Raw genomic sequence first — 57,671 nt, forward strand, 5'->3', positions numbered from 1 at the left:
CCGCTGACATCCCCCCAGCCGTACACCGCGGCGGCCGTTCCCGGCGTGTAGGCGGCGTCCCCGGGCCCCGCCATGGCCACGGGCGCACCGTGCGTCATGGGCTCGGCCAGGGTCAGCACGGCGAAGTCGCCCGCGTTGCTGCCGGGGTCGTACTGGGGGTTCACCCAGGTCTCCTGTACGGAGATCTCCTCGCCCTGGGAGGAGCGCAGATCGGTGCGTCCCGCGATGACCTTGAGATCGGCGACCTGGCCGGGCGGGGCGCCGAGCACCTCCTCGCGCATGCAGTGGGCGGCGGTGAGCACGGTGCGGGTGCCGACGGCGACACCGCCGCAGAACTGCCCCGAGCGCGTACCCCCGAATCGGTCACGACTGGCCACGGCCACCGTCCATGGGCTGTCCGCCACATCGACGGGAAACCCGCCCACGACCACACTGTCGGCGGACACGGGGGCGGCGGACACCAGCGGTATCGCGGTCATGGCGGCCATCAGCACCAGCGGCCGGGCCAGCACCCGGGCAACAGGACGACCCATGAGCTTCCTCACTCTCGGGATGGGATGGAACACCCAGAGTGAGTCAGCAGGCGGCGGGGCGCACGTGCGCGTGGGCAGCGCGAAGGCCCGGCTCCCCTCTCGGGGAACCGGGCCTTCCGCGTCGTACGACCAGGTGTCCTGGTCTAGTCGAGGTAGTCGCGCAGGACCTGCGAGCGCGACGGGTGGCGGAGCTTGGACATGGTCTTGGACTCGATCTGGCGGATGCGCTCGCGGGTGACGCCGTAGACCTTGCCGATCTCGTCGAGGGTCTTCGGCTGGCCGTCGGTGAGGCCGAAGCGCATGGAGACCACGCCCGCCTCGCGCTCGGAGAGGGTGTCGAGGACCGAGTGCAGCTGCTCCTGGAGGAGCGTGAAGCTGACCGCGTCGGCCGGGACGACCGCCTCGGAGTCCTCGATCAGGTCACCGAACTCACTGTCGCCGTCCTCACCGAGCGGCGTGTGCAGCGAGATGGGCTCACGGCCGTACTTCTGGACCTCGATGACCTTCTCCGGGGTCATGTCGAGTTCCTTGGCCAGCTCCTCCGGGGTGGGCTCGCGGCCCAGGTCCTGGAGCATCTGGCGCTGCACACGGGCGAGCTTGTTGATGACCTCGACCATGTGCACCGGGATACGGATGGTGCGGGCCTGGTCGGCCATCGCGCGGGTGATCGCCTGACGAATCCACCAGGTGGCGTACGTCGAGAACTTGTAGCCCTTGGTGTAGTCGAACTTCTCCACCGCGCGGATGAGACCGAGGTTGCCCTCCTGGATCAGGTCCAGGAAGAGCATGCCGCGGCCGGTGTAACGCTTGGCCAGGGAGACCACCAGACGGAGGTTGGCCTCCAGGAGGTGGTTCTTGGCGCGGCGCCCGTCCTCGGCGATGATCTCCAGCTCGCGCTTGAGCTTGGGGGCCAGCTTGTCGGCGTTGGCCAGCTTGTCCTCGGCGAACAGGCCCGCCTCGATGCGCTTGGCCAGTTCCACCTCCTGCTCGGCGTTGAGCAGGGGGACCTTGCCGATCTGCTTGAGATAGTCCTTGACCGGGTCGGCGGTGGCACCGGCGGCGGCGACCTGCTGGGCGGGAGCGTCGTCCTCGTCCTCGTCGGAGAGTACGAATCCGGCGCTCTCGGTGCCCTCGGGCTCCTCCGCGCCGCCGCCCTTGGCCTCCTCAAGCGCCTCGTCCTCGACCAGCTCCGCGTCGTCCTTCTTGGCGGCGGTCTTCTTGGCCGCTGTCTTCTTCGCGGGTGCCGTCTTCTTCGCGGCGGCCTTCTTGGCGGTCGGCGCCTTCTTCGCAGCGGCCTTCTTGGCCGTCGGCGCCGCTTCCTCGGCGGTCTCGACGGCGGAGTCGCCGGGCGCTGCCGGAGCGGCGGCCGTGGTGGCGGTCGCCTTCCGGGTGGTCACCGTCTTGGCCGCGACCGTCTTGGTGGCGGTGCGCTTGGCCGGACTCTTCGCTGCGACGCTCTTGCGGGTGCGCTTGGGCTCTGCGGCACTGACCATCAGCGTCACACCCTCTTCCTCGAGGATCTGGTTGAGGCTGCGCAGTACGTTCTTCCACTGAGTGGCCGGAATCTGGTCAGCTTCGAAGGCCCGACGCACGTCATCGCCGGCGATCTGCCCCTCAGCCTTTCCCCGCTCAATGAGCGCCATGACAGAGACGGACTCGGCGATCTCCGGCGGGAGCGTACGGGATGTGCTGGCCGACACGAACAACCTCTCGGAACGTTGGAAAACGGCTTCCGGCCCCGTCCACGAGGACTGGAGCCGACCGCCGGCTTGGGGATGGGCCGACGGCGCGGGCGCGGGCCGGGAGATGCACAGCGCCATGAACGGCGTCCGTATTCCTCCGCGGCTGTCACCTCTTAGGTCATCGCGCTGTTACGGCGAGCGTTACGCCCAATCTGCGTGGCCCGAGTCACACCCCGTAAGCGCTCAAAAACGGTCAGATATGGACAGAGATGGTCTTGGAATCGCGGATGGATCGGGACGGGTCGCCGTACGCCACCAGCCCCGGAGCCGCTCCGCCGGACGTCCACGGGTCCACTCACGCTCTCCAGTCTGCCTCTCGGCCCAGGTTTCAGGTCGAGGCGCAAGCACGCCCCTCAGGCCAAGCCGTCGGCCGCGGTGGCACGGCGTGCGGGACACGGGAGGGCGGGGACGAATGCGCGCGCCCAGACTCAGGTCGATCCCTTGGCCGACACAGAAGGCCGATCCGGGCCCATGCTCGTCCCCCGGCCGCCTGGCGACCGCTCCGGCATGGTTGCGGGTACCCACCACCGCGGCGACTACTCGGGCGGGTGCCGAGTCAGGTTCCCGTTCCCTCTGCCGGGCCGGGTACGGCGCCCGATCCGGTGGCCGCAGGGCCCCGCCTCACGGCGTCCAGCCACACGGACTGAGTCACACGGACTGGTCGTCGGACCCCGCGGTGCCCTAGGGGCCTCGCGGGGTCCGACTGGGTCCTGCCTCCTGGCCGATCCCGCCGCGCCGCACGGTGCCGCGAGGAAGGGACGGGCACCAGCGAGCAACGGCGTCCCGCGCGGACCCGGGTCAGTGCTCGCGCGGGGCGGGCACCACGCGCTCCACCTCGGGGTGGACGGTGAGCAGTTGACGCATGGCTGTCTCCGCGCCCATGCCGTCGCCCGCGGCGAGCGCCTCGACGATCCTGGCGTGGTGCGCCAGAGACGCCTCATTGGGGCGGTCGCAGCCGGTGACCGGGCCGCCGGACACCTGGAGGGCCGCGGAGACGATCCCGGACAGGTGCTCCAGCATGCGGTTGCCCGCGACCTGGATGAGCAGGGAGTGGAACTCGGCATCCGCGCGGGAGAACGTCAGCGCGTCCCCCTGCGAAAACGCATGGCCCATGATCTCGACCATGTCGCCGAGGCGCTGCTGCACGTCCTCTCGGCCGTGTCCGGCCGCGAGCCGCGCGGCGAGCGGTTCGATCGTCCAGCGCAGCTCGCTCAGCTCGCGGCGCTGGTCGTCACGCTGGGGTCCGAAGGCCCGCCATTCGATGATGTCGGGGTCCAGGAGGTTCCAGTCACTGACCGGCCGCACGCGCGTGCCGACGTTCGGTCGCGCGCTGACCAGGCCCTTCGCCTCAAGGACGCGCAGGGATTCCCGGACGACGGTGCGGGAGACCTCAAAGCGCTGGCCGATCTCCTCGGGCACCAGCGGACGGTCCGCGCCGAGGTCACCGGAGACGATCATCTGGCCCAGCTGCTGTACGAGTTGGCCGTGGAGCCCACGTCCGCGGCTGCCCGCGGCACGCCGGCCCACGCGGCCCAGCTCGGGGTCCGCGCCCTCCCAGACGGGGGCCACGACGCGGTCGGCCGCGACGGGGGCCTCCGCGTAGGGGTAGCGGTCGAGTTCGCCCGGACCGGAGAGAGCGGAGTCCGTGGAGCGGGCGGGGGTCATCATGGTGTGCGCAAGGGTACTCACGCATCCTTTGTCGGCGCTGTCTCCAACTCCCTTGAGGGCTTTGGTGAAAAGCACACGAAAGGGTGATCGCTCACCCCGTCGCAATTGACGCCTTATCGGAAAGAAATGGGCTTTCCCCGGGGAGTTATGGGCATCCCGGTACGTTACGGGCTCGCACAGTCGTCATCGGACCCGGCTCCGCACGGTCGTGAGCAGATACGCGCAGAGCAGCGTGGTCAGCGACAACGCCAGCGCGCTGCCGACAGGTTGGGCGACCACCTTGGCCGCGGCGGCCAGATACCGCTCCCCGCCGAAGGGCCACTGCGCCAGCAGCACCTCACGCACCCGCATCGGAAACCCGGCCGCGGTGCGCACGGACGGCCCGTCCCAGAGCTTCTGCACGACGGGTACGACGACGACCGGCACCGCGACCACGGCCGCGAGCCCGGCGGTCGTGGACCGGAAGATCCCGGCGGCCAGCACCCCCGCCCAGGCGCATCCCACACACAGCGCGAACCAACTCGCGCCAAGCGCCGGCCAGCCATCGGGAACCTGAGCGACCTCCCGTCCGTATACGAGATACAACACCTCGGCGTCGCAGCCCACCGTGAGAGCCGCCAGCACCAACGCGGTGGCGGCGGAGACCAGCAGTTTGGCCACGAGCAGCCCCAGCCGACGGGGCACGGTGCCGCGGTCCGCCGCCAGGGCGGGATGGCGGAACTCGTCACCGAAGGCCAGCGCCCCGAGCAGCCCCGCGCCGAGCGCCGCGGGCGGCAAGGGCAGTTCCCGGGGCCAGGCGGCCAGCAGCCGGGCCTGCGGGGTGTGCCCGACCCTGGCCAGCACCACGGCGGTCAGCGCGGAGACGACGAGCACGGCGGCGGCCGTGAGGAACCCCGTGCTGATTCCTGCGGCCCGCCGCAACTCGTAGCGCAGGGGACGGAGCGGGCTGGGCGCGGGGCGGACCGAGATGGGGGGCGGGAGGTCGGGGAGCGCGTCGAGGGTGCGGGGGTGGGGGTGGGGGGTGGAGGCGGTGGTGGGGGTGGGGTGGGGGAAGGGGGAAGGGGGAGACAAAGAGGCGAGCAAAGGGAGTCCCTCGGGAGCGGACGCCGCCGCCTCGCCTAGGGCGGATACGGGCACGCCCTGACTCTCGACGTGCCTTTCGCCCGCCTCCGGGCCCGTGGCCGAGCCGATGACGGTGACCGCGTCTGTCTCGGCTTCCGATTCCGATCCCGATTCCGTCTCCACCTTCGTCGAGCCTTGCGCGGGCACCTGCCCCAGCGCGTTGGCGCCGCCCCCTTCAGTCACATGTGCCCCCTCCGCCCCACCCGACTCTGCTAGCCATCTGGCACCTCTGCCCCCTGCCACCTCACCAGCCCCAGCACCTGCCCCCGGCCCCATGTCCCCTACCTCGTCGGCGAGTTGATGGACAAGGACCCCATGCCGGAACGCGGTCTCTCCGACGTCGGCGCAGGTGCTGCCGTACACCGACAGTCGGTTGCCGTCCTCCCTCACGACCTCGACGGAGCGGTGAGCGGTCCGGGCCTCTTTGGCGAGCAGGGCGGCGAGGCGGGCGGCGTGCGGGCTGCGGACGGCGACGCGGGGGCGCAGCCGGGTGCGGGCGAACTCGGCCGCGTCCTGGTCCGCGACGATCCGGCCCTGTTCGAGGGTGACGACCTGGTCCGCCATGGTGGCGGCGTCCTTGGGCTCGGCCATGGTGAGCAGGACCGTGCCGCCTTGGCTCGCGTGCGACTGGAGGGTGCTGTGCAGCCAGTGGGTCTCGCGGCCGGAGAGCGCGTCGAAGGGCTCGTCCAGTACGAGGGTGTGCGGGTCGGGGAGGAGGGCGCAGGCCAGTCCGAGGCGGCGGTCCATGCCTCGGGCGAGGGTGCCGAGCCGTTCGTCACGCAGGCTGACGAGGCCGACCGCTTCGAGGACCTCGTCGGCCCGTCTGACGGGGACTCCGGCGGCGGCGCACAGCATGCGGAGATGGCCGCGCACGGTACGGGAGGGATGGCCGGGTACATCGCCGAGGAGTACGCCGACTTCGCGGGAGGGTTGGTCGATGCGGTGGAGGGGGCGGCCTCTGAAGTAGGTGGCGCCTCGGCCGTGTTGGAGTTCGAGCATCAGCCGGAGCACTGTCGTCTTGCCCGCGCCCTCCTCTGCGAGCAGCGCGGTCACCTGGCCTGCCCGTGCCTCGAAGGAGACGTCGTCGACGAGGGGCGGAAGGCCCTTGCGGGGGTTGCTGGTCAGTCCGAACGCCTGGATCACTCACAGCAAGATAGCGCGCTATGTCCGGTTTTTCGGGCAGTGCGAGGAACGCCGGACCGGCCGACCGGCCGCTTCGGACACTTGATCGGCCAGACTCCGCGCTCTCAGACCTCGGGGCGCAGCATCGGCGGGTTGAGCAGGGTGGCGCCTCCGGCACGGAACAGTTGTGCCGGACGCCCGCCCTGGCGTGTTGTCGTCCCCCCTGTCGGCACCAGGAACCCCGGGGTGCCGGTGACCTTGCGGTGGAAGTTGCGAGGGTCCAGGGCCACGCCCCACACCGCCTCGTAGACCCGGCGCAGCTCACCGACGGTGAATTCGTGGGGGCAGAACGCGGTGGCGAGGGACGAGTACTCGATCTTCGACCGTGCGCGTTCGACTCCGTCCGACAGGATCTGGGCGTGGTCGAAGGCGAGGGGTGCGACGGGCTCGTCGTCGCGGCCGTAGCCGTCCTTCTTCAGCAGGTCCTCGACGGGCGCCCAGCGGGCGTTGCTGGCGTCGCCGCCCGCGCGTGGCGCGGGCAGGTCGGGTGCGAGAGCGAGGTGCGCGACGCTGACCACGCGCATCCTCGGGTCGCGCTCGGGGTCGCCGTAGGTCGCGAGTTGTTCCAGATGCGCCCCGTTGTCGGCGGCGGGGACGGCCGGGTCGTGCACGCACAGCCCGGTCTCCTCGGAGAGTTCGCGCGCCGCCGCCTGTGCCAGGTCCTCGTCGGCCCGTACGAACCCGCCGGGGAGTGCCCAGCGTCCCTGGAACGGGGACTCGCCCCTGCGTACCGCCAGCGCGCAGAGCGCATGACGGCGCACGGTCAGCACGACCAGGTCCACGGTGACGGCGAAGGGCGGAAACGCTGACGGGTCGTAGGGCATGTCGTGATCATAGTCGTCTGCTTGACGATAAACACGCCCTTCATCGGCCCCGTCGGCTCCCGACCCCATGCGGCCCTCGATGGCCCTCACCGGCGGCTCCACGCCTTCGTCCGGTGGCTGCCCATGGGCGGTCAGGCACCTAGTTGGAGGTGGTCTGCCGCCGCCTCGACCATGGCGAGACCGAGGCGGCTGACGCGTACGGAGAAGGGTGCCCCGGCAACTCTGAGGTCCGTGAGACCGATCTCGCCGAGCGGGGCGCTGCGCAGGGGTCTGAGGCGGACCGTACCCGCCGGGGCGTCGGGGCGGATTCCGGCCAACGTGGTCATCAGCAGGACCACTGCGGCGGCGGCTGTGGCGGCCGGCCGACAGGCCGCCGGGTGGGGAAGCGGAGCGCCGCCCTCGGTGCGCTGCTCGCCCGCGTACATCTCCGGCAGCCGGTGACCGAAGGACTCGGCCGCCGCCAGCAGGCCGCGCAGCAGGGATGTCGCCTCCTTCTCGTATCCGGCGAGGGCCAGTCCCGCGACGGCGACGGCCGTTTCGTGGACGCGGACGGCTCCGCTGCGATGTCCGAACGGGTTGTGGCCGGTTTCCTTGGTGCCCAGCCCGCGCAGCCCCCACCCGGAGTCCATCGCGGGGCTGCCCAGGAGTCGGGCGAGTTGTTCCGTCTGGACCTTGTCCAGCAGTCCGGGTGCCTGTGCTCCTCCGCCGAGCAGCCCGGTGTCGAGCAGGTGCGCGGCGGCGGCCCCGAGGTGGGGTACGAGTGCGCCGTCCGGCATCCGGGCCGCGGCGGGGTACCCACCGCTGAGGTCGTCGATCCAGAACCGGTCCCGGAACGCCGTCCGCTGCCGCTCGGCCCACAGCCTGAGTCCGGCCCCGCCTGGTCTGCCGTAGGAGTCGAGCAGATCGGCGCCGAGGAGCGCGGCCCGGTGCGCGTGGGCCTGTGTCTCGGCTCGGACCGGCCCTCCTGGCTGCGGGTCGGGCAGGTGGATGTCGTCCCCGGCCGTCGCCCGCAGCCAGGTCAGGCAGCGCTCGGCTGCCGGGAGGAGTTCCTTGGTGTCCTGTTCGGGCATGCCCCAGCGGCGGGCCTCCGCGAGGAGGGTGGGGAAGAGGAGGGTGGCTTCGGTGCCGGTGCAGACGGGAGGCAGATGGGGGCCGCCGTCGCGCAGCGGACCGGGGATCATTCCGGACCGTGGTGCGGGTCCGCCGAGTTGGGTGCGGGCGAGCGTGCGCAGGGTGCCGACGGCCAGCCGGGTGCCGAGTGGCAGGGTCATTCTGGCGGCGGCCAGCGCCTCGGCCGGGGCCATCCCGCAGCGCCAGGGGGCTCCGGCGGCGAGATGGGTGTCGGACGGGTGGTCGGGGTCGCGCAGGAGAAGGGCCCGGAGGTCGTCGACGCTGGTTTGCAGGAGCGGGGCGACTCTCGGGTCGTCGCCCGTGGCCCGCGCGGGGGCCAGTGGGTTCGTCGCCGCCTGTCCGGCCGGGCGTGGTGGTCCGGCTCCGTCGAGCCGGACCCGCAGTTCCACGGTGGCGCTGGCGCCCGGTGTCAGGTCCAGCTCCCAGCGGAGCAGTCCGGCCGAGGCCAGTGCGTCGCTGGGCGGCGGATCAGCGGTGACCGAGGAGGACCCGGTCGGGGAGGTCCAGCGCAGTCCGGAGTCATGGACGCTGGCGGTCAGTTCGGGCCCGGTGGTGCCGGAGGCGATGGCGCTCATGGTGGCCAGGTCCGTGCCCAGTGTCAGCTCCAGGGGCAGCCGCATCGGTCGCCGGGCGGCGCTGCGTACCGTGATCCGTTCTGTGCCGTCCGCGTGCCGTACGCGTTCGACGATCACGTCCGGGTCCGCGCCGGGTTCCGGAGAGGCGCGCAGGGTTGCGACGAAGCGTGCGCTGTCGGCCGTGGCCATCCTCGCCTGTACCGGCGAGGGCTCACGCCCGGCGATCCGCAGTCGGCAGCGGGCTAGGAGGCGCCGACCGGAGCGGTAGAAGCCGTCCAGGCCGTGTCCGGTCAGTTGTCCGTGCTCCGTGGAGATCGCGAGGCCAGGGAGGCTTACGCAGATCAGGGTGCGGTGGGCCGGGGGGAGACCGGGGGGTTGGCGGGGGTGGGGGGTCGCGGGGTTGGGGGACGGGACAGGGGCAGGAGCGGGGGTTAGGCGGCGGGGATGTCCAGGAGGGGGAGGTGGCTGCGGACGCCCCTTCGCGGGGGCCGGTCCGGGGAAGCGGCTTCGGAGTGGCGGATCGACGGGGCTCTCCCGGCGGCCGTGCACACCTGTGCTGTAGGCCGATGGTGGGCGGGGGGTGGGCGCTGGACTTGGTGCCTCCCGTTCTGGGATCGGGCAGTTCTCGGCCGAGGGCGGGGTGGGCTGGTGCATGGGCGGCTTCCTCCGCGCTCGGTGTGCCCCGGGCCGGGCGGGCGAGTCGTCCGGGGCGGGCTGTGCGGGCAGGTCGGACGGGTGGGGCGGGCGACGGCCGAGCGTCCCGGGTCGTGTTCCGTGAAACCGGGTGTTCCGTCCGGGCGCTCCGCCACTCAGGTGAACGGGGTGTCCCTCTGCGTGGTCACGCCTTTGGGGGTCCGAGGTGCCTGAATGGCGGCGGGTGAACTTCTGCCTGACCGCCTGTGTCAGCGCCTGAGCGGTCGTCCGCGTCCATCGAGTCCATCGAGTCCATCGAGTGCGTGGCGTCCGTGGCGTCCCCTCACTCCTCCGCATCGGTCCCGTCGTTCCCGGTCTGGGCTCCGTCGGCAGGTGCCAGCGGGGTGCCGAGCGGTTCGCGTGCCGTCCGGTGCGAGCACGTCCCTGAGGGGCGAGCGGCGGCCGGGCGCGTCCGGTCCGGAGCGGGTGGGGTGCGCCGCGTGCCGGTGGGGCGACCTTCCGGGGACGCGGTGCAGGAGGCGCTGCTTCCTCCAGTGGCCGAACGCGGGCGGCGGCGACGCTGGGCTGGCATGTGGGCCTCGGGGACCTCCGCAGAAGGGGGCAGGCAGACCTCGGATTCCGTGTCGGCCGTCGGTGACCCGCCGCCCGATGACGCCGTCTCGGGCGTGGCGCTGTCGCCGGTACGTGCACCGTCTGACTGCGGTTTCCGCTGGTCGCGTGTGGTACGTCCAGCCCGTTCCGACCGCAGGCAGCGTCGGATCGCCTCAGGGTCGAGCCCTTCGTTGACCGCCTGGTGGAGAAGGCGGGCGAAGAGGTATTCGGTGTCGGCGCCCAGCGCCATGGCCAGGGCTTCGCGGGCCTCCAGGTCGTCGCCGGTCGACCAGGCGACCCATCCGGCGAGGGTGAGCGGTGCCGCGGCGTGCTCCGTGTACGGGCCGACGCAGCGGCGGGCGAGGGCTCGCCAGAGCCGTAGGGCGGGTGCGGCGACATCGCCTTCCATCCACTCGGCCACCTGGTCGCGGGTCGTACGGTCCTGGAGGCCGAGGATGAGCGAGGCGGCCTCGTCGTGGGTGAGGAGGGTGTCGTCGCGCAGGTCCGCCGGCAGTGGGCCCGGCACCTTGGGCGCGTCGGCAAGGCGGCGCATGACCCGCTCGGCGAGTTCCACGGTCTCCGTGGCCACCGCTGCCCTGTTGTTGGCGTCGAGAATGCGGGGAACCATCGACATGCCCGCCTTGTCCAGCGCGATCTCCTGTTCCAGCGCTGACGCCGTCTCCATGGGCATCAGCCTGGCCCGTAGTTCACGGAGGGTGCCGCGGACCTGGAACCCGGCGTACGTGGCCGCCGCGGCGAGGACCGACGTGCCGGGAAGGCCCATGGCGACGCCCTCGGGTGGGCAGCAGTCCGGCCGGGAGCAGCAGTAGGACCAGAAGCGGCCTCCGGAGATGCAGAGCGCCTCGATGACCGGTACGTCGAGGAGCCCGCATTCCACCCGTAGGTGCTGGGCCAGGCCGTACAGCCTGTTCCTGACGTCCAGCCCGGTCTCGCCCGGCGCCGGTTCCTGGCAGACGTAGGCCACCATCTGCTCCGGGCTGCTGCCTCGGCGCCTGCTGCCCGTCACCAGTCCGTGGGCGAGCTGCTTCGCGACGGACGGCCAGTCGTCGGGGTTCGTGGGGATGCCGAGCCTTGCGCGGCCTCCCAACCGTCCGCGTCCGTCCTTGTTGTGCAGGGAGACCAGCACGATGCTGTCCTCGGGGCGGTATCCGAGCAGGTACGGCAGGGCGTCGGCCAGTTCGCCGGGGCTACGGAGGGTGACTCGCTGGGTGTCTCCATGCCCGTCGTAGGCGGAGATGCCGCTGCCGGTCTCCCGGGGCTCGTCTCCCTGCTGGCCGGACTGCTTGCGGTCGCGTCCCGCGCGGTCGTTGGCGGCGCGGCCATCTACGGCGTAACCGTGGGTGGCCTGGTCGTCGATGGTGTCGTCGCTGATGGTGCCGTCGATGAAGCTACTGGCGTTGGTGTCGTCGTGGTCGAAAGATCCCGTGGATTCGCTGTGGTTCGTCATGTCTCGACGATCTCGCGGAACTCAATCTTCCGCTTGCCCCTGTGGATAACTCCGATCAGGAACACGTCACGGAGCGTCAATCTCCGCTACATGAGCAGCCGTTCAAGGGCTGGCCCACTCTTCACCACCGGATGTCATATCGATGCCTCAACAATTCGACATCCACCATCCGCCGCCACAGGAGATGAATGCCGATGTACGCCCGGAACGAGTCCGTTCCATGTGAGGTTCCGAGCCAGGCCCAGGACACCGATCTGATACGCCGCCGCGTCATGACCGGTGCCTGCACATCAAGGCGAGCCTGAGATAGCTCCAGCTCGATTTCGGCCATGTGGTGCGCAAGAACATGTACGTCACCGACATGCCTGCCCTCGTGGGAGTCCTCCCGTACCGCAAGGACATCGACCGACCTCAGCACTGTCCCCGCCAGAGGTCACGTCCTCAGCCCATCAGGCGGACAGAGGTGCCCGCCCCACCTCGCTCACGCCGCCGCCGCAAGTACCAGCGGAAGCACCTCCCCGCTTCCCGCCCGTCGCAGCAGCCGCGCGGCGACCGCGAGGGTCCAGCCGGAGTCCGTGTAGTCGTCCACGAGGAGGACCGGTCCAGGAGTGGCCGCCAGGGCCGCGGCCAGGTCCTCGGGGACGGCGAAGGTCCCGGACAGCGCCCTGAGTCGCTGGGCGGAGTTGCTGCGCCGTACGGCGTGCCCGTCGCCGGTGTGCGCGATGGTGCCGAGGAAGGGCATACGGCCGACGTCCGCGACGCCCCGGGCCAGCGTGGCGACCAGGTGGGGGCGGCTCATGGAGGGCAGGGCGACGACACCGACGGGCCGTGGGGCGGCGTCCGGCCCCTCCGTGGCCCAGCCGCCCGGGGACCGCGCCCAGTCGGCCAGAACGGTCACTGCGGCCCGTAGGACGTCGTCGGGGACCGGTCCGTCGGACGCGTTGTCGGCGAGCAGCGGGCGCAGCCGGTTGCCCCAGCCGATGTCCGAGAGCCTGCCCAGTGCCCGCCCGGTGGCGCACTGCTCCTTGGCCGGGATACGGCCCTTGAGATCGATGCCCAGGGCGGGCATTCCGGTGGGCCACATACGACGGGGCTCCACCTCGACGCCCGGCCGGTCGAGTTCCCGTTCGGCGCCTGTCAGCGCGTCGGTGGAGACGGAGGGCTCGATCCAGGGACCCGCGCAGTTGTCGCAGCGCCCACAAGGGGCGGCCTCCGGGTCGTCCAGTTGGCCGCGGAGGAACTCCATGCGGCAGGTGTCGGTCCGTGCGTACGCGCGCATGGCCTCCTGCTCGGCCGCCCGTTGCCGGGCCACCCTGGCATAGCGTTCTGCGTCGTAGCGCCAGGGCTCTCCTGTGGTGATCCAGCCGCCCTTGACGCGGCTGACCGCTCCGTCCACGTCGAGGACCTTGAGCATGGTTTCCAGCCGGGTCCGCCGCAGGTCCACCGTCGCTTCCAGGGCCGGGACGGACAGGGGGCGTTCCGCGTCGGCCAGCGCCGTCAGGGTCTGGCGCACCTGGGGCTCGCGCGGGAACGCGGTGTCGGCGAAGTAGCGCCAGATGGCCTCGTCCTCCTTGCCGGGCAGCATCAGGACATCGGCGTGTCGCACACCGCGCCCCGCGCGGCCGACCTGCTGGTAGTAGGCGATGGGCGAGGACGGCGAGCCGAGGTGGACGACGAAACCGAGGTCCGGTTTGTCGAAACCCATACCGAGCGCCGACGTGGCCACCAGTGCCTTGACCCGGTTGCCCAGCAGGTCGGCTTCGGCCTGGAGCCGGTCCGCGTTCTCCGTACGGCCCGTGTAGGACGCCACGGGGAAGCCGCGCTGGCGGAGGAAGGCGGTGGCCTCTTCGGCCGCAGCGACCGTCAGCGCGTAGATGATCCCGGAGCCTGGCAGCTCGTCCAGGTGTTCGGCCAGCCAGGCGAGCCGGTGCGCTGCGTCCGGCAGCTGGAGCACTCCGAGGCGCAGGCTCTCCCGCTCCAGCGATCCGCGCAGCACCAGGGCCTCTCCGGCGCCGGTCCCCAGTTGTTCGGCGACATCGGCGGTCACGCGCGCGTTGGCGGTGGCGGTGGTGGCCAGCACCGGGATGCCCGGGGACAGGTCGGCGAGCATGGACCGCAGCCTGCGGTAGTCGGGGCGGAAGTCATGGCCCCAGTCGGAGATGCAGTGTGCCTCGTCGACCACCAGCAGACCGGTCGTGGCCGCCAGCTTGGGGAGGGTCTGCTCGCGGAAGTCGACGGAATTGAGCCGTTCGGGACTGACCAGGAGCACATCCGTCTCGCCGCGCTCCACCTCGGTGTGGATCGTGTCCCACTCCTCAGGGTTGGCGGAGTTGATCGTGCGCGCGCGGATGCCCGCCCGCGCGGCGGACTCGACCTGGTTGCGCATGAGCGCCAGCAGCGGCGAGACGATCACCGTAGGGCCGGAGCCACGCCGACGCAGCAGCGCGGTGGCCACGAAGTACACCGCCGACTTTCCCCAACCGGTCCGCTGCACCACCAGCGCGCGCCGACGGTCCCGGACCAGCGCGGACACCGCCTGCCACTGGTCCTCGCGCAGCCGCGACGCCCCTCCCGGGTCGCCCACCAGCTCGGCGAGGATGGCATCGGCTTCGGCGCGCAGCTCCTGGTCGTCCATGTCTCCATGCAACCCGATGGGTCTGACCATGGGCCACCCGCACCCCGGTACCCCGCCGCGCGCGGAGGCCGGGCAGGTCACCACTGCTCCTTGCGGCCAAAGGCCGAACGGGCGAAACCACGACGCGGCACAGCATCACTCGATAGCGTTCGGAACCATGTGCAGCCTCGTGGGAGGCACCCTGATGCGCCCTCGCACCCTGCGTCACCTGGTGACCGTTTGGGTAGGGATATAAGCCACGCCACAGCCGATACGGGTCGGTGACCCCATTTGCTCGTTGCCGCATCTCAGTTCGACAGGAAGAATTGAGGTCCGCTCCCCGCACGGCCCGGTCGTGATCCGGAAGGGCTCCGCCGCGGTGTGCGCTCCCCCGACCAGACCCCGCCCGCAGTGCGGGCGCGTAGCCGAAGGGAGGATCGTGACCTTCGGATTCGCTCCGTCCTCCGCAGTATCCACGTCGTCCTCGGCCGACCTGTCCACCGCCTCCACCAACCCCTTGGCCCGTACGCTCGAACCGGCGGAGTGGGCCGCCGCGGGTATCCCCCTTCTGCGCAATCCGAGGGAGGTCGTCAGCGGGCTGTACGCCCGGCACCGCCCCATGCCGCTCACCGCTGTCGTGGCGGTGCTCGACCCCGACGAGCGGTTGCTGGCCAGCGCCTCATTCAAGCGGAGGACGGCCCCTGCCGACGGCTGGATGCTGCGCAACGCCCTGCTGTCCCAGCTGCGCCGGGTCATCCCGCACGACCTGCGCCGCCGTACCCCGGTGCGCACGGCGATGCTGCTCTACTGCCGGGAGGGCGACGCGCGTTGGACGGAGGAGGACGGGGCGTGGATGTGGGGCCTGCGGGACGCGTGCACCCTGCATGGGCTGCGGTGCGGGGCGTACATCACACTGACCCGGGACGGCTGGCAGGTGCTCGGCGAGGGCCGGGGCGGTCGCAGTCCCAGCATCGGTTCGACGCCTGAGCCTTTCGCCACGGCGGAGGCGCCCCCTCCGTTGCCGCGTACGGGCGGTGCCGCGTCGGAGATCCTCAGCCGCGTCGCGGCCCGCTGACGGCCTGGGCCAGCGTGCCCGTCCGGTCGGCCCGCCCCGCTGGATTCCGTCCAGGACAGCCGCTTCCACGGACCTACTGACAGGCAAGCGTGAGACAGCTCCGCGCCCACTCCCCTGCCCGAGCGTCGGCGCTCCGCCAGGACGGGCCGACACAGGGTGGACGGACACGGGGATGGGCGGGTACCAGCCCGACAGCATGGACCGACACCCCCGTCGGTCCATGTCCCACAGCCCCGGGCAAGCCGAAGCACCGGCACGACCCGTCGGGGCAGAAGCCGGTGCGCCCTCCGTGCCTTCACCAGCGTGGCGGCAGCTCTCTTGCCTTCGCCTCGCTACCGGAACCGGGCCAGGCTCAGACGCCTACGCCCAGCACCGTGTTGATCTTCTTCGGGTCGCCGCAGACGATCAGGAGGGCTCCCGCCCGGCTGAGGGCCAGCGGCAGCGCCGACGCGGCGGTGTCGTCGGAACCGCCATTGACGGCGACCACGACGACGGGTCGGGAAGCGGCACGGCTCAGGGCGGCGGCGTCGGTGTAGAAGACGTCGTCACCCGCGTCGTGCTGCTGCCAATAGGAGGCTTCACCGAAGGACAGCTCGTGAGCCGCCCAGGGGTGTTGTTCGCCCGTGGTGACGACCAGTACGTCACTGGGGGCGCGGCCCGATTCCAGCAGCAGGTCCACGGCTTCCTCGGCGGCGTCGAGGGCGCCTTCGGCGGAGGCCGGGATCAGCTGGATCTGCGGGGCCGCCGAGGTCGGGGCGGAGGCAGGGGGGCCCGACGGTGCGGGCTTGGCCGGAGCCACGTCACGCGGCGTGCGTTGCACGGGCGGCGCCGGCCGGAGCGGGCCGGGACGACCGGGACGCGAAGGTGCCACGGGGCGGGGACCGGGTACAGGACGGGGGGTCGGCGCGGTACGGCCACTGGCCGGGGTGGCGCGGGGACCCTGGGCACTCTCGTGAATCTGAGGCTCCTCGGGGATGAGAGGCATGAGCTGATGTTAATCAAACACTGGTGCGACGCACACAGGCGGGTGGCACGTACGTGCGAGCGGAATCGTCAGAAATCGAAGCCGAGCTGACCCTCGATTTCCGGAACGCTTCCCTCCGCCCAGCTGCGGGCCTTCTTGAGGTGCCGCCACTGGGGCAGCGCATCAAGATACGCCCACGACAACCGGTGGTACGGGGTGGGGCCCCGCTCCTCCAGCGCGGCCTTGTGCACAGGTGAGGGATACCCGGCATTGTCCGCAAAACCGAAGTCTGCATGGTCGATACCCAGTTCGGCCATCATTTTGTCGCGCTGAACCTTGGCGATCACCGAAGCCGCCGCGACAGCCACGCAGGAACGGTCCCCCTTGATCACGGTGCGCACCCGCCAAGGCGACCCGAGATAGTCGTGCTTACCGTCGAGTATCACGGCGTCGGGCCGGACCGGCAGGGTCTCCAGAGCGCGTACGGCCGCCAGACGCAGCGCGGCCGTCATACCCATCCCATCGATCTCTTCGGGAGAGGCATGCCCGAGGGAGTACGAGGTCACCCAGGTACGCAGCGCCTCGGCGAGTTCCGTACGCCGTTTGACAGTGAGCAGCTTGGAGTCGGTGAGACCTTCGGGGGGTCGACGCAGTCCGGTGATCGCCGCGCAGACGGTGACGGGTCCGGCCCAGGCACCCCGCCCCACCTCGTCGACACCGGCAATGATCTTCGCTCCGGTCGTGGCGCGGAGGGAGCGCTCGACGGTGTGGGTAGGCGGTTCGTACGGCATGGCGCCCTTAGCGTACGCCGCCCGGATCGCCCGGTGACACCCCACCTCCCCGAGTGGCGCACAGAGCCGCCGAGGGCTGGGCTCAACTGCTGCTCGGCCGGGGCGGCGGGCTGGCCAAGTCGTCCGCTGTCCCCTGAGAGCCGTCCCCCTTCTCTTCGCTCGCACAAATCTCTTGAGCGGTAGCCGTCAGCACCGAGCTGGGGTCGAAGGCATGGCCGTTCGCCGCGCCGTGCTTCGCTTCTCCGCCTTTGACGCCACGGGAGACGACCCCTTCCAGTGGCCCACTGAGGGACTCCGCCACTCCTCCGGAAATCACCCCGTGAAACCGCTCGACCAGCGCGAGGTCGCATTCGTGAATGCCCCTGCACCACGCGGAACCTGGCCGCGAACAGAACCGCCGCACACACCACGACGACACCCGAAACGACAGTGAGGGCCACAACCGCGGACCCCGCCGTCTGCACCCCCAGACGTCCCAGTGACGCCAACCCGCTCCCCGCACTCACCCCCAGCACTCCGCCGCAATCGCGGCCCCTGCACGGACCACACAGCGCACACAGGGGGAACGCCCGGCCGATCACAGAGAGTTCCCATCACGCACAGAGAGTTTCGGCGGTCCCGTCGGGACGCACAGCCAGCACTAGACCGGAATGGCTCAGGCGACACCCGGACGCAAGCAGGCGCCCTCCTCACGGCCTCGTGCCCGCTGATCCGACGGGCACCACACCCGCTTCTCTGAGCAACCGGGACCGCGGAGAACCCGACCCGCTATGAGCCCTCCGGCACCCACCCCGGCAGCGCCTCCACCCGCTCGCCCCAAGCGACCGGCGGCGCGCCAGCCTTACCCGCGGCCAGCACACCGCCCACGATCGCGCAGGTCGTATCGACATCGCCGCCGACCTGCGCGGTCGTCCAGAAGGCCCGCTCATAGTCGCCGAGGGCACGCGCGGCGGACCACAGGGCGAAGGGGACGGTGTCATGGGCTGTCGTACGCCGACCGCAGCCCAGTACGGCGGCGACGGTCGCGGCGTCGTCGTAGTCGAGCATGTCGCGGGCGCGGCGGAGTCCCGCGCCGACCGCGCTTCTCGGGATCAGGGCGACGACGCCGTCGAGGAGCGACTCGGCGCTGGGCGGCCCGTCGGGGGCACCGGCCAGCGCGGCTGCGGCGGCGACCGCCATGGCGCCGACCACGGCCTCGCGGTGCTGATGCGTCGGATAGGCGGAGATCTCGGCCTGATGGGTCGCCTGCTCGGGGTCGTCCGCGTACCAGGCGCCCAGCGGGGCGACGCGCATGGCGGCACCGTTGCCCCAGGACCCCTGCCCGTTGAACTGCGCGGCCGACAGTTCGCTCCAGTCGCCGCCCTCCCGGACCAGGCGCAGCAGCCGGTTGACGGCGGGGCCGTACCCGCGGTCGAAGTCATGGCGCCCGGCGAAGGAGGCGGCCAGGGCGTCCTGGTCGATGCGCCGGTGTGCGGCGAGGACGGCGACGACGGAGCAGGCCATCTCCGTGTCGTCGGTCCACTGCCAGGTGCCTTCGGGCAGCTCGCGCCGCTTGAGCAGGGGATAGTTCACCGGGACGAAGAACTGTGAGCCCAGTGCGTCCCCCACCGACAGTCCGCGCAGGCTGGCCAGCGCACGGTCCAAGCGGCTGTCGGAAACGGAGTCAAAGGTCATCGCCCTGCCACTCTATCCGGTGACCCCGTACGACTCCGGATCGCGCCAGCGTTCGAATGGGCGGTCAAGGGTGTACTTGCCGTCGTCTCCAAGAACGAGCATCCGCATCTCGCCGTTCCCGGGGTTCGCCAGCGACTCGAAATCCGCGACCGTCCAGTGGAACCAGCGCATGCAGAACAGACGCATGGCCAGCCCATGGGTCACCAGGAGCACGTTCGGAGGATGGTCGGGCGCCTCGAAGCTGCGGTAGAGGCTCTCCAGGAAGCCGCCGACCCGGTCGTACACATCGGCACCGCTCTCGCCCTGGGCGAAGCGGTAGAAGAAGTGGCCGTAGGCGTCCCGGTACGTCTGCTGTAGCCGTACGTCGTCGCGGTCCTGCCAGTTTCCCCAGTCCTGCTCGCGCAACCGGGGCTCCTCACGCACCCGTATCTGCTCGGGGTCGAGATGGAAGGCGCGGAGCGTCTCATGGGTGCGGCGGTACGGGGAGACGTACACGCTCACCTGCTCGCGTCCGAACAGCTCGCGCAGTCGTTTCCCGGTCTCCTCCGCCTGCCGCCAGCCCAGGTCGGTCAGGGCCAGCGCGTGGTCGGGTTCACGCTCGTACACGGTGTCATCAACATTGCCCGTTGACTCCCCGTGGCGGACAAGGACGATTCGCCGTGGTCGTGCCATGCCGAAACCCTAGATCGGGGGACGCGACAGCGAGCAGTCGTGGGGGCTCCATACGGCGTAGGTCACACAATCTCCCCACCTTGGATCATGTGCGCCGCTCGATGCATGCGCGTGGCGGCTGTCTCTCGTGCGTCGGACCCCACCACGCCCGCGCACGTACGCCGGTCCTTTGTGGACGGCTCCCTGCGGCTCCCCGCGCGGTGCCGGTCCGCATCGTGTTCAGGGGGGGGAGGCGAGCGGTGCTGCTGCTCCCCCGCCGTCGAGAGACGGGTCCCACTCTCACCGTCCAGAACGGCCGCGTCCGGGAGAGCCCCACATACGCACCCGTCCCGGCCGGCTTCCGTTCACACCGTCCAGGACGGCTCCATCTCCACGATGTCGCCGGTGAGCGCGGCGACGTCCGCCTCGGTCTGGGCGCGCAGGGCGAGCCGCTCGACCCGTTCGGTGCGGTACTTGCCGTGTTCGGCGGCCTGCTGCCACATGGACAGCACCAGGAACTCGTGCCCTGGGGCCTCGGCGAACAGTCCGCGGACCATTCCGGGCGAGCCGGCCATGGCGGGGTTCCAGACCTTCTCCTGCATGAGAGTGAAGTTCTCGACCCGCTCCTCATGGACGCGGCACAGGGCCACCCGGATCAGGTCGGCGTCGACGAAGCGGGGCTCGAAGCCGGTCTTCACGTCGAAGCGGTAGTCGAACAGCCTGACCTGGGCGTCCTTGAACGTGCCCGACTGGGACGCGGCGAGCCGGTCGTGGGAGCGGGCCATGAAGGAGTCGTAGAAGGCGCGGGTCTCCCAGAAGGTGAAGATGTGCGCGACCGAGGGCCGCATCCGGCTCCAGCCGCCGCCCTGCCCGCGAAAACCCGGCTCACCCGGAAGCCCCGCCCACTTTCGCTGTCCCCGCTCGAACCCCCGGCGGTCCACCACGGTGCAGCGAATCCACTTGACCAGCACCGCGCCATCGTAAGGCCAGGGGGGTGTCATGGGTCACGGCCGGTAGGAGCGCACACGCGCGTGCGCCCGCCGCCGCGTGGCAGGATGGACAACCGGCCCTGTTCACGGGGCAGTTCGCGGTGGATACGTACGGGGAAGGGGCACAACCGGTGAACGACCTCACCAAGGGCATCCGCAAGGCCGAGATCGCGGTCAAGTGGGACCCGAGTCCGTCGGGGCAGCCGTCGACCGATCTCGACCTGGTGGCGGCGACCTATCTCACGAGTGATCCACAGGGCGAGCCCGCCTATCTGGTGCACTTCGACAAGCGCTCTCCCGACGGCACGATCACGCTCAACCGGGACAGCAAGGACGGCAAGGGCTTCGGCTGGGACGAGGTCCTGACGGTGGAGTTCGAGCGGCTGGACCCGCGCTACGGGCGGGTGGTGGTCGGGGTCGTCATCCAGCAGCGTCCGGACCGCCGGACGTTCGTCAGCGTCAGCAACCCCAGGCTCCGCATCCGTGAGGGGTACACCGATCTGGCGGCCGACGACTTCGGTGGCGTGCTCGGCGCGACGGCGGCGACGGTCGGCGATTTTCTGCGCACGGAATCGGGAACCTGGGACTTCCACCCGGGCGTTCATGGATACGAGGACGATCCCGCGACCTTCACCAGCGCCATGGGTTCCACCGCCCGCTCCTGACGACCCGCTCCGCGGCGCCCCCCACCTGCGGACCAGCGGCGCCCACCTGGGCTCTGTGCGTCTGGGTGCTCCTCGTGCACGCTGGCGAGGGATTTCTGGGAGCACGCCCGGCGCGCACCCTGCCGGAAGCACGCGCCGCGCAGGGACGCGCGGGAGGGGCGCCGACGCGATGCCGACGCCCCTCCTCACCACTCACCCCTCAGCCAACGCGCGCCGGGCACAGTGCCCGGCGCGCCGGCCCGGGGCTCAGCTGCAACCGCTGGTGGACCCGCAGCCCTCGCAGATGTAGCAGGACCCGGCCCGCTGCATCTTGGTGCCGCAGGAGAAGCACAGCGGGGCGTCGGCCTGGATGCCGAGCTGCATCTCCACCAGTTCGGCGCTGGTGTGGGCCTGCTGGGGGGCGGGCTTGGCCGCCTCGGCTCCGGCCTTCGGCGTGGCGACGGCCTTGAGCTCCTGGGCGCGCGGAGCCGACTGGGCAAGGCCCTCGACGTCGACGTCGTCGTCCAGCGGCTCGTACGAGCCCGTCTCCAGGTGGCGCTGACGCTCGTCGGCCGAGTGGATGCCGAGCGCGGAGCGCGTCTCGAACGGCAGGAAGTCCAGCGCCAGGCGGCGGAAGATGTAGTCCACGATGGACTGCGCCATGCGGACATCAGGGTCGTCCGTCATCCCGGCCGGTTCGAAGCGCATGTTGGTGAACTTCGAGACGTACGTCTCCAGGGGCACGCCGTACTGGAGACCCACCGAAACGGCGATGGAGAAGGCGTCCATCATCCCCGCGAGGGTCGAGCCCTGCTTGGACATCTTCAGGAAGACCTCGCCGAGGCCGTCGTCCGGGTAGGAGTTGGCGGTCATATAGCCCTCGGCGCCGCCGACCGTGAAGGACGTGGTGATGCCGGGGCGGCCCTTGGGGAGGCGCTTACGGACGGGGCGGTACTCGACGACCTTCTCGACCTGCGGCTCCGCGGCGGTCTGCGGGGCGGCCTTGGTCTCCGGCTCCTTCTTCTTGGCGGAGAGCGGCTGGCCGACCTTGCAGTTGTCGCGGTAGATGGCGAGGGCCTTGATGCCCATCTTCCACGCCTCGAAGTAGATCTCCTCGACCTCTTCGACGGTCGCCGACTCCGGCATGTTGACCGTCTTGGAGAGAGCGCCGGAGATCCACGGCTGGATGGCGGCCATCATGCGGACGTGGCCCATCGGCGAGATGGTGCGCTCGCCCATGGCGCAGTCGAACACCTCGTAGTGCTCCAGGCGCAGGCCGGGGGCGTCGATCACATTGCCGGTGTCGGCGATGTGGGCGACGATCGCCTCGATCTGCTCCTCCTGGTAGCCCAGGCGGCGCAGGGCCTGCGGGACGGTGCCGTTGACGATCTGCATGGAGCCGCCGCCGACCAGCTTCTTGAACTTGACCAGGGCGAGGTCGGGCTCCAGGCCGGTGGTGTCGCAGGACATCGCGAGGCCGATGGTGCCGGTCGGGGCGATGACGGATGCCTGGGCGTTACGGAAACCGTTCTTCTCGCCCAGACGCAGCACGTCCTGCCAGGCTTCCGTGGCGGCGGCCCAGATCGGCGTGTCGAGGTCGTCCGTGCGCGGGGCCGTGCCGTTGGCGTCGGCGTGCTGCTTCATGACGCGCTTGTGGGCGTCGGCGTTGCGGGCGTAGCCGTCGTAGGCGCCGACGACCGCGGCGAGCTCGGCGGAGCGGCGGTAGGCCGTGCCGGTCATCAGCGAGGTGACGGCACCGGCGAGGGCACGGCCGCCGTCGGAGTCGTAGGCGTGGCCGGTGGCCATCAGGAGGGCGCCGAGGTTGGCGTAGCCGATGCCGAGCTGGCGGAACGCGCGGGTGTTCTCGCCGATCTTCTGGGTGGGGAAGTCGGCGAAGGAGATCGAGATGTCCATCGCGGTGATGACCAGCTCGACGACCTTGGCGAAGCGCTCGGCCTCGAAGGACTGGTGGCCCTTGCCGTCGTCCTTGAGGAACTTCATCAGGTTCAGCGAGGCGAGGTTGCAGGACGTGTTGTCCAGGTGCATGTACTCGCTGCACGGGTTCGAGCCGTTGATCCGGCCCGATTCCGGGCAGGTGTGCCAGTGGTTGATGGTGTCGTCGTACTGGATACCGGGGTCGGCGCAGGCCCAGGCGGCCTCGGCCATCTTGCGGAAGAGGGCCTTGGCGTCGACCTTCTCGATGACCTCGCCGGTCATCCGGGCGCGCAGACCGAACGTCTCGCCGTGCTCGACGGCCGTCATGAACTCGTCGTTCACCCGGACCGAGTTGTTGGCGTTCTGGTACTGGACGGACGTGATGTCGTCGCCGCCAAGGTCCATGTCGAAGCCCGCGTCGCGCAGGGCGCGGATCTTCTCCTCCTCCTTGACCTTGGTCTCGATGAAGTCCTCGATGTCGGGGTGGTCGACGTCCAGGATGACCATCTTGGCGGCGCGGCGGGTGGCACCACCGGACTTGATCGTTCCTGCGGAGGCGTCGGCGCCACGCATGAAGGAGACCGGACCGGAAGCGTTGCCTCCGGAGGAGAGCAGCTCCTTGGAGGAGCGGATGCGGGAGAGGTTCAGGCCGGCGCCGGAGCCGCCCTTGAAGATCATGCCCTCTTCCTTGTACCAGTCGAGGATCGACTCCATGGAGTCGTCGACGGACAGGATGAAGCAGGCGGAGACCTGCTGCGGCTGGGGCGTGCCCACGTTGAACCACACGGGGCTGTTGAAGCTGAAGATCTGGTGCAGGAGGGCGTACGCCAGCTCGTGCTCGAAGATCTCGGCATCGGCGGGCGAGGTGAAGTACTTGTAGTCCTCACCGGCCTTCCGGTACGTCTTCACGATGCGGTCGATCAGCTGCCGGAGGCTGGTCTCGCGCTGCGGGGTCCCGACGGCACCGCGGAAGTACTTGCTGGTGACGATGTTGACCGCGTTCACCGACCAGAAGCCGGGGAACTCGACGCCGCGCTGCTCGAAATTGACCGAGCCGTCGCGCCAGTTGGTCATGACGACGTCCCGACGCTCCCATTCCACCTCGTCGTACGGGTGCACTCCGGGAGTGGTGTGGATGCGCTCGATTCGCAGTCCCTTGCTGGCCTTGGCGCCCTTGGCTCGGGAACCTCGTGCCGGACCGCTCGCCGTCTCTGTCATGCCGCCTCCCTGTACGGGCGAAAACGCCCTGAAGTGCCCCGTTGTTCCCGTGACACGATGTTCTGTCTGACATTGCGGGCATGCTGACGCCCCGCCCGCAACGGTTCTTCACATAAGCCGCCGCACATGCGGCCGGTCCCGCTGTCCGCCGCGGTCCGGTACCGGTTCTTCTCCGGTCAGTCGGCGGCGGGGACGGGCACCGGGACCTGTTTGGTCCCGCCGGGCCCGCGGTCACGCTCCTGGCCCCCCGTCACGGGGCCGTCGCCATGGTCGGCGGCCTCGCCACCCACGGTGGGGCTCCTTGTCTCCCGGAGTTCCGCGATGGCCGCCTCGAAGTCGTCGAGCGAGTCGAAGGCCCGGTAGACGGAGGCAAAGCGCATGTAGGCGACGAGATCCAGCTCCTGAAGGGGGCCGAGTATGGCCAGGCCCACGTCGTGGGTGGTCAGCTCGGCGCTCCCGGTGGCCCGCACCGCCTCTTCGACCCGCTGGCCGAGCTGGGCGAGTGCGTCCTCGGTGACAGGCCGCCCCTGGCATGCCTTGCGCACACCGTTGATGACCTTGGTACGACTGAAAGGCTCGGTGACCCCGGACCGTTTGACCACCATGAGCGAGCACGTCTCCACGGTCGTGAAACGACGGGAGCAGTCAGGGCACTGGCGGCGCCTGCGGATCGATGTGCCGTCGTCGGTCGTACGGCTGTCGACGACGCGACTGTCCGGATGCCGGCAGAAGGGGCAGTGCATGGTCTCCCAACCCTCCTCACAGCGGACTCATTGGCCTCAGGAGGCCGTCCGGACCCCTCGAAGCAGCCACCAGCATAGGCGATCGCCGAAGACCCGAGGACCCGGGGGACCACAACTTCTGGGCTGCTGATGCAATCCAACCACTAGATGTGGGGATCGGCGCACACATACGCGTCGAACCGCGTGTCGCGCACCCGCTCGGTCACCAGCATGTGACCGGATCACTCCGCACGGTCGCCGAAGACGGTCCGGCGGCCAGGCGGCGCTCCGATGGGGGCATGCGCATGACCCGATGGGGGGCATGCGCATGACACCGCCGCGCCACGGTCAGACGCCGGACATACACATGGCACCGCCCCACAGCGGTCGAACGGCGGACATACGCACGGCACACTACGCAACGGCCCGGGGGCGGACATACGCACGCCACAGAGGACACACCCGCGCCGTTCCATACCCCTGGGACGGTATGGGGAGATACCGTGGGCGCCGCAGGGAGGCCGCGTGGGACTCTCTCAGGTGGAGCCCCCTGCCCTGCCATCAGGACATCGGCTGGCAGACTGGGGCGACCCCACAAGGGCCCCGCCCCGGCGGCGAAGAGTACGACAATGAGCCCCTTTGCCCGCCGGAAGCACATCAGCCATACACCCCGAGGGAAGATCGCGTCAGACGGATCGCGAATTTTCACTCGAACGTGTGTTTGGCGCAACCTTTCGAAAGCAACTACCGTTGTCCAGCAGGGAGACCATCGAGAGGGGCCGACGTGACCACCACCGCTGACAGTGCCACCATCACCGCCCAGGACCGCTCCCAGGGCCGTCTTGAGCCGGTGCACGCGATGAACGAAGCCACGAATCCCGAGGGGCACAAGCGCTCCCTGCCGGGCCGACCTCCAGGCATCCGGGCGGACAGCTCGGGACTGACCGACCGGCAACGCCGGGTGATCGAGGTCATCCGGGACTCGGTGCAGCGCCGTGGCTACCCGCCGTCGATGCGCGAGATCGGACAGGCCGTCGGCCTGTCCAGCACCTCGTCCGTGGCACACCAGCTGATGGCACTGGAGCGCAAGGGCTTCCTGCGCCGCGACCCGCACCGTCCGCGCGCGTACGAGGTACGCGGCTCCGACCAGGCCGCGTCCGTACAGCCCACCGACACCGCGGGCAAGCCGGCCGCCTCGTACGTGCCGCTGGTCGGCCGGATCGCCGCCGGTGGCCCGATCCTCGCGGAGGAGTCGGTCGAGGACGTCTTCCCCCTCCCCCGGCAGCTCGTCGGCGACGGTGAGCTGTTCGTACTGAAGGTCGTCGGCGACTCCATGATCGAGGCCGCGATCTGTGACGGTGACTGGGTGACCGTCCGCCGCCAGCCGGTCGCCGAGAACGGGGACATCGTCGCCGCGATGCTCGACGGCGAGGCCACCGTGAAGCGCTTCAAGCGCGAGGACGGCCATGTGTGGCTGCTGCCGCACAACGCCGCGTATGAGCCGATCCCCGGCGACGACGCCACCATCCTCGGCAAGGTCGTCGCCGTACTGCGCCGCGTGTGAGCCCCGCGGTGAGCGGGCGCACCGCCCCGCTTCCCTGACCGGGCCCCGGGACCCCTGCGCCGGTTCCGGGGCCCTGTGCTGTCCGCGCCGTGGCGATCGGGGCTTTGGGGAGCGTCTCCCGGCCTTCGACCCGGCCGCCAGGACATGGCGCCTTCCGCTCGGCCCCGACCGACGTCGGGCAGGCGGGGACGGTGGCGCCGGACAGGGACTTGCGCCAGGCGGCGAGCTGCGGTGCCGTCCGGATTGAGACCGCGCGCCGATCGACCCCGTCGGCCCTCATACGCCGGTTATGCTGCCCCGCGGCCGGACCGCGGGGCAGCATAACCGGCCTCTCATCAGCGCGTTTACTCGGCCCCAGCGCTCCTACCCCGCCTCCGCCCGACTGGCCACCTCATCGATCGCGGCCAGCGATCTCCGTACCTGATTACGGTCCGTGGTGAACCAGAAGTCGGGCAGTGACGCCTTCAGATAGCTGCCATAGCGCGCCGTCGCGAGCCGCTGATCGAGTACGGCGACCACGCCCCGGTCCCCCGTGGCACGGACGAGACGACCGGCGCCCTGGGCCATCAGCAGGGCGGCATGTGTGGCGGCGACCGCCATGAAGCCATTGCCGCCCGCGTCCTCCACGGCTTTCTGGCGGGCGCTCATGAGGGGGTCGTCCGGTCGTGGGAACGGAATCTTGTCCATGACCACCAGCTGGCAGCTGGCGCCGGGCACATCCACGCCCTGCCAGAGAGAGAGCGTGCCGAAGAGGCACGTCTTCGGGTCGGCGGCGAAGTTCTTGATCAGCTCGCCGAGGGTTTCCTCGCCCTGGAGCAGGATCGGATACTCCGGGATACGGACACGGAGATCCTCCGCTGCGAGCTGCGCGGCCCGCATCGAGGAGAACAAGCCGAGCGTTCGTCCGCCGGCGGCCTGGATCAGCTCCGTCAGCTCGTCCAGCATGTCGGCCCGGTCGCCGTCCCGCGCGGGGCGTGACAGATGCTTCGCGACATACAGGATGCCCTGCTTGCGATAGTCGAAGGGCGAACCGACATCGAGGCCCTTCCACTGCGGGAGGTCGTCGCCCTCGGTGCCCTCCGGACCGAGCCCCAAGGAGGCTCCCACACCGTTGAAGTCGCCGCCGAGCTTCAGCGTGGCGGACGTGAGGATCACCGAACGGTCCGAGAAGAGCTTCTCGCGCAGCAGACCCGAGACGGACATGGGAGCGACGCGCAGGGACGCTCCGAAGCGGTCGTGCCGCTCGTACCAGACGACGTCCCACTCGGAGCCGTTGACCACCCGCTCCGCCACGTCATGGACGCTCTCCAGCGCCGCCAGGGCCTGCTTACGGACCGCGTCCTCGTCCTGGACGGACTTGTCGCGCGTGGCGCCGATCGCGGAGATCACCGTACGGCAGGCGTCGCGCAGGGCCATGAGCGCGTACGCGAGATCTTCCGGAATCTCCTCCAGGCGACCCGGCAGAGCCAGCTCCATGAGGCGCTCGAAGCCCTCTGCGGCCGTCTGGAGCTGGTCGGCGGCCTTCTCGTTGGCGAGTTTGGCGGCGCGGCGCACCGCGCGGTTGACCTGTCCCGGGGTCAGCTCGCCGGTGGCGACGCCGGTCACCCGCGAGACCAGTTCATGCGCCTCGTCGACGATCAGCACCTCGTGCTGCGGCAGGACCGGGGCTCCCTCGATCGCGTCGATGGCCAGCAGCGCGTGGTTGGTGACGACGACCTCCGCCAACTTGGCCCGCTCACGGGCCATCTCGGCGAAGCACTCGGCGCCGTAGGCGCACTTGGTCGCACCCAGGCACTCGCGTGAGGAGACCGACACCTGTGACCAGGCGCGATCGGACACACCCGGGGTCAGATCGTCCCGGTCGCCGCTCTCCGTGCCGTCCGCCCAGTCACGCAGACGCAGCAGGTCCTGACCCAGTTTGCTGGTCGGGGCCGCCGCCTCGAACTGGTCGAACAGCCCCTCCTCCTCGTCCTGCGGCATGCCCTCACGGAGCCGGTGCAGACAGAGGTAGTTCGACCGGCCCTTCAGCATCGCGAACTCGGGACGACGACGCAGCAGGGGATGCAGTGCGTCCACGGTGCGCGGCAGGTCGCGTTCGACCAGCTGGCGTTGCAGGGCGAGGGTCGCGGTCGCGACGACGACTCTCTCCCCGTGGGCGAGCGCGGGCACGAGATAGCCGAGGGACTTTCCGGTGCCTGTGCCGGCCTGGACCAGCAGGTGCGAGCCGTCGTCGATGACGTCCGCGACGGCTTCGGCCATGGACGCCTGACCAGGGCGCTCCGTGCCGCCGACGGCTGTGACGGCGGCGTTCAGGAGATCGGGGAGGGAGGGCTTTGTCATAGGGCGACCACCCTACGGCTCGGGACTGACAAAAGGGTGACGACGGGGGATGGCGAGGGGGCGGGAAGGGGGTGGGGTACGGGGGGCAGGTGAGCGGTGAGGGCGGGTGATGGGGGTGAGGTGCGGCGGGGAGGCGAGGGGAAGGATGCGGGCCCGTGGGCAGGGGCGATGGCGGGCGAGGAAACGGTGCGGGTGGACGGGAACCGAATCCCGGCGAGCGGTGTACTAAAAGTGATGACGATGTGGCGCAGCGCTACAGCAGATTGCATAGGGAACGGTGGCGGATCATGAGTGCCGCTTGCATGCCAGGGACAGGAGACCTGTGCAGGGGAGTCCGCGACCATCGCCGCTCAACTGCTTGCGCGGATGGCCCCGGACACGTATGCGGGGCCGGACAGTTCCCAGAAGGCCGCGGCTGCGGGGGCGTTCGTCCCGCGACTGATTGGGGAGTGGTCCCGAGCCAGCCGGACGGGAACTAGGCGGGGGTCGTCTCGCTGGTCAGGGTGCCTGTGGCCGAACCGTTGCCGATCCGTCGGAAGTCCCCCACAGCCACGGCATAGTGTGGGGGGCCGTTCCCAAGGGCCGGGCGGTCGGGGCGTGGAGTTCCGTGGGGGCTTTGTCGAGGTCACCGCCGTGGGCCGAAATCCGTTCATATCAGGGGGAGTAAGACCATGCGATCCATGTCATCCATGCGATCCGTTCGGTCGTCGTTCATAGCTCGTCGGAGGGGTGGTACGCGGCATAGATCGTCGCGGGTGCTGGCCGCGGTGGCGCTGGTGTCGGCGCTCGGGCTGACGGCTACGGCGTGCGGCGGGTCGGGGGAGCCGTCGGCGGAGGACGCCGCGTCGGCCACGGCGGCGGCCGGGGACGACAAGATCCAGATTCCGGACGACATCAAGGACCGGCTCAAGGACTACGGGATCGACCTGGACTCGTGGCGGGACGGGGAGTGGAAGAACTGGAACAAGGACGACTGGCTGCGTGAGGCGGACGAGTTCATCAACCCGATCATCGAGGGGCTGTGGGACCCGGATCGGATGCGGGACGCTGAGGAGCCGGACCAGGGCGTCGAGGAGAACGACATCTCCGGTGACCAGGGGGTGACCGACCCGACTCCGGAGCCGGTGGAGGCGCAGGCGGTGTCGGCGCAGTACCACGACAGTGTGCCGGAGGCGGGCAAGCTGCTCTTCGACTCCCCTGAGGGCACGATGGTCTGTTCGGCGACGGTGGTGCAGGACCCGGCGAACCCGGGCAAGTCCAACATGGTCTGGACGGCGGGGCACTGTGTGCACGCCGGAAAGAGCGGGGGTTGGTACCGGAACATCGCGTTCGTGCCGTCGTACAACGACTCGGCGATGACGGCCGAGGACTTGCAGACCGCCTCCGAGGAGGAGGTCGCTCCGTACGGGGTCTGGTGGGCGGACTGGGTGCAGACCTCGGACCAGTGGCTCGAGCAGGGTGGGCCGACCGGTGGTGACGGTGCGGCGTACGACTTCGCGGTGATCCATGTGACGCCCGAGGAGGGTCCCGGAGGGAAGTCGCTGGAGGAGACCGTGGGGGCGGCGCTTCCGGTGGACTTCAACGCTCCGGCGGTGCCGGAGATGGAGAGCATGACGGCGACGGGCTACCCGGCGGCGCCGCCGTTCGACGGGCAGGCGCTGTATCAGTGCGAGGACAAGCCGGGGAGGCTGTCGATCGCCGAGACGGACCCGACGATGTATCGGATCGGGTGCACGATGACGGGTGGTTCGTCGGGCGGTGGCTGGGTGGCGACCGGTTCCGGTGGTGAGCCCGCGCTGGTCTCCAACACGTCGATCGGGCCGGTGACCGCCGGGTGGCTGGCCGGACCGCGGTTGGGGGACGAGGCCAAGGGTGTGTTCGACGCGGTGAGTGAGAAGTTCGCCGGTCAGTAGCGGTGTCGTAGGACCGCGGTAGGAGTGGCATAGCTGTGGCTGTCGTGTTGTGCGCGGCAGCCACGCTTTCTTTGAATCCGCTGGGCGATCCAGCGATCGGCCACGGGTCCGTGAGGTGCCAAGGGGCTTGCCCCGGAGAAGTGGAAGGCCCGTCCCCTGTGTGACGCAAATCCAGGGGGCGGGCCTTCGTGGTGGTTGGTCGGCCGGTCAGGCGGTCGGGGTCGGGAGGTACGGAGCCAGGTCGGCTGCGAGTTCCTCGTGGACGCGGACCTTCAGCAGGGTGCCGTCGGCCGTGTGCTCCTCGGAGAGGACCTCGCCCTCGTCATGGGCGCGGGCGACCAGCTTGCCGTGGGTGTACGGCACCAGGGCCTCGATCTCGACCGAGGGACGCGGCAGCTCGTTGTCGATCAGGGCGAGCAGCTCGGCGATGCCCTCGCCCGTGCGGGCGGAGACCGGGAGTGCGCGCTTCTCGATGAGGAGCAGGCGCTGGAGGACCAGCGGGTCAGCGGCGTCGGCCTTGTTGATCACGACGATCTCGGGTACGCCGGTGGCGCCGACGTCCCTGATCACCTCGCGTACGGCGGCGAGCTGCTCCTCGGGGACCGGGTGCGAGCCGTCGACCACATGGAGGATCAGATCGGCGTCGCCGACCTCCTCCATGGTGGAGCGGAATGCCTCGACCAGGTGGTGGGGCAGATGCCGGACGAAGCCGACGGTGTCGGCGAGGGTGTAGTGCCGGCCGCTCGGGGTCTCGGCCCGGCGCACGGTCGGGTCGAGGGTCGCGAACAGGGCGTTCTCGACCAGGACGCCCGCGCCGGTGAGACGGTTGAGCAGGGACGACTTGCCCGCGTTGGTGTATCCGGCGATGGCGACCGAGGGCACCTTGTTGCGGCGGCGCTCCTGGCGCTTGATGTCGCGCCCGGTCTTCATCTCCGCGATCTCCCGGCGCATCTTCGCCATCTTCTCGCGGATACGGCGCCGGTCCGTCTCGATCTTGGTCTCACCGGGACCACGGGTGGCGAGGCCGCCGCCCTTGCCGCCGCCCATCTGACGGGACAGGGACTGACCCCAGCCCCGGAGCCGGGGCAGCATGTACTGCATCTGCGCGAGCGAGACCTGTGCCTTGCCCTCTCGGGACTTGGCGTGCTGGGCGAAGATGTCCAGGATCAGGGCCGTACGGTCGATGACCTTGACCTTCACGACGTCTTCGAGGTGAATCAGCTGGCCGGGGCTCAGCTCACCGTCGCAGACGACCGTGTCGGCGCCCGATTCGAGGACGACGTCCCGCAGTTCCTCGGCCTTGCCGGAGCCGATGTATGTGGCGGCGTCGGGCTTGTCTCGGCGCTGGATCACGCCGTCGAGGACGACCGCGCCCGCGGTCTCCGCGAGGGCGGCCAGCTCCGCGAGGGAGTTCTCCGCGTCGGAGAGGGTGCCCGAGGTCCAGACGCCGACGAGGACGACCCGCTCCAGGCGGAGCTGGCGGTACTCGACCTCGGTGACGTCCTCCAGCTCGGTGGAGAGGCCCACCACGCGGCGGAGGGCGGCGCGGTCGGAACGCTCCTGCTGGTCACCGTCACGCTCGCTGTCGATCTCGTGGCTCCAGGCGACGTCCTCTTCCATCAGGGCATCGGCCCGAAGACCGTCGGAGTAGCCGTGCGCGAGGCGCTGGGTGTCCTGGGAAGGGGAAGAAGAGGAGGTCATTTGATCCTTACGTCGATACGTCGATGGGATGGCGGTGGACGACGACGGGGCGGAGGCGGGGGCTGCGGAACCTGTCCCGTCAAGGCGTTCAACGCATGAGACCCTCGGGAGATTCCCGTGGCCAGGGCGTTTTACTCCGGTGACAACGTGAATCTGGTGGCCCGGATGGCTCCAACGGTTCTGATGCCTCCGTTGACTCAGATGACTCCGTTGAATTCCGTGGAACACACCGTGTCGTCGACCTGACGATGGTCTCACGGGGCGCCTCAGCTCGTCACTGAGTTATCCGGCGGTCGGCGCGGGGCAGGTGTGCGTGATGCCCCGGTGACGGTCCGCTGCCGCGCGGACCGGCTTTCGCGACCCAGGGCGGGCCGCCCGCCGCCTCACTTCGCCTTCGGCGTCGGCGGTGCCTGCGGCTTCCAGTCCGGGTGGCCCGGCATCGGTGGGGTCTTCTCGCCGTAGAGCCAGGGCTGGAAGAAGCCGTCCAGGTCGCGGCCCGCGATGCTGGAGGCCAGATCGATGAAGTCGCGGGTGCCCGCCACACCGTCCTGGTGCTGGGCGACCCAGGAGCGTTCCAGGCGGTCGAAGGCGGGGGTGCCGATCTCCTGGCGCAGGGCGTAGAGGACCAGCGCGGAGCCGTCGTAGACGTTGGGGCGGAAGATGCCGATCTTGTCGCCGTGGGCGGGCACCTTGGGGGCGGCGGGCGGGCCGCCGGTGGCGCGCCAGCGGTCGGAGGCGCTGTAGGCGGCCTTCATCCGGGCCTGGAGGGTGCGGCCCGCGCGCTCCTCGGCGTACCTGGCCTCGTACCAGGTGGCGTGCCCCTCGTTGAGCCACAGGTCGGACCACACGCGGGGGGAGACGCTGTCGCCGAACCACTGGTGGGCCAGCTCATGGACCATGATCGAGTCGACGTACCACTCGGGGTAGGCGGGCTCCATGAAGAGGCCGCGTTCGAAGAGGGAGAGGGTCTGGGTCTCCAGCTCGAAGCCCGTGGAGGCGTCGGCCATGAGCAGGCCGTATGTCTCGAACGGGTAGGGGCCGACCTTGTCCTCCATCCAGGAGATCTGTGCGGGTGTCTTCTCCAGCCAGGGTTCGAGCTGGTCGCGGTACTGGGTGGGGACCACGTCGCGGATGGGCAGGTCATGTGGGCCGGTGCGGCGCAGGACGGTGGAGCGGCCGATGGAGACCTGGGCGAGTTCCGTGGCCATGGGATGGCGGGTGCGATAGGTCCGGGTGAGGGTGTCGCCCTCGCGGTCGACGCCGGCGGGCAGGCCGTTCGCGACCGCGGTGTAGCCGTTCGGGGTGGTCACGCGGATGGTGAACAGGGCCTTGTCGGAGGGGTGGTCGTTGCAGGGGAAGACCGTGTGGGCGACATCGGCCTGGTTGGCCATGGCGAGCCCGTCCGTGGTGCGCACCCAGCCGCCGTCACGGTCGGGGTCGGGGGTGGGGTCGCTGGTGTGGCGTACGGTGATCCGGGTCCACTCCCCCGCGCCGAGCCGGTCCTCCGGGGTGATCACCAGGTCCTCGTCCACGCTGGTGAAGGCGGCCGGGACGCCCCCGACGGTGACCGACTCGACCTCGCCGTGGGTGAAGTCCAGGTTGACGGTGTCGAGCGCCGTCGTCGTCCAGGCGTCGATCGTGGTGACGGCCTTCAGGGGCTCGCTGTTGCTGCCGCCGTAGGTGAAGGACAGGTCGTACGACGCCACGTCGTATCCCGGGTTGCCCAGGTACGGGAAGAGCCGGTCACCGACGCCCAGGGGGGCCGCCGGGGCGCTCGCCGCGACCAGACATACGGAGACGGCCGACGCCAGCAGGGCGGGCGTCAGGCGGCGGGAGGTGCGGGACGGGCGGGCGGTACGGGATCTGTGCGGCATGGACCACGGCTACCAGCCGGGTGGGCGCGCGCCGGGGAGGACGCGCGCCGGGCCCACTCGAACGGGGGTGCCTGTGCGGGGCCGCCACCCTGGGGGCCGTCTCCCCCGGAACCGGCCCCGTATGAGCCGCTCTCAGGGGGCCGTCTCGGCGTGTCGCGCCCGGTTCACATCGAACACGCCCGGCACATTGCGCATCGCGCGCATGAGGGCGGGCAGTTGGGATGCGTCGGGGAGCTGGACGGTGTAGGTGTGGCGGACGCGCTGCTGGCTGGGCGGCTCGACGATGGCGGAGACGATCTCGGCGCCCTCCAGTGCCATCGCCTCGGTGAGGTCGGCCAGCAGATGCGGACGGACGAACGACTCGGCGACGAGCGTCACCCGGCATTCGCTCGACTCGCCCCAGCGCACCGCGATCTCGGCGCGCCCGGCGCTCTTCATCCGGGCCACCGCGGCGCACTCCGCGCGGTGCACGGTGACCACTCCCCCGCGCACGGCGAAGCCCGTGACCGCGTCGGGCGGTACGGGTGTGCAGCACCCGGCGAGCCGTACGCTCCCGCCCGGCGGGTCGAGGACGACGTCGGCGCCCGGACGGGGACCGCCGAGAGCGGTTGCAGGGGCGGTCCCGCGGCTCGCCGGCTCTGTGCCGGTACCGCTCCCCGCCGGTTCGGCCGCCTCCTCGCTGTCCCTGGGGCCGTCCGCGCGGTCCCCCGGTGTGGGGTGGGTGGCCAGCCAGCGCTGGATGGCGATCCGCGCGGCGGGGGTGTGGGCGTGGTCGAGCCACTCACGGGACGGCTCGGAGGCGGGGTCCTGGCCCATGAGGAGCTGGACCGTGTCACCGTCCTTGAGGACCGTGCTCAGCGTCGCGAGGCGTCCGTTGACACGGGCCCCGATGCAGGCGTGCGCGTCCTCGCCGTACTGCGCGTAGGCGGCGTCCACACAGGTGGCGCCCTCGGGCAGGCCGAGGGTGCCGCCGTCGGGGCGGAAGACGGTGATCTCCCGGTCCTGGGCGAGGTCCTCGCGCAGGGTGGACCAGAACGTGTCGGGGTCGGGTGCGGCGCGCTGCCAGTCCAGGAGCCGGGAGAGCCAGCCGGGGCGGGTGGGGTCGATCCGCTCGCCCTCGGCCGGTGACTCCTCGGTACCGGGCGCATAGGGGTTGCCCAGCGCGACGACCCCCGCCTCGGCGACCTGGTGCATCTGGTGGGTACGGATGAGGACTTCGACGACCTGGCCGTCGGGGCGGGCGACGGCGGTGTGCAGCGACTGGTACAGGTTGAACTTCGGTACGGCGATGAAGTCCTTGAACTCGGACACCACCGGCGTCATACAGGTGTGGAGTTCGCCGAGGACGGCGTAACAGTCGGCGTCCTCGGCGACCAGCACCAGGACCCGGCCGAAGTCGGCGCCGCGCAGTTGGCCGCGTTTGCGGGAGACGCGGTGCACGGAGACGAAGTGGCGGGGCCGGACGAGGACTTCGGCGCTGATGTCGGCGTCCTGGAGCACCGCGCGGACGTCGGTCACGACGTCGGACAGCGGGTCGGTGGCGCGGGCCGCGTTCTCACCGATCAGCGCGCGCGTGTGGTCGTACTCCTCGGGGTGCAGGATCGCGAAGACCATGTCCTCCAGCTCGGTCTTGAGGGCCTGGACGCCGAGGCGTTCGGCGAGCGGGATGAGGACGTCACGGGTGACCTTGGCGATGCGGGCCTGTTTCTCGGGGCGCATCACCCCGAGGGTGCGCATGTTGTGCAGCCGGTCGGCGAGTTTGATCGACATCACCCGGACGTCGTTGCCGGTGGCGACCAGCATCTTGCGGAAGGTCTCGGGCTCGGCGGCGGCGCCGTAGTCCACCTTCTCCAGCTTGGTGACGCCGTCGACCAGGTAGCGCACCTCCTCGCCGAACTCGGCGCCGACCTGCGTGAGCGTCACGTCCGTGTCCTCGACGGTGTCGTGGAGCAGGGAGGCGGTCAACGTGGTGGTCTCGGCGCCGAGTTCGGCGAGGATCAGGGTCACGGCGAGGGGGTGCGTGATGTACGGCTCGCCGCTCTTGCGCATCTGGCCGCGGTGTGAGGACTCGGCCAGGACGTAGGCGCGGCGCAGGGGTTCGAGGTCGGCGTCGGGATGGTGGGCGCGGTGGGTGTCCACGACGTGGCCGATCGCGTCCGGCAGCCGGTCGCGGGCGGGGGCGCCCAGCAGCGCGACCCGGCCGAGACGGCGCAGGTCGAGACGGGGGCGGGCCTTGCGGCGGGCGGCCGGGGTGGCCGCGGGGCCGTGCACGGGGTCCGTGACCGGGCCTGGGGTCGCGGGGTTCGTGGCCTCCGCACTCATGGGCACCTCCGGCTGCGTCGACCGGCGGACGGGATGCCCCAGGACGGGCACGGGCTCGGCGGGTGACGACCGTCCCCCGTCCGGACCGGTGCTTGATGCTACCGAGCCCACCACGCCCGGTTGACCGCCTCCCGCCGAGCGTGAAACGGATCACCCATTCGAGCGACCGTCCGGAGGTTTGGACCGGGGGTTGACCGTGCGTCATCCGAATGGCCCTGAACGGTCGTTCGAGCGGCCGTGGCCTCGGCTGATGCCGTGTCACGTGCTCCGCGTCGCCGTCGGACCCGTTGTCAGTGGCGTGTGCGAGTCTGGAATCAGCTCGCCCCACGAGAAATTCTGCGGCCCCGGCCACTCACCCCGCAGAGCAGCCCCGAAATCCCGGACGAAGACAGGAAGGAGCGTCTCAGCCCCGTACTCCCGCCAGCCACTCCCCGTCGATCTCCCCCTCCGCCACGATGACCGCCGGACCGGTCATCTCGATCTCACCGTCCGGGCGTTCGGTGATCAGCAGCCGTCCGCCGGGCAGGTCCACGGTGTAGGTCACGGGTGTCCCGGTGGCCACCGGATCGGCACCGTCGCGGCGCGCCGCCGCCACCGCGACCGCGCAGGCACCGGTGCCGCAGGAGCGGGTCTCGCCCGAACCGCGCTCGTGCACCCGCATCGCCACATGGCGCGGGCCGCGATCCACGACGAATTCCACGTTGACGCCGTCCGGGTAGGTACCGGCCGGACTGAAAGGAGGTGCGGTGAGCAGATCACCGGCATGGTCGAGGTCGGCGACGAAGGCCACGGCGTGCGGGTTGCCCATGTTCACGTTCCGCGCGGGCCAGCTCCGCCCGCCGACGCTCACGGTGACCTCGCCCTCGGGGAGCCGGGCGGCGCCCATGCCGACGGTGATGTCACCGTCCTTGGCGAGGTGCACCCGCTTGACACCGCCGCGGGTGGCGATGACGAGATCACCCTCCGTGATCTCCCCCGCGCGCTGGAGATAGCGGGCGAAGACCCGGACGCCGTTGCCGCACATCTCGGCGACCGACCCGTCGGCGTTGCGGTAGTCCATGAACCACTCCGCCACGTCCGCCATCGCCCTGGCTTCCGGGTGGGCGGCGGAGCGCACCACGTGCAGCACTCCGTCACCGCCGATGCCGGCGCGGCGGTCGCACAGGGCGGCGACGACGGCGGGGGGCAGGTCGACGGCGTTCTCGGGGTCCGGGACGATCACGAAGTCGTTCTCGGTGCCGTGACCCTTGAGGAAGGCGATCCGCGTGCTCATTCCTCGATCGTACGGGGTGTTCCCGGACGGGTCGGGTGGCGTGTCGGGGGGCGGGGGTGGTGGGGCGTACGGGGTGCCGGGTCCAGCGGGTTGGTGCGGCGCTGGTGCCGTGCTGGTGGGAGCCACCACCAGCACGCCGGGGCGGGGTCGGTCCTAGGAACGCGGCGGGAGAGCAGGTCTGGGAGGGGGAAGCCGGAGTCGTCGGGGGAATGCAGCCGGGGTCGCTGGGGAGACCGGTCCGGGGTCGATCCGGGGCGGGGAGCCGGGCGCGCCGGGGATGGAGCGAAGGCGGTGCGGCGCGGAGGGGGCGGCGGGGTGTGGAGGAGGGGAAAGCCCCGTGGAAAGGGCGGGAGGACGACGCCCTGGACAGGAAGGGGCTGCGGGCGGGCCCCGAAGGGGGAGCCCCGTGCAGGGGACGGGGCGACGACGCCCTGGACACGACGGGGCTGCGGGCGGGCGCCGAAGGGGGAGCCCGTGCAGGGGACGGGGCTGCGGGCGCTGAAGGGGGAGCCCCGTGCAAGGGACGGGGCGACCACGCCCCGGACACGACGGGGCTGCGGGCGGGCGCCGAAGGGGGAGCCCGTGCAGGGGACGGGGCTGCGGGCGCTGAAGGGGGAGCCCCGTGCAAGAGACGGGGCGACCACGCCACGGACACGAAGGGGCTGCGGGCGCCGAAGGGGGAGTCCGGAGCGAGGGACGGGAGGATGAAGCTCTGGACAGAAAGGGGCCGTGGGGCGCGGAGGGAGGAGTCCCGCAGAAGGCACGGGAGGAACAAGCCCTGGACGCGAAGGGGCCACGGGACGTGGAAAGGGGGAGTCCCCCGCAGAACACGGGGACGTGAAGCGGAGCGTCCCGCGGAGAACACGGGGACGTGAAGGGGAACGTCCCGGGGGGAACACGGGCGGAACGAGCCCTGGAAAGGAAGGAGGAAGGAACGGAAGGGGCCGGGACACGGCCTGGTCGCGCGGTGTCAGCGCAGGCGTGCCACGCGCCACACCGCCAGGACCACCACCGCGGCGACGACCACCGCGTACAGCGCCACGATCCGCCAGTCCGTGCGTCGGCCGGGGTCGCGGGGGGACAGGCCGGGCCAGGAGTAGCCGACGCGGCGGGCGGCCATCATGCCCCAGCCGGCCGCGCACGAGCAGATCAGCAGGCCCAGCATCGCGATCACGGCGCCGCTGTCACCGAAGTCGAAGGCGAGCGGGAAGGCGAACATCAGGGAGCCGAGCGCGGCCAGGCCGACGATGGGGGCGAGCTGCCAGATCCGCAGCCGACGCTGGGGGCGCAGTTCCACCTCGACCTCGGGGCCGCCCGCGAACATCTCCTCGGGCTCGGGGCCGTCCTGGCTCACGCCGTCTTCGGCGGTCTCATCGGGCCCGTCGGGGCTCAGGCCGAGCGGGGGACGGTGATCGTCCGCTTCCGGCCGAGGGGCGTCGGCGGTGACGGGTTCGGTGTCTTGTGCGGTGTCGCGAGGGCCGGCCTCCATCGCCACGCGCCCTCCCAACTCGGACTCCACTGGTCGATCGAAGCTCGATGATGGCATGGCCCCGAACACCCGGATGACGGCCTGGGCGTCCCGATGCCATGACGTGATCAGGCTGTGACCGGTCGTTCGACCAACGCCAGTGCGAGCCGGGGAAGTTCCCGGAGGTCCGCCGCGGCCCCACTGAGCCAATGCACCCGGGGGTCGCGTCTGAACCATGAATCCTGGCGGCGCGCGAAGCGCTTGGTGGCCCGGACGGTCTCCGCGCGGGCCTCCTCCAGGGAGCACTCACCGGCGAGCGCAGCGAGGACCTGCTGGTAGCCGAGGGCACGGGAGGCTGTACGCCCGTCGCGCAACCCCTGCGCCTCCAGTGCGCGTACTTCCTGGACGAGGCCGGCCTCCCACATCCGGTCGACCCGGTGGGCGATCCGCTCGTCCAGCTCGGGGCGGGCCACGTCGACGCCGATCTGGACGGTGTCGTACACGGAGTCGTGACCGGGGAGGTTCGCGGTGAAGGGGCGGCCGGTGATCTCGATCACCTCCAGCGCGCGGACGATCCGGCGGCCGTTGCTGGGCAGGATGGCGCGCGCGGCCTCCGGGTCGGCGGCGGCGAGGCGGGCGTGCAGTGCCCCGGAGCCGCGCAGCAGCAGCTCCTCCTCCAGCCGGGCGCGGACGGCGGGGTCGGTGCCGGGGAACTCCAGGTTGTCGACGGCGCCGCGGACATAGAGGCCCGAGCCGCCCACCAGCACCGGCCAGCGGCCCGCGGCGAGCAGGGCGTCGATCCGGGCGCGGGCCAGCCGCTGGTACTCGGCGACGGAGGCGGTGGCGGTGACGTCCCAGACGTCGAGCAGATGGTGCGGTACGCCGTCGCGCTCCCGGGGCGTCAGTTTGGCGGTTCCGATGTCCATCCCCCGGTACAGCTGCATGGAGTCGGCGTTGACGACCTCACCGCCGAGCCGCTGGGCGAGATGGACCCCCAGATCGGACTTTCCGGCCGCGGTGGGGCCGACGACGGCGATGACTCGGGGGGCGGGGGGTGCGCTGCTCACGGCACCAGTCTCGCAAACCTGGCGGCGGGCCCTCGAACGAGTTACGTGACGGGTGGGGCGCGGGGTCGTTGCCCGATGCGAGGTTTCGTCGCCCGCTCGACCGGGCGATGCCCCGGGCGGCGCAATCGGACGCACCGGGCGACGCGGGATTTCCCCCGCACGAGTAACGTATGGAGTGGATATGGGCGTTTTTGCGCGACTTCTTCGGAGGTCGAAGACCACGGAGGAGGCCGCCACGGAGGAGGTGTCGACCGCCGGGACCCCGGCCGCCGGTACCGGGACGGCCCCCGAGGCCGGGACGGGTACGGAGGCCGAGGCGGGCGAGGTGGCCGAGGCGGGCACGGAGACCGCGGTGGGCGACGCCGGTGAGGCAGCGGAGACCAAGGGGTCGGACGAGGCGGCGGCCGGGGAGCCGGTGGCGCCAGAGACCGTGACCCCGGCGACCGCGAGTGTCGAGATCCCGAAGCAGCAGTCGGCCGCGAAGGCCGCCGACAACGAGGCCGGTGAAGGCGCCCGGACATAGCTGTCTCAGGCGGCCGTCACCGACGGACGTCGTGGACAGGTGCCGTGGAGCGGTGCCGAAACAGGTACCGCAGACAGGTACCGCAGACCAGGTGACGTACGGAGTCGTACGCGCCGACTGTCCCGCGAGGGAAGGTGGACCATGAGTCTCCTGGACAATTTGAAGGCCAGGCTCGCCCCGGCCAAGGACAAGGTGTCGGACCTCGCGCAGCAGCACGGGGACAAGATCACCCACGGGATCGACAAGGCCGCCAAGGCGGTCGACGAGCGGACCAAGGGCAAGTACAGCGAGAAGATCCAGAGCGGTACGGGCAAGGCCAAGGACGCCATGGATCGTCTCGCGCACAAGGACGGATCGGAGGACGCGTCGGGCGGGACCGGCGGCTCCGGCTCGTCCGGCACCTCCGACGGTTCCGGTGGGACTCCTGGCTCCCCCGGATCACCTGGATCACCCGGTTCATCCGGTTCACCTGGCTCTCCCGGCGGCTCCACCTCATCGGGTGGTTCGCCGGACTCCTCGCCTCCCGCCTCCTGAGCAGGGCGGGACCTTCACCGGCGGACGGCCGCGGAGCGTACCGGCTCCCGGCCGTCGGCCGTTTTCCGGGGCCACTCCCCAGCAGCGCGCGATCGGGGTCCTACGACCAGGTCGCCACCAGATACCCCACCCCGTACGGGGCGTCCTCGTACAGCAGCGTGCCCGACAGGTCCGCGGCCTCGGCCGCGCCCGCCAGGATCTGCCAGGGGGCGCGGCCGGACACCTTCAGGTCCCGGGACAGCGCCGGGTCCAGCGCCTTCAGTGCCGCCACGTCCGCCGCGCCGATGGCTCGCGCGAGCGCCTTGTCGTACGGCTCCGCGCGCTCGTCGAGGTAGCCCGGGGCCTTGAGTGTGCGGCAGGCGCTGGCGTCGCCCATCACCAGCAGTGCGATCCGCTCGTCCGGCCCCGCCGCGAACTCCCTCCCGATCTGGATACACCGCTCGGCGCCGAGAGGTTCCCTCACCTCGTGTCCCTCGATCGGGGCGTCCGCCCAGCCGGTCCGTTCCAGCAGCCAGGCGGCGACCGCGAGGGAGGGGGGCAGCGGGGGCGGTGAGGTGGCGGGCGTACCGCCGCCGAGGCGGACGGTTCTGTCCACGCCGAAGCCGTGGAAGGAGCCCCAGGTGCCTTCCGGGTACCTCGCCGTACCCGGCGTCGTACCGGTACCCGTACCAGTCGTCGTACCCGTCGTACCCGTCGACTGGTCGTCGTCGGGGGCCGGGCCGATCACCAGGAGGCGGTCGGGGCGGGATGCCGCGAGGACGCCGAGGGCGTCCGCGCAGGCGGTGCGGGCGGGGTCGAGTTCAGGTGCGGCGCCCGAGGCGACCTCGGGCACCAGCAGCGGGGGGCAGGGGCAGACGGCTGCGGCGACAAGCATGATCCGCAGAGTAGCCGTCGCGCCCTTTCAGTCCGATATCTGAGGATCGGTGAGGTGGGTCACCGCCCTCCGGGGTCAGTCCAGGGCCGCGCAGCCGCCCGTCGCCGTCGGCAGCGGGTCGGGGACGCCGATCTTCGGGAGGCCCAGCAGGACGCCCGCGGGCTTGGCGGGTTCGGCGTTGCGCTTCTCCCAGGCGTCGCCCGCGCGGGTGCGGCGGATCTTCAGGACCTCGCCCTCGGCGAGCAGATGGTGCGGGGCGGCGTAGGTGATCTCGACCGTGACCACGTCACCGGGGCGGACCGCCGGGACGTCCGTCGCGTCCGGCTTGGTGAAGTGGACCAGGCGGTTGTCGGGGGCGCGGCCGGACAGCCGGTGGGTGGCGCCGTCCTTGCGGCCCTCGCCCTCCGCGACCATCAGGTCCAGCACCCGGCCGACCTGGCGTTTGTTCTCGTCCCAGGAGATCTCCTCCTGGAGGGCGACCAGCCGCTCGTAGCGCGCCTGGACCGTCTCCTTGGGGATCTGGCCGTCCATGGTGGCGGCCGGGGTGCCGGGGCGCTTGGAGTACTGGAAGGTGAACGCCTGGGCGAAGCGGGCCTCGCGGACCACGTGCAGGGTCTGCTCGAAGTCCTCCTCGGTCTCGCCGGGGAAGCCCACGATGATGTCGGTGGTGATCGCGGCGTGCGGGATGGCCGCGCGGACCTTCTCGATGATCCCGAGGTAGCGGTCTTGGCGGTAGGAGCGGCGCATCGCCTTGAGGACCGGGTCCGAGCCGGACTGGAGCGGCATGTGGAGCTGCGGCATGACGTTGGGGGTCTCGGCCATCGCGGCGATGACGTCGTCGGTGAAGTCGCGGGGGTGCGGGGAGGTGAAGCGGACCCGCTCCAGGCCGTCGATGGTGCCGCAGGCGCGCAGCAGCTTGCTGAACGCCTCGCGGTCGCCGATGTCGGAGCCGTACGCGTTGACGTTCTGGCCGAGCAGGGTGATCTCCGAGACGCCCTCGGCGACCAGGGCCTCGACCTCGGCGAGGATGTCGCCGGGGCGGCGGTCCTTCTCCTTGCCGCGCAGCGCCGGGACGATGCAGAAGGTGCAGGTGTTGTTGCAGCCGACGGAGATGGAGACCCAGGCGGCGTAGGCGCTCTCGCGGCGGGTCGGGAGGGTGGACGGGAACGCCTCCAGGGACTCGGCGATCTCGACCTGCGCCTCCTCCTGGACGCGGGCGCGCTCCAGCAGCACCGGCAGCTTGCCGATGTTGTGCGTGCCGAAGACGACATCGACCCAGGGGGCGCGCTTGACGATGGTGTCGCGGTCCTTCTGGGCGAGGCAGCCGCCGACGGCGATCTGCATGCCGGGGCGCTTGGCCTTCATGGGGGCGAGGTGGCCGAGGTTGCCGTACAGCCGGTTGTCGGCGTTCTCGCGGACCGCGCAGGTGTTGAAGACGACGACGTCCGCGTCGCCGTTCGCGTCGGCGGCGGCGCGGATGTATCCGGCGCCTTCCAGGAGGCCGGCCAATCGCTCGGAATCGTGCACGTTCATCTGGCACCCGTAGGTGCGGATCTCGTACGTCGGATTCTCGTGAGCTTCCACTGCCGTGCTCCGGTCGCCGCTGCTGGTCATGCCTTCAAGGGTAGGTGGTGCGGGAGGGGGCTCGTCCCCCGAGTTTTTGCGGGGCGGGCGGGAGGGTCGGGCGTGTTCGCCGGGACCCGCGGATCACCTGCCGGGTTACCCGGGCGTCGGGCCCGCTCCGACCGGTGCGATGCGGGCCAGGCTGCCGGTCTCCAGCGCCGTCCACAGCGCGCCGTCCGGACCCACCGTGATCCCGTGCGGTTCGGACCCGGGGGTCGGCAGGTCGTACGTGGTGAGGGTGCCGTCGGGAGTGCGGCGGCCGATCCGCGCGGTGCCCCATTCGGTGAACCAGACCGTGCCGGAGGTGTCGACGGTCAGCCCGTGCGGCCGGGCGGCCCGGTCGGGCAGCGGGAACTCCTCGACGGCGCCATCGGGGGTGATCCGGGCGAGCTGACCGGCGGCGATCTCCACGCACCACAGCGCCCCGTCGGGCCCGGCCGCGATGCCCACGGGCCCGGCGTCCGGGGTCGGCAGCGGATGCAGGACTACGGTGCCGTCGGTGCCGATCCGGCCGACGGCGCCCGCCTGGTTCAGCGTGAACCACAGCCCGCCGTCCGCCCCGGCGGTGATCGCGGACGGGAAACCGCCGGTGACCGGGAGCGGGAACTCGGTGATCTCGCCGTCGGGAGTGATCCGCCCGATGCGGTCGGCGGCGGTCTCGGTGAACCACAGCGCCCCGTCCGGCCCGGCGGTGATCCCGAACGGCCCGCTCCCCGGTGTCGGCGGCGCGAACTCGGTGACCTCGCCGGTGGTGGTGATACGGCCGATGCGATGCCCCGTGGTCGCGGTGAACCACAGGGCGCCGTCCGGGCCCGGGGTGATGGTGGTCGGGCCCCGGTCCGGGCCGGGCAGCGGATGGTCGACCGGTTCCTGACCAGGGACCAGCCGCCCGATCCGTCCGGCGTGCACCAGGGTGTACCAGAGGGCTCCGTCGGGGCCGGTGGTCAGCGCGTACGGTCCGGCGGCGGGGTCGGAGACCGGGTACTCCTGGATGTGGATCTCTGGGGAGGGGGTGGGGGAGGGGGAGGGGGAGGGCATGGGGCGACCCTAGGGCGGGGGGATGGGCGCCTGCCTTCGGTTTTCGTGGTGGCGGGGCTGCTTCCGGCGGGCGGTTGGGGGGGCTGGGCCGGTCGGCTGCCGGTCGCCGACTCCGGGGCTGGCTGGGCTCGGTCGTCGCGGCTCACCGATTCCCGGGGCGGCTGCCGCTTGACGCCAGCTTCTGGGGCCGGCTGGGCTGGTCGGGTGCCGGTCGCCGACTTCCGGGCCCGATGGTCCCGGTCGGCGCCGCCCACCGATTCCCGGGCCGGCTGCCGCTTGACGCCAGCTTCTGGGGCCGGCTGGACCGGTCGGCTGCCGGTCGCCGACTTCCGTACCAGATGCTCCCAGTCGGCGCCGCCCACCGATTCCCGGGCCGACTGCCGCTTGACGCCAGCTTCTGGGGCCAGCTGGGCCGGTCGGCTGCCGGTCGCCGACTTCCGGGCCGGATGCTCCCGGTCGTCGCCGCTCACCAGTTCCCGGGCCGGATGCTCCCGGTCGGCGCCGCCCACCAACTCCCGGGCCAGCTCACCGCTCACCCCAGCTTGCGGCAGTACAGCGCGTCCGGTGTCCGCGTCGATCCCGTCCGGCCGGTGTACGCCACCCCGGCCGCGTACTCGTCGTCCCCGCACTGGCCCTTGTAGGCGCCGGTCGCGAAGTCCCCGCCCTTGGGGGCGGTGCCCCGGTTGTCGCTCCGGTCGAACCAGACCGTACGGCCGGTGCCGGTGCCGAGGCGTCCGGCGGGGGCCTGGGCGCACAGCACGGAGGAGACGGCGGCGCCGCGCACCGCGTACCCGGAGACGAAGTACCCGTCGGCGCACTGGAGTTTGGTGTACCCGGAGGCCCAGTCGTTGCCCGGGGTGACGTACCGCTCGTCGCGTACGACGAGCTGACCGCCGTTCGGCGCCCACAGCGCGCCCGCGGTCACGTCCGAGCACAGGCCCCGGTTCCCGGTGTGCCCGAGCCCGAGCAGCCGCTGTCCGTCGGGGCAGACGGCCTTGCGGGCGCCGGAGTCGAAGTCGGGCTGCGCCCGCATCCGGCGGGACTGCACGAAGTCACCGCGGTCGGGGCTGAGCTGCGCCCAGTCGGCGACCTGCGGGACGGACCCGGTACGGCCCCGGGCGGCGATCAGCCGGGACCAGGCGGCGGCCCGCCAGTCGTCACCGTCGTACACGCCCATCCGGGAGCCGGACGCGTCCCAGTGGAGCAGGGCCCAGCCGTTGCCGGTGCGGTTGTCGTGCCAGCCGACGAGGGGCCAGTAGGCGAAGTCGGCGTCGGTGCGGATGAGCTGGTCGACGAAGTTCTCGAACCAGGCGCGGATCTTCGGGTCGGTGGTGCCCCGGCCGCCGACGCCGAACTCGCTGATCCAGACGGGCGCGGTGAAGTGCCGGTCCGGCTCGCCGGTGACGAAGAACGCCTGCCGGTTGAGGACGTCGATCAGCTCGCTCGGGCTGAAGTCGCGGTAGCGGGGGTCGGAGGTCTCGCCGGTGCCGGTGGCTCCGCTGTGGTTCGGGCCGGTGTAGTCGTAGAAGTGGGCCGAGTAGACCAGTTTCCCGGAGTCGACCAGGGTGTGCGAGAGCTGGCGGACGGGCTCCAGGGTGGGGCGGCCGTGCGGGAAGCCGTCGACGGGGACGCCGTACCAGTTGATGCCCTCGACGATGATCAGCAGGTCCTTGTTGGCCTCGGTCAGGATGCGGTCGCCGAGGCGCTGGGTGGCGGCGAACCAGTCGCGGTCGTCGCCCAGGCCCCAGTTGGGGTCGTCCCAGACGTTGCGGCGGACCTCGTTGTAGAGGTCGGCGCCGACGACCCGCTTGTTGGTCGCGTAGCGGCGGGCCATGAACAGCCAGTCGCTCTCCCAGGCGGCGGTGGACTGGGAGGTGTTCCAGCGCTCGTTGCCGTCCACGGCGCAGCACCAGCGGGTGGTGTTGGTGTGGTTGTTGAGGACGACGGCCAGTCCGGCGGCGGTCAGTTCCCGCACCACGACGTCGTACACCTGGAGCGGGGTCAGTCCGCGCAGGGCCGGATTGGCGGCGACGGCGTCGTCCGTGACCGGCACGGTGTCGTGGATCATCTCGTTGGAGAACGGCAGCCGGATGCTGTTGATCCCGATCTCCTGGAAACCGGCGACGATCTCGGCCATGGGCGCGCGGTCGAGGCCGAGCGGGATACGGCCGGAGTTCTCCCCGGCGTGGTGGTTGGCGTCGTCGGCGGTGGAGCCGGAGCCGTTCCAGGTGCCGCTGGCGCCGTGCCAGTTGCCGGAGCGCAGCTTGAAGCGGTTGCCGGTGGCGTCGACGATCCAGCGGCCCCGGGTGCTGAGGGGGCCGGTCCAGTCGGCGGTGGTGGCGGGGTCAGCCGTGGCGCCGGGATCGGCGGTGGGGTCGGCGGCGCGATCAGCGGTTGCGGTGCGATCAGCGGTGGCGGAGGGATCGGCGGTGGCGTCGAGGGCGTCCCCCGCCGAGCCGATCGCTGTCGGCGCGGGCAGCGCGAGCAGGAGTACGGCGGCCAGGGTGGCCCTGATGAGCGATCCGCGCACGGCGACCGTCCCGGAGAGTGAGTCGGCGGGTTGTCATGGCGGCGTCATGATGGGGCATGGGTGGGGTGGGGTCCAGTCATGGAGGTGAGCGATGTTCTGGTCTTGGGGCTCAGTGGTGTGTGGGTGGTGCGGGCTGGGGGTGTTTTCGTGGCTGTCCCGTGCGGTGGGCGGCGCCGCTCGCTCAGGGATCGATCAGGGGTGATCAGGGGCGGTCAGAGGCTATCGGGTGCGATCCGGGGGCGATCGGGGACGATCCGGGGGCGATCGGAGGTCGGTCGGGGACGACCCGGGGGCGATCAGAGGTCGGTCGGGGACGATCAGGGATCGATCAGCCCGGCCCGGATCGCGTACCGGGTCAGCTCCAGGCGGTCGCGCATACCCAGCTTCTGGAGCAGATTGGCCCGGTGCCGCTCGACCGTCTTCGCGCTGATGAACAGCAACTCGGCGATCTCCTTGGATGTGTGCCCCTCGGCGACCAGTTTGAGGATCTCCTCCTCGCGCTCGGTGATCGCCCGCTCGGGCAGCCCGTCCCCGCGCTGGAGCCGCTCCAGATACGACCGCACGAGCGCGCGCTCCGCCCCCGGATACACGAACGGCTCCCCGCGCACCGCCGCCCGGCACGCCTCCACCAGATCCCGGTCGGCGACCGACTTCAGTACATATCCGCAGGCCCCGGCCTTGAGCGCCTCGAAGAAGTACTGCTCGTTGTCGTACATGGTCAGCATCAGGATGGGCAGGTCCGGCAGCCGCCGGGACAGTTCACGGGCCGCCTGGAGCCCGGTCATCCGGGGCATCGCGATGTCCAGCACGGCGAGATCCGGCTCCTCGGCACGGGCCAGCTCCACCGCCTCGGCCCCGTCCCCGGCCTCGGCGACGACCGCGAGATCGGGCTCCGAGTCCAGGATGAGCCGTACGCCCCGCCGGACCAGGGTGTGATCGTCGGCGAGGAGGACGCGGGCGGGGGCCGGAACGGTGTCGCGGTTCATCGGACGGCTCCGGGGTCGGGGGTGGGAGCGGGGGCCGCGGCGGGGGCGGGAGTGGGGGCCGCGTCGAGGGCGGGAGCGGGGGCCGCGTCGGCCTCGGGGGCGGGGGCGTTTTCGGCGTCCAGGGGTGTCGCCTTGGCCGGAATCGGGCCCGCAGCCACAGCCGAAGCCGGGTCCGGAACCGGCACCGGCACCGGCACCGGCACCGGCACCGACGCTGGCACCGGCGCTGGAATCGGAACCCGGAGCCCCACCTCCGTACCGCGCCCGTCCGTCCCGTCGCCCAGCCCCAGTACCCCGCCGACCAGCAGCGCCCGCTCCCGCATCCCGGCGATCCCCGCCCCCTCGGCCGCCGTACCGAGCCCGCGCCCGTTGTCCCGCACGGTCAGCTCCACGGTGTCGTAGGCCACGACCCGCAACCGGAGGTCCGCGCGGTCGGCACCGGAGTGCCGCGCGGCGTTGGTCAGGGCTTCCTGGGCGACCCGGTAGAGGACGAGTTCCGTCTCACCGGGCAGCCGGGGCAGCTCACCGGCGAGGTCGGGGCGGACGGACAGCCCGTCGCCGGTGAACTCGGCGGCGAGCGAACGCAACGCGCTGACCAGCCCCAGCTCATCGAGGACACCGGGCCGCAGCCTGCGCGCGATCCGGCGGATCTCGTCCAGCCCCGCGCGGGTGGCCTCCTGGGCCTGTCCGACGTCCTCGCGCAGCTCGGCGGGCACCCGGTCGGCGACCCGCTTGAGCTGGAGCAGTACGGCGGTCAGCGTCTGCCCCACCTCGTCGTGCAGTTCCCGGGCGATCCGCTGCCGCTCACGCTCCTGCGCGGACAGCGCCCGGACCACGCTCCCGGCCCGCTCGCTCTCCAGCCGGTCGAGCATGGTGTTGTACGTGGTGATCAGCCCGGCCGTCTCCGCCGGACCGGCGACGGCCGCGCGGGCGCCGGGCCGCAGCAGATCGGCGGTGGCCATGGCGCGGCTGAGCCGCTGGAGCGGGGCGAGTCCGAGCCGCAGCACCAGGGCGTTGGCGGCCAGCAGCAGCGCGAGCCCGGCGCCCACCACGAGGGCCTCACCGAGCAGGACCGGGGTGGAGACGGTGACGGGGCCGAGCAGCAGTGCCGCCGCCACGATCAGCGCCGCGGAGTTGAGCGAGAAGATCCGCCAGAACAGCGACACGTTCCCGGTCCCGCTCCCTGTGATCCGACGGCCTGTGTGTGCCGCCGACAGCCTCGCCGCGGGCCGCGGCTCCCGTATATCCGTCACAACACCCATGTCGCCACGGTATGCGAGGGTGGCAGCATGGCGGCGCCGTCAGAAGTCGATCAAAGACCGATCAAGGGCAGATCAAGGGTCGATCAAGGGCCGACCAAAGATCGACCACAGATCGACCACAGATCGGGCGAGGTCACGGCGACCGGCCCCGGAATCAAACCGGAACCAGACCAGTTGAGGATCAACTGGAACCGATCGCCATCAACAACTACATAAACCGCCCCATAACAGCCCCCACAAGAAACGCCATAAACAACTCCATTGCGGCGAAAAGCCCAGCACGCTCCATGCATGAGGGAGAGAAGAGATCGTGTCCGCTCCACGCCTGAGGGCGACGCCATTGCCGGGCATCGGGGTCCAGTACGACCTGATCACCAAGGAACACCGGCACCTTTCCGTCATCGCCCACCGCGACGGCGCCCGCACGGTGAACGTCTACCGCACCGACGACCCCGACTCCTGCGCCCAGTCGCTACGGCTGTCCGGCGCCGAGGCCACCTCGCTGATCGACGCGCTGAAGCCGTCGCACAGCAGCGCCAGCCTGCTCTACACCACCGATCTCGGGCTGGTCGCGGAGCGCATCGAGGTGACCGCCGCCTCGCACTGGAACGGCCGGGTGCTCGGCGAGACCCGTATCCGCACCGACACCGGCGCGTCCGTGGTGGCCGTGCTGCGCCGGGCGGAGGCCATCCCCTCCCCCACGCCCGACTTCCGGCTCGCGGGCGGTGACACCTTGATCGTCATCGGCACCCGCGAGGGCGTCGACGCTGCCGCGGCGATACTCGGGCGGGAGTGAACGCGTGCATTCCTCCGCGGTCCTGCTCATCGAGTTCGGCTCCATCATTCTCGGTCTCGGCCTGCTCGGCCGGATGGCCGCGCGGCTGAGCTTCTCCCCGATCCCGCTGTATCTGCTGGCGGGGCTGGCGTTCGGCGAGGGCGGGCTGCTGCCGCTCGGCGCCAGCGAGGAGTTCGTCGCCATAGGCGCCGAGATCGGCGTCATCCTGCTGCTGCTGATGCTCGGCCTGGAGTACACGGCCAGCGATCTGGTCTCCAACCTCAAGGCCCACTACCCCTCCGGCCTGGTCGACTTCACCCTCAACGCGCTGCCCGGCGCCATCGCCGCGCTGCTGCTCGGCTGGGGGCCGGTCGCCGCCGTCGTCCTAGCCGGCGTCACCTGGATCTCCTCCTCGGGCGTGATCGCCAAGGTGCTGGGCGACCTGGGGCGGATCGGCAACCGCGAAACCCCCGTCATCCTCAGCATCCTGGTCCTGGAGGACCTGGCGATGGCGGTCTATCTGCCCATCGTCACGGCGGTGGTGGCCGGTGTCAGTCTCGCCACCGGCAGCGTCACCCTGGCCATCGCGCTCGGCGTGGCCGGTCTGGTCCTGTTCGTCGCCCTGCGCTACGGCCGGGTCATCTCCCGGTTCGTCTCCAGCGACGACCCGGAGAAACTCCTCCTCGTGGTCCTCGGTCTCACCATCCTGGTGGCCGGTGTGGCGCAGCAGCTCCAGGTGTCCGCGGCCGTCGGCGCGTTCCTGGTCGGCATCGCGCTGTCCGGCGAGGTCGCCGAGGGCGCCCACACACTGCTGAGCCCGCTGCGCGATCTGTTCGCGGCGGTCTTCTTCGTCTTCTTCGGACTGCACACCGACCCGGCCAGCATCCCGCCGGTCCTGCTGCCCGCCCTCGCCCTGGCCGTCATCACCGCCCTCACCAAAATCGCCACCGGGTACTACGCGGCCCGCCGCGCGGGCATCTCCGTCAAGGGCCGATGGCGTACGGGCGGGGCGCTGGTGGCCCGCGGCGAGTTCTCCATCGTGATCGCCGGTCTCGCCGTGACGGCCGGCATCGAACCCGCCCTGGGCCCCCTCGCCACCGCGTACGTCCTGATCCTGGTCGTCGTCGGCCCCCTCACGGCCCGCTACACCGAGCCCCTGGCCATGTACTGGACCCGCCGGATCACGGAACGCCGCGAGACCCGGACCCAGGTCACCGAACCGGAACGGGAGCCGGTGAGCGACTGACCTGGGAACTTCCCCTCCCCCTTCCCCTCCCCCTTCCCCTCCCCGCTCCCCTCGTGGGCCGGACGCACCGAACGCGTCCGGCCCACACCCGTTTCACCCGCCCCTCCCCCTGCTCCTCCCCTCCCCAACTCCCCCGTGACCCAGGTCACTTCACAAGGTGGCCGGATTGTGGAGCCGGACCACCCTCACCCGTGCCATGCTCATGCCTCGTTACCGGCGAGTAAGGCGCAGGGCGACGGACCCCGTCATGCCCCGCCGATGTTCGCCTCTCCGAGCACCCCCCACCTCCCCACCTCCCCAGGACTGACCTTGCGCAGACGCAGGTGGCACTCGCGTGCCCTGATACCCGCCGTGTCCGTGACCGCCCTTCTCCTCGCGGCCGGCTGCTCCGCTCCTCCGCAGGCGGAGGACTCCCCCGCCGCCGCCCGTTCCACCGCGCCCCGCACGGTCGAGACGGCCGCCGCCGACCGTTCCCTGAGCGTGGCCGCCGCCCCGGAGGGCACCCCGGCGGCCACCGCGACCCCCGACGCCTCCGGTTCCGGTGACGCCCCCGTCGCCCGCAGAAGCACCCTCAAGGTGGCGTCCTACGACAGCCGCACCGGCCGAGCAGTCATCGCCCCGACGAAGGGCGGCGCCAGCGCCCAGGGCGAGGACGACGACGGAGCGGGCGGCGAAGAGCCCGGCAAGACCGAAGGAACCGGAACCGCCACCCCCCAGCCCTCCACCGCCCCGGCGGAGCCGCACCGCACCGCCGTGGGCGATGTGATCGCCAGTGCCCCGGCCCCCGGCGCCCCGGACGGACTGCTCGCCCGGATCACCAAGGTCGTCGCGGAGACCGACCGCGGCACGGAGGTCGAGACCGAGCCCGCCACCCTGGACTCCGTGCTCGGCGACGACTCCGCCGACGGCAGTGTGCCCGTCGACCCGGCCTCCTTCGAGGTCGATGAACTCCTCCCCGACGTCGATGTCTCCTGGACCACCACCGGTGATGTCCGGGTGGGTCCCGAGAGCGCCACCGTCCCGCTCGGCAGCCTGCGGCTGGACGTCCGCGCCGAACTCCCGGCCGTGAAGTCCGGTCCGGCGTCCGCGAAGGCGTCGGTCTCCGGCTTCGTCCAGGTCGCCCCGCAGGTCGACTTCCGGTACGGCGGCACGGGCACCGACTCCGCGCCCGACTCCGCCTATCTCGGTGTCTCGGGCGACTGGACCTCCGGCTGGGCGCTGAAGGGGCGGGCCGCCGCCACCCAGGCCCCGCTGCGGATTCCGTTCGCCGAGCTGCACTCCGATCCCGTCCTCCAGGTCGGCCCGGTCCCCGTCGTCGTCAATCTGGACCTGACCTGCTATCTGGAGATCAGCGGCGACGGCACCGTCTCCGTGGACCTGGAGCAGAACGTCAACGGCGAGTTCGAGGCGGGCGGCACCTTCAGCCCCTCCCGGGGCTGGACCCCGGCCAGCTCGGCGGACATGACCGGCACCCCGGTCAAGACGTCGGTCACCGCGGCCGGCAAGGTCCGGGCCACCGTCGGCGCCGAGGCGGGTGTGGGTCTCTACGGCTCCGTCGGCGTCCTGGCCGACCTCGCCCCCTACGTCCGCGCCGAGGCCACGGCCGACGCCTCGGGCACTCCGGTCACCTGGGGTGTGTACGGCGGTCTCGACCTCAAGGGCACCCTGCGTCTCCAGCTCTCCGTCTTCGGCACGCCGGTGCTGCGCCATGACGTCCCGCTGGGCGCGCTCCACCGGGAGTGGAAGCTGGCGGGCAGCGGCACCACGTAACGCTCCCCTCGCATCGAACCCTCCTCGCCAGAAACTCTGCTTCCCGGAAACCGGGCTTGCCGGAAATCCTGTCTGCCCCAAGCCCTGTCTCCCTCTGTGTCACGCGCCGCCGGGGTTCCATCCCTGGCGGCGCAGCACTGCCGAGACGTCCGGCGCCTCGTAGTGCTCCCCCTTCAGCACCTTGCCGTCCTCGCGGCGGGCGACCTGGCCGTCGGGGCCCAGCTTGGTCATGTTCGAGCGGTGGATCTCGGCGATGACCGCGTCCAGATCGATGCCGTGCACCAAGGCCGTGCCGTAGGCGACATACACGACATCCGCGAGTTCGTGCGCGAGCCGGTCGAGCGGGCCCCCGACGGACACCTCCGCGACCTCCGCCGCCTCCTCGGCCAGCAGCTCCCCGCGGTGGGCCGCCAGCTCGGGGGCGACCTCGGCGGGCGCGCTGCGGGCGTCCAGACCGAAGGCGCGGTGGAACTCGTGGACCAGTGCGGCCGGAGAATGACTCATGCACAGACTGTAACCGCCGCCACTGACAACGCCCCGGGGCCGGAGCCCGCACCGCTCCCGGTCCAGGTCTCGTTGTGATTCCGATCCTGGTCATCGCGGAGTCCGGGCTGGCAGGATCGCGGGTATGCCCATGGTCTTCCCGCGGATCGACCGGCGCCGGGCGCTCCAGGGCACGGCCGCCGGTGCCGTCGTCCTGGGGCTGTTGCTGTGGTGGCTGATGCCGTTGGGCGAGAAGCCGCCCGGCGGGTCGATCACGCTGAGCACCGGGACTCCGGCCGGCGTCTACCAGAAGTACGGCGAGCTGCTCCGGGCGGAGCTGGACCGGGACATGCCGGACCTGGACATCGCGCTCCAGACGAGCGACGGCTCCCAGCAGAACGTGGAGCGGGTGGCGACCGGCCAGGCGGATTTCGCGATCGCCGCGGCCGACGCGGTGGAGTCGTACAAGCTGGCGGGCGGTGCGGGCGCGGATCAACTGCGCGGTGTGGCCCGGCTGTACGACGACTATGTGCATATCGTCGTGCGGCGCGGGCGGGGTATCAAGAGCATCGCGGATCTGCGCGGTCGGGCGGTGGCGATCGGACCACCCCGCTCCGGGGTGCGGCTGATAGCGGACCGGGTGCTGAAGGCGGCCGGGATCGATCCGCGGACCGGGATCAGACCGCTGGCGGACGGCATCGACACGGCTCCCGACCGGCTCCAGAGCGGTGACATCGACGCGTTCTTCTGGTCGGGCGGGCTGCCGACGGACGGGCTGGTCAGGCTGGCGGAGACCTATCGCTTCGACTTCGTGCCGCTGGACACCACCTTCGTCGCGAAGCTGCACGCCGAGGGCGACGACATGCGCTACTACCGGGCGACCAACATGCCGGAGTCGGCGTACAAGGACATCCAGTCGGGGCCCGTGGCCACCATGGCGGTGTCCAATCTGCTGATCACGCGGGAGGACATGGACCCCCGGCTCACCGAGTGGCTCACCCGGACCGTCATCGACAGCCGGGACGGCATCGGCGCCCATGTGCACTCGGCCCAGCTGGTGGATCTGCGGACGGCGATCTACACGGACCCGCTCACCCTGCACGAGGGCGCGCGTCGCTACTACCGCTCGGTGAAGCCGTAGCGGAGGGGAGCGCGCCGCCCTGCGCGGCGCCGGAGCCCTGGGCTGCGGAGCGCCGGCACGGCGTCGGAGCCCCGGGCTGCGGAACCCCGCCTCAGCAGCTCACACCCCGGGGCCGCCTCGCGGCACCCGGACCGTCACCGTCAGCCCGTGCGGGGGGTGGTGGTCGTAGGTCAGGGAGCCGCCGCCCGCCGCCAGGAGGGCCTGGGAGATGGAGAGGCCGAGACCGGAGCCCTTGATGTTCTGGTGGCGTCCGCTTCTCCAGAAACGGTCGCCGACCCGGGAGAGTTCCTCGTCGGTGAGACCGGGTCCGCGGTCGGCGACGACGATGGTCGCGCTGTTGCCGTTGGAGGCCACGCTGACGGCGACGGTCTCGCCGTCGGGGGTGAACTTCAGCGCGTTGTCGATCAGCGCGTCCAGCGCGCTGGACAGGGTGACCGGGTCGGCCCAGCCGGTGGTGGCCGGGCAGTCGCCGGTGAGCAGTACGCCCTTGGCGTGGGCGGTGGGCGCCCAGGCGGCGACCCGCTCGGCGGTGAGCGCGCCGATGTCGGTGAGCCGGAGGTCGGCGTCGGCGTGCTCGGCGAGGGCCAGGTCGAGGAGGTCGTCCAGCACCTGGGCGAGGCGTCTGCCCTCGGTCTGCACCGAGGCGATCTCCGCGTTGCCCTCGGGTAGTTCGAGGGCGAGCAGTTCGATCCGCAGCAGCAGCGCGGCGAGGGGGTTGCGCAGCTGATGGGAGGCGTCGGCGACGAAGGCGCGCTGCTGTTCCAGCACGTCTTCGACGTTGTCCGCCATTTCGTTGAACGACCGGGCCAGCCGCCTGAGTTCCGGGGGACCGCCACCGACCGCGACGCGTGATTTCAGCCGCCCGGTGGCGATGTCGTGGGTGGTGGCGTCCAGAATCCGTACCGGGCGCAGCACCCAGCCGGTCAGCCGGAGCGCGGCGCCCACGGCCAGCAGCATCGCCGCCATCAGTCCGGCGCCGATCACCAGCCAGGACCTCAGGATGCGGGAACGCAGCTGCCCGGTCGGGGAGTCGGTGACGACGACGGCGACGACATCGCCGTCCCGGATGACCGGCGAGGCGACCACGAGCCGTCCGCTCTGCCAGGGCCAGACCTGTTCGGGGTCGTCGCTGCGCCGGCTGAGCAGCGCCTCGGCGAAGGCGTCCCGGACCTCGCCCTCCTCGGGCACGCTCAGGTCCCCGGGAGCGCGGGACATAGGGTCCTCGTCGCCGTAGAAGACCCCCACGCGGATGCCGTACACCTCGTAGTAGCTGGCGAGTTCGGTGTCGAGGATCTCCTGGCGCTGGTCGACGGCGGCGGTCGGCGACGGGGCGACGAACTGGGCCACGGCGGCGAAGAAGGCCGTGTCGTCGATCCGGTCGACGACGACCTTCTGCTGTTCGGCGGAGGCGATGCTCACGGCGAGCGGGACGCCGAGGGCGAGCAGGACCGCCGCCATCAGGACGATGAGCAGCGGGAGCAGTCGTGTGCGCACCCGGGCCCGCTACCCGGCCGGGGCGACGAGCCGGTAGCCCACGCCTCGTACGGTCTCGATGAGGGCCGGCATGCGCAGCTTGGAGCGGAGCGAGGCCACATGTACCTCCAACGTGCGCCCGGTCCCCTCCCAGCTGGTGCGCCAGACCTCGCTGATGATCTGTTCCCGGCGGAAGACCACCCCGGGCCGCTGGGCGAGCAGGGCGAGCAGATCGAACTCCTTGCGGGTGAGCTGGACGACCGTCCCGTCGACGGTGACCTGCCGGGTGGGCAGCTCGATCCGGACCGGTCCCAGATGCAGGGCCCCGTCGCCCCCGCCGGCCGGGTCCTCATGTGCGGTGCGCCGACTGACGGCGTGGATACGGGCGAGCAGTTCGCCGGTGTCGTACGGCTTGACGACGTAGTCGTCGGCGCCGAGGTTGAGGCCGTGGATGCGGGAGCGGACGTCGGACCGCGCGGTGACCATGATCACCGGGATGGCGGTGCGCTTGCGGATCTTGCCGCACACCTCGTAGCCGTCCTGGTCCGGCAGGCCGAGGTCGAGCAGGACGACGCCGAATCCGGCGCCCTCGGGGACGAGTGCCTGGAGGGCCTCCTCGCCGTTGCGGGCATGGGTGACGTCGAAGCCGTGCCGGGCGAGGATCGCGGACAGCGCGGCGGCCACATGGTTGTCGTCCTCGACAAGGAGCAGTCTCATCCCGGCCTCCTCCGGTTCATCGCGTGTACGGTCCCGACGGTTAGAAAGATCCCGCGAGCCGGTCTTCGGCTGCGGTGGAAGCCCCCCGTATGGACCCCGTGGGGGTGTTCCTCCGATCCTCTGCCGGGCGTGTCGCGCGCGTGGCTGTGACGCGCACGCGCGCGTGCACCATGGCAGTCACGCGGATCGGCGACGGTCCGTCAAGAGGGTTCCGCGAGTCTGTGGGTACCGTTACCCGGCCGAAACGCGACCGGTCGGCGCTGCTACGACGTGTGTCGGACCGTAGTCGGATCGTGATACTCAAATTCGCCTCAGATGTAATGACGCTGATTGCGCAGGGTAGCTACTGTCCTCCGAAACCGAGGAGGACGGAGCCAGTCAGCGATGACCGAAGTATCGATGGCCAA

42 protein-coding genes (2 of these 42 running past the window's edge) are annotated in these 57,671 nt (G+C 71.1%); 11 read left to right on the forward strand and 31 right to left on the reverse strand.

Annotated features, from left to right (window positions below; translation table 11 throughout):
* The 8 genes from AB0D49_RS01860 to AB0D49_RS01895 all read right to left on the reverse strand — a co-directional run.
* On the reverse strand, positions 1–533 hold the 5' portion of the coding sequence (locus AB0D49_RS01860) for a serine protease (protein ID WP_362749056.1). 334 nt of this gene lie to the left of the window's left edge; 533 of the gene's 867 nt are visible here — the first part of the coding sequence; the start codon lies at positions 531–533; its stop codon lies beyond the left edge, outside the window.
* A gap of 143 nt (positions 534–676) precedes the next feature.
* Positions 677–2,233 carry an RNA polymerase sigma factor gene (locus AB0D49_RS01865; protein WP_362749059.1) on the reverse strand — a complete coding sequence of 519 codons (1,557 nt, stop codon included), beginning with the start codon at positions 2,231–2,233 and terminating at the stop codon, positions 677–679.
* A gap of 840 nt (positions 2,234–3,073) precedes the next feature.
* Positions 3,074–3,964, reverse strand: a complete 891-nt coding sequence (locus AB0D49_RS01870) for a FadR/GntR family transcriptional regulator (RefSeq protein WP_362749061.1) — start codon at positions 3,962–3,964, stop codon at positions 3,074–3,076.
* A gap of 162 nt (positions 3,965–4,126) precedes the next feature.
* Positions 4,127–6,208, reverse strand: a complete 2,082-nt coding sequence (locus AB0D49_RS01875; protein WP_362749064.1) for an ATP-binding cassette domain-containing protein — start codon at positions 6,206–6,208, stop codon at positions 4,127–4,129.
* Positions 6,209–6,312: 104 nt separating this feature from the next.
* On the reverse strand, positions 6,313–7,071 hold the full coding sequence (locus AB0D49_RS01880) for an NUDIX hydrolase (protein ID WP_362749067.1): 759 nt from the start codon (positions 7,069–7,071) through the stop codon (positions 6,313–6,315).
* Positions 7,072–7,202: 131 nt separating this feature from the next.
* Positions 7,203–9,431 carry a glycogen debranching N-terminal domain-containing protein gene (locus tag AB0D49_RS01885; protein ID WP_362749070.1) on the reverse strand — a complete coding sequence of 743 codons (2,229 nt, stop codon included), beginning with the start codon at positions 9,429–9,431 and terminating at the stop codon, positions 7,203–7,205.
* A 322-nt stretch (positions 9,432–9,753) separates the two neighbouring features.
* Positions 9,754–11,490: a DUF4192 family protein gene (locus AB0D49_RS01890; protein WP_362749073.1), complete on the reverse strand. Its 1,737-nt coding sequence runs from the start codon at positions 11,488–11,490 to the stop codon at positions 9,754–9,756.
* Positions 11,491–11,971: 481 nt separating this feature from the next.
* Complete coding sequence (locus AB0D49_RS01895) at positions 11,972–14,125, reverse strand: RecQ family ATP-dependent DNA helicase (RefSeq protein ID WP_362749076.1); 2,154 nt, start codon at positions 14,123–14,125, stop codon at positions 11,972–11,974.
* Positions 14,126–14,543: 418 nt separating this feature from the next.
* Between AB0D49_RS01895 and AB0D49_RS01900 the strand changes: the two genes are divergently transcribed.
* Entirely contained in the window at positions 14,544–15,179 is a 636-nt protein-coding gene (locus AB0D49_RS01900) for a hypothetical protein (protein ID WP_362749079.1), read from the forward strand.
* A gap of 352 nt (positions 15,180–15,531) precedes the next feature.
* Here the strand turns inward: AB0D49_RS01900 and AB0D49_RS01905 are convergent, their stop codons facing one another.
* The 5 genes from AB0D49_RS01905 to AB0D49_RS01925 all read right to left on the reverse strand — a co-directional run bounded on the left by AB0D49_RS01905 (position 15,532) and on the right by AB0D49_RS01925 (position 20,230).
* Entirely contained in the window at positions 15,532–16,164 is a 633-nt protein-coding gene (locus tag AB0D49_RS01905) for a hypothetical protein (RefSeq protein WP_362749082.1), read from the reverse strand.
* A gap of 68 nt (positions 16,165–16,232) precedes the next feature.
* The gene (locus tag AB0D49_RS01910) at positions 16,233–16,934 is read right to left on the reverse strand and encodes a ribonuclease HII (RefSeq protein WP_362749085.1); all 702 of its coding nucleotides are present in this window, start codon (positions 16,932–16,934) and stop codon (positions 16,233–16,235) included.
* Positions 16,935–17,702: 768 nt separating this feature from the next.
* Positions 17,703–18,608, reverse strand: a complete 906-nt coding sequence (locus AB0D49_RS01915; protein WP_362749088.1) for an ADP-ribosylglycohydrolase family protein — start codon at positions 18,606–18,608, stop codon at positions 17,703–17,705.
* A gap of 12 nt (positions 18,609–18,620) precedes the next feature.
* Positions 18,621–19,280: a histidine phosphatase family protein gene (locus AB0D49_RS01920; RefSeq protein ID WP_362749091.1), complete on the reverse strand. Its 660-nt coding sequence runs from the start codon at positions 19,278–19,280 to the stop codon at positions 18,621–18,623.
* A gap of 344 nt (positions 19,281–19,624) precedes the next feature.
* Positions 19,625–20,230 (reverse strand): YdbC family protein, encoded by a 606-nt coding sequence (locus AB0D49_RS01925; RefSeq protein ID WP_362749094.1) that lies wholly within the window; start codon positions 20,228–20,230, stop codon positions 19,625–19,627.
* A 149-nt stretch (positions 20,231–20,379) separates the two neighbouring features.
* Here AB0D49_RS01925 and AB0D49_RS01930 point away from each other — a divergent pair, with 149 nt between their 5' ends.
* Positions 20,380–20,913 carry a TerD family protein gene (locus AB0D49_RS01930; RefSeq protein ID WP_362749097.1) on the forward strand — a complete coding sequence of 178 codons (534 nt, stop codon included), beginning with the start codon at positions 20,380–20,382 and terminating at the stop codon, positions 20,911–20,913.
* Positions 20,914–21,159: 246 nt separating this feature from the next.
* On the opposite strand, the gene AB0D49_RS01935 is transcribed toward AB0D49_RS01930, so the two are convergent.
* Both AB0D49_RS01935 and nrdR read right to left on the reverse strand, forming a co-directional pair.
* The gene (locus AB0D49_RS01935) at positions 21,160–24,045 is read right to left on the reverse strand and encodes a vitamin B12-dependent ribonucleotide reductase (protein ID WP_362749099.1); all 2,886 of its coding nucleotides are present in this window, start codon (positions 24,043–24,045) and stop codon (positions 21,160–21,162) included.
* A gap of 176 nt (positions 24,046–24,221) precedes the next feature.
* Positions 24,222–24,788 (reverse strand): transcriptional regulator NrdR, encoded by a 567-nt coding sequence (gene nrdR / locus AB0D49_RS01940; protein ID WP_362749102.1) that lies wholly within the window; start codon positions 24,786–24,788, stop codon positions 24,222–24,224.
* A 763-nt stretch (positions 24,789–25,551) separates the two neighbouring features.
* On the opposite strand from nrdR, the gene lexA reads away from it, so the two are divergent.
* Positions 25,552–26,331, forward strand: a complete 780-nt coding sequence (lexA, locus tag AB0D49_RS01945) for a transcriptional repressor LexA (protein ID WP_171145262.1) — start codon at positions 25,552–25,554, stop codon at positions 26,329–26,331.
* Between the two features lie 363 nt (positions 26,332–26,694).
* Here lexA and AB0D49_RS01950 read toward each other — a convergent pair whose 3' ends face one another.
* A complete protein-coding gene (locus tag AB0D49_RS01950; RefSeq protein WP_362749106.1) occupies positions 26,695–28,671 on the reverse strand; it encodes an ATP-dependent DNA helicase in 1,977 nt (658 codons plus the stop codon).
* Between the two features lie 689 nt (positions 28,672–29,360).
* Between AB0D49_RS01950 and AB0D49_RS01955 the strand changes: the two genes are divergently transcribed.
* On the forward strand, positions 29,361–30,584 hold the full coding sequence (locus tag AB0D49_RS01955; protein WP_362749325.1) for a hypothetical protein: 1,224 nt from the start codon (positions 29,361–29,363) through the stop codon (positions 30,582–30,584).
* Positions 30,585–30,791: 207 nt separating this feature from the next.
* Here AB0D49_RS01955 and hflX read toward each other — a convergent pair whose 3' ends face one another.
* The 6 genes from hflX to miaA all read right to left on the reverse strand — a co-directional run bounded on the left by hflX (position 30,792) and on the right by miaA (position 40,289).
* Positions 30,792–32,285, reverse strand: a complete 1,494-nt coding sequence (hflX, locus tag AB0D49_RS01960; protein ID WP_362749109.1) for a GTPase HflX — start codon at positions 32,283–32,285, stop codon at positions 30,792–30,794.
* A 383-nt stretch (positions 32,286–32,668) separates the two neighbouring features.
* Complete coding sequence (locus tag AB0D49_RS01965) at positions 32,669–34,159, reverse strand: M1 family metallopeptidase (protein ID WP_362749112.1); 1,491 nt, start codon at positions 34,157–34,159, stop codon at positions 32,669–32,671.
* A 132-nt stretch (positions 34,160–34,291) separates the two neighbouring features.
* Positions 34,292–36,481 carry an HD domain-containing protein gene (locus AB0D49_RS01970; RefSeq protein WP_362749115.1) on the reverse strand — a complete coding sequence of 730 codons (2,190 nt, stop codon included), beginning with the start codon at positions 36,479–36,481 and terminating at the stop codon, positions 34,292–34,294.
* Positions 36,482–36,884: 403 nt separating this feature from the next.
* Positions 36,885–37,754 carry a diaminopimelate epimerase gene (gene dapF, locus AB0D49_RS01975; protein ID WP_362749118.1) on the reverse strand — a complete coding sequence of 290 codons (870 nt, stop codon included), beginning with the start codon at positions 37,752–37,754 and terminating at the stop codon, positions 36,885–36,887.
* 970 nt (positions 37,755–38,724) lie between these two features.
* On the reverse strand, positions 38,725–39,243 hold the full coding sequence (locus AB0D49_RS01980) for a hypothetical protein (protein ID WP_362749121.1): 519 nt from the start codon (positions 39,241–39,243) through the stop codon (positions 38,725–38,727).
* A gap of 107 nt (positions 39,244–39,350) precedes the next feature.
* Positions 39,351–40,289, reverse strand: a complete 939-nt coding sequence (miaA, locus tag AB0D49_RS01985; protein ID WP_362749124.1) for a tRNA (adenosine(37)-N6)-dimethylallyltransferase MiaA — start codon at positions 40,287–40,289, stop codon at positions 39,351–39,353.
* A gap of 181 nt (positions 40,290–40,470) precedes the next feature.
* Between miaA and AB0D49_RS01990 the strand changes: the two genes are divergently transcribed.
* Both AB0D49_RS01990 and AB0D49_RS01995 read left to right on the forward strand, forming a co-directional pair.
* Entirely contained in the window at positions 40,471–40,812 is a 342-nt protein-coding gene (locus AB0D49_RS01990; RefSeq protein WP_362749127.1) for a hypothetical protein, read from the forward strand.
* Between the two features lie 141 nt (positions 40,813–40,953).
* Positions 40,954–41,346: an antitoxin gene (locus AB0D49_RS01995; RefSeq protein WP_362749130.1), complete on the forward strand. Its 393-nt coding sequence runs from the start codon at positions 40,954–40,956 to the stop codon at positions 41,344–41,346.
* A 100-nt stretch (positions 41,347–41,446) separates the two neighbouring features.
* Here AB0D49_RS01995 and AB0D49_RS02000 read toward each other — a convergent pair whose 3' ends face one another.
* The 6 genes from AB0D49_RS02000 to AB0D49_RS02025 form a co-directional block, all read right to left on the reverse strand.
* Positions 41,447–42,220, reverse strand: a complete 774-nt coding sequence (locus AB0D49_RS02000) for a class III extradiol dioxygenase subunit B-like domain-containing protein (protein WP_362749132.1) — start codon at positions 42,218–42,220, stop codon at positions 41,447–41,449.
* Between the two features lie 75 nt (positions 42,221–42,295).
* Positions 42,296–43,834, reverse strand: coding sequence for a tRNA (N6-isopentenyl adenosine(37)-C2)-methylthiotransferase MiaB (miaB, locus tag AB0D49_RS02005; RefSeq protein WP_362749135.1), 1,539 nt, complete (start codon positions 43,832–43,834; stop codon positions 42,296–42,298).
* 105 nt (positions 43,835–43,939) lie between these two features.
* Positions 43,940–44,881 (reverse strand): virginiamycin B lyase, encoded by a 942-nt coding sequence (locus AB0D49_RS02010; protein ID WP_362749138.1) that lies wholly within the window; start codon positions 44,879–44,881, stop codon positions 43,940–43,942.
* A gap of 532 nt (positions 44,882–45,413) precedes the next feature.
* Positions 45,414–47,411: a cellulase family glycosylhydrolase gene (locus AB0D49_RS02015; RefSeq protein WP_362749141.1), complete on the reverse strand. Its 1,998-nt coding sequence runs from the start codon at positions 47,409–47,411 to the stop codon at positions 45,414–45,416.
* A gap of 317 nt (positions 47,412–47,728) precedes the next feature.
* Positions 47,729–48,397: a response regulator transcription factor gene (locus AB0D49_RS02020; protein ID WP_362749144.1), complete on the reverse strand. Its 669-nt coding sequence runs from the start codon at positions 48,395–48,397 to the stop codon at positions 47,729–47,731.
* Positions 48,394–49,563 carry a sensor histidine kinase gene (locus AB0D49_RS02025; RefSeq protein WP_362749147.1) on the reverse strand — a complete coding sequence of 390 codons (1,170 nt, stop codon included), beginning with the start codon at positions 49,561–49,563 and terminating at the stop codon, positions 48,394–48,396. Before AB0D49_RS02025 ends, AB0D49_RS02020 begins: the two co-directional genes overlap by 4 nt.
* A gap of 406 nt (positions 49,564–49,969) precedes the next feature.
* Between AB0D49_RS02025 and AB0D49_RS02030 the strand changes: the two genes are divergently transcribed.
* From AB0D49_RS02030 to AB0D49_RS02040, 3 genes are all read left to right on the forward strand, one after another.
* Entirely contained in the window at positions 49,970–50,455 is a 486-nt protein-coding gene (locus AB0D49_RS02030) for a TrkA C-terminal domain-containing protein (RefSeq protein ID WP_362749152.1), read from the forward strand.
* A gap of 4 nt (positions 50,456–50,459) precedes the next feature.
* Positions 50,460–51,680, forward strand: coding sequence for a cation:proton antiporter (locus tag AB0D49_RS02035; protein ID WP_362749155.1), 1,221 nt, complete (start codon positions 50,460–50,462; stop codon positions 51,678–51,680).
* Positions 51,681–52,037: 357 nt separating this feature from the next.
* The gene (locus tag AB0D49_RS02040) at positions 52,038–53,450 is read left to right on the forward strand and encodes a hypothetical protein (protein WP_362749158.1); all 1,413 of its coding nucleotides are present in this window, start codon (positions 52,038–52,040) and stop codon (positions 53,448–53,450) included.
* Positions 53,451–53,549: 99 nt separating this feature from the next.
* Here AB0D49_RS02040 and AB0D49_RS02045 read toward each other — a convergent pair whose 3' ends face one another.
* A complete protein-coding gene (locus AB0D49_RS02045) occupies positions 53,550–53,954 on the reverse strand; it encodes a MazG nucleotide pyrophosphohydrolase domain-containing protein (protein WP_362749161.1) in 405 nt (134 codons plus the stop codon).
* A 124-nt stretch (positions 53,955–54,078) separates the two neighbouring features.
* On the opposite strand from AB0D49_RS02045, the gene AB0D49_RS02050 reads away from it, so the two are divergent.
* Positions 54,079–55,074 (forward strand): TAXI family TRAP transporter solute-binding subunit, encoded by a 996-nt coding sequence (locus tag AB0D49_RS02050; RefSeq protein WP_362749164.1) that lies wholly within the window; start codon positions 54,079–54,081, stop codon positions 55,072–55,074.
* Between the two features lie 99 nt (positions 55,075–55,173).
* Here AB0D49_RS02050 and AB0D49_RS02055 read toward each other — a convergent pair whose 3' ends face one another.
* On the reverse strand, positions 55,174–56,568 hold the full coding sequence (locus AB0D49_RS02055; RefSeq protein WP_362749167.1) for a HAMP domain-containing sensor histidine kinase: 1,395 nt from the start codon (positions 56,566–56,568) through the stop codon (positions 55,174–55,176).
* A gap of 9 nt (positions 56,569–56,577) precedes the next feature.
* Complete coding sequence (locus AB0D49_RS02060) at positions 56,578–57,264, reverse strand: response regulator transcription factor (RefSeq protein ID WP_362749170.1); 687 nt, start codon at positions 57,262–57,264, stop codon at positions 56,578–56,580.
* 384 nt (positions 57,265–57,648) lie between these two features.
* Here AB0D49_RS02060 and AB0D49_RS02065 point away from each other — a divergent pair, with 384 nt between their 5' ends.
* Positions 57,649–57,671, forward strand: the 5' end (the start) of a protein-coding gene (locus AB0D49_RS02065) for an amino acid ABC transporter ATP-binding protein (RefSeq protein WP_362749173.1). The gene runs 754 nt beyond the window's last position; 23 of the gene's 777 nt are visible here — the first part of the coding sequence; the start codon lies at positions 57,649–57,651; its stop codon lies beyond the right edge, outside the window.

The sequence above is a fragment of the Streptomyces sp. NPDC048290 genome, from assembly GCF_040652095.1.
GTDB lineage: Bacteria > Actinomycetota > Actinomycetes > Streptomycetales > Streptomycetaceae > Streptomyces.

Coding starts and splice junctions, on each gene's coding strand:
- AB0D49_RS01880 (WP_362749067.1), bottom strand. CDS start 7,071: ATGCCCTACGACCCGTCAGCGTTTCCGCCCTTCGCCGTCACCGTGGAC.
- AB0D49_RS01885 (WP_362749070.1), bottom strand. CDS start 9,431: ATGCACCAGCCCACCCCGCCCTCGGCCGAGAACTGCCCGATCCCAGAA.
- AB0D49_RS01890 (WP_362749073.1), bottom strand. CDS start 11,490: ATGACGAACCACAGCGAATCCACGGGATCTTTCGACCACGACGACACC.
- AB0D49_RS01895 (WP_362749076.1), bottom strand. CDS start 14,125: ATGGACGACCAGGAGCTGCGCGCCGAAGCCGATGCCATCCTCGCCGAG.
- AB0D49_RS01905 (WP_362749082.1), bottom strand. CDS start 16,164: ATGCCTCTCATCCCCGAGGAGCCTCAGATTCACGAGAGTGCCCAGGGT.
- AB0D49_RS01910 (WP_362749085.1), bottom strand. CDS start 16,934: ATGCCGTACGAACCGCCTACCCACACCGTCGAGCGCTCCCTCCGCGCC.
- AB0D49_RS01915 (WP_362749088.1), bottom strand. CDS start 18,608: ATGACCTTTGACTCCGTTTCCGACAGCCGCTTGGACCGTGCGCTGGCC.
- AB0D49_RS01920 (WP_362749091.1), bottom strand. CDS start 19,280: ATGGCACGACCACGGCGAATCGTCCTTGTCCGCCACGGGGAGTCAACG.
- AB0D49_RS01935 (WP_362749099.1), bottom strand. CDS start 24,045: ATGACAGAGACGGCGAGCGGTCCGGCACGAGGTTCCCGAGCCAAGGGC.
- nrdR (WP_362749102.1), bottom strand. CDS start 24,788: ATGCACTGCCCCTTCTGCCGGCATCCGGACAGTCGCGTCGTCGACAGC.
- AB0D49_RS01950 (WP_362749106.1), bottom strand. CDS start 28,671: ATGACAAAGCCCTCCCTCCCCGATCTCCTGAACGCCGCCGTCACAGCC.
- AB0D49_RS01955 (WP_362749325.1), top strand. CDS start 29,361: ATGCGATCCGTTCGGTCGTCGTTCATAGCTCGTCGGAGGGGTGGTACG.
- hflX (WP_362749109.1), bottom strand. CDS start 32,285: ATGACCTCCTCTTCTTCCCCTTCCCAGGACACCCAGCGCCTCGCGCAC.
- AB0D49_RS01965 (WP_362749112.1), bottom strand. CDS start 34,159: ATGCCGCACAGATCCCGTACCGCCCGCCCGTCCCGCACCTCCCGCCGC.
- AB0D49_RS01970 (WP_362749115.1), bottom strand. CDS start 36,481: ATGAGTGCGGAGGCCACGAACCCCGCGACCCCAGGCCCGGTCACGGAC.
- dapF (WP_362749118.1), bottom strand. CDS start 37,754: ATGAGCACGCGGATCGCCTTCCTCAAGGGTCACGGCACCGAGAACGAC.
- AB0D49_RS01980 (WP_362749121.1), bottom strand. CDS start 39,243: ATGGAGGCCGGCCCTCGCGACACCGCACAAGACACCGAACCCGTCACC.
- AB0D49_RS01990 (WP_362749127.1), top strand. CDS start 40,471: ATGGGCGTTTTTGCGCGACTTCTTCGGAGGTCGAAGACCACGGAGGAG.
- AB0D49_RS01995 (WP_362749130.1), top strand. CDS start 40,954: ATGAGTCTCCTGGACAATTTGAAGGCCAGGCTCGCCCCGGCCAAGGAC.
- AB0D49_RS02000 (WP_362749132.1), bottom strand. CDS start 42,220: ATGCTTGTCGCCGCAGCCGTCTGCCCCTGCCCCCCGCTGCTGGTGCCC.
- miaB (WP_362749135.1), bottom strand. CDS start 43,834: ATGACCAGCAGCGGCGACCGGAGCACGGCAGTGGAAGCTCACGAGAAT.
- AB0D49_RS02010 (WP_362749138.1), bottom strand. CDS start 44,881: ATGCCCTCCCCCTCCCCCTCCCCCACCCCCTCCCCAGAGATCCACATC.
- AB0D49_RS02020 (WP_362749144.1), bottom strand. CDS start 48,397: ATGAACCGCGACACCGTTCCGGCCCCCGCCCGCGTCCTCCTCGCCGAC.
- AB0D49_RS02045 (WP_362749161.1), bottom strand. CDS start 53,954: ATGAGTCATTCTCCGGCCGCACTGGTCCACGAGTTCCACCGCGCCTTC.
- AB0D49_RS02050 (WP_362749164.1), top strand. CDS start 54,079: ATGCCCATGGTCTTCCCGCGGATCGACCGGCGCCGGGCGCTCCAGGGC.
- AB0D49_RS02060 (WP_362749170.1), bottom strand. CDS start 57,264: ATGAGACTGCTCCTTGTCGAGGACGACAACCATGTGGCCGCCGCGCTG.